General features: G+C 45.1%; 20 protein-coding genes and 1 pseudogene. 15 read left to right on the forward strand and 6 right to left on the reverse strand.

Annotation, left to right across the window (positions count from 1 at the left end; genetic code table 11):
• Positions 1-94: 94 nt before the first annotated feature.
• The 3 genes from QT984_RS24520 to QT984_RS24530 all read left to right on the forward strand — a co-directional run bounded on the left by QT984_RS24520 (position 95) and on the right by QT984_RS24530 (position 3653).
• Positions 95-1531, forward strand: coding sequence for an ammonium transporter (locus QT984_RS24520; RefSeq protein ID WP_333375167.1), 1437 nt, complete (start codon positions 95-97; stop codon positions 1529-1531).
• Between the two features lie 238 nt (positions 1532-1769).
• Positions 1770-2975 carry a 4-hydroxy-3-methylbut-2-enyl diphosphate reductase gene (locus tag QT984_RS24525; protein ID WP_333211992.1) on the forward strand — a complete coding sequence of 402 codons (1206 nt, stop codon included), beginning with the start codon at positions 1770-1772 and terminating at the stop codon, positions 2973-2975.
• A gap of 534 nt (positions 2976-3509) precedes the next feature.
• Entirely contained in the window at positions 3510-3653 is a 144-nt protein-coding gene (locus QT984_RS24530; protein WP_333056986.1) for a hypothetical protein, read from the forward strand.
• A gap of 25 nt (positions 3654-3678) precedes the next feature.
• Here QT984_RS24530 and QT984_RS24535 read toward each other — a convergent pair.
• Positions 3679-4262 (reverse strand): annotated as a pseudogene (locus QT984_RS24535) (IS1 family transposase); the annotation flags it as partial.
• A 172-nt stretch (positions 4263-4434) separates the two neighbouring features.
• On the opposite strand from QT984_RS24535, the gene QT984_RS24540 reads away from it, so the two are divergent.
• Positions 4435-4899, forward strand: coding sequence for a hypothetical protein (locus QT984_RS24540; RefSeq protein ID WP_333056987.1), 465 nt, complete (start codon positions 4435-4437; stop codon positions 4897-4899).
• Between the two features lie 97 nt (positions 4900-4996).
• Here the strand turns inward: QT984_RS24540 and sds are convergent, their stop codons facing one another.
• Positions 4997-5968, reverse strand: a complete 972-nt coding sequence (gene sds / locus QT984_RS24545) for a solanesyl diphosphate synthase (protein WP_333211994.1) — start codon at positions 5966-5968, stop codon at positions 4997-4999.
• A gap of 1743 nt (positions 5969-7711) precedes the next feature.
• On the opposite strand from sds, the gene QT984_RS29875 reads away from it, so the two are divergent.
• From QT984_RS29875 to QT984_RS24580, 8 genes are all read left to right on the forward strand, one after another.
• The gene (locus tag QT984_RS29875) at positions 7712-7879 is read left to right on the forward strand and encodes an ATP-binding protein (RefSeq protein WP_333211996.1); all 168 of its coding nucleotides are present in this window, start codon (positions 7712-7714) and stop codon (positions 7877-7879) included.
• A 158-nt stretch (positions 7880-8037) separates the two neighbouring features.
• Complete coding sequence (locus QT984_RS24550; RefSeq protein WP_333056989.1) at positions 8038-10581, forward strand: CBS domain-containing protein; 2544 nt, start codon at positions 8038-8040, stop codon at positions 10579-10581.
• A 60-nt stretch (positions 10582-10641) separates the two neighbouring features.
• Positions 10642-11040: a response regulator gene (locus QT984_RS24555; protein WP_333056990.1), complete on the forward strand. Its 399-nt coding sequence runs from the start codon at positions 10642-10644 to the stop codon at positions 11038-11040.
• Positions 11037-14195 (forward strand): PAS domain S-box protein, encoded by a 3159-nt coding sequence (locus QT984_RS24560; protein WP_333375169.1) that lies wholly within the window; start codon positions 11037-11039, stop codon positions 14193-14195. The genes QT984_RS24555 and QT984_RS24560 overlap by 4 nt, the downstream gene beginning before the upstream one ends.
• A 296-nt stretch (positions 14196-14491) precedes the next feature.
• A complete protein-coding gene (locus tag QT984_RS24565) occupies positions 14492-16432 on the forward strand; it encodes a response regulator (protein ID WP_333056992.1) in 1941 nt (646 codons plus the stop codon).
• A complete protein-coding gene (locus QT984_RS24570) occupies positions 16433-18340 on the forward strand; it encodes a PAS domain S-box protein (RefSeq protein ID WP_333056993.1) in 1908 nt (635 codons plus the stop codon).
• 1094 nt (positions 18341-19434) lie between these two features.
• Positions 19435-19887, forward strand: coding sequence for a response regulator (locus tag QT984_RS24575; protein ID WP_333056994.1), 453 nt, complete (start codon positions 19435-19437; stop codon positions 19885-19887).
• A gap of 128 nt (positions 19888-20015) precedes the next feature.
• Entirely contained in the window at positions 20016-21677 is a 1662-nt protein-coding gene (locus QT984_RS24580; RefSeq protein WP_333056996.1) for a diguanylate cyclase domain-containing protein, read from the forward strand.
• 363 nt (positions 21678-22040) lie between these two features.
• Here the strand turns inward: QT984_RS24580 and QT984_RS24585 are convergent, their stop codons facing one another.
• The 4 genes from QT984_RS24585 to QT984_RS24600 form a co-directional block, all read right to left on the reverse strand.
• Positions 22041-27059, reverse strand: a complete 5019-nt coding sequence (locus tag QT984_RS24585; RefSeq protein WP_333056997.1) for a PAS domain S-box protein — start codon at positions 27057-27059, stop codon at positions 22041-22043.
• Positions 27060-27747: 688 nt separating this feature from the next.
• Positions 27748-28953 (reverse strand): hybrid sensor histidine kinase/response regulator, encoded by a 1206-nt coding sequence (locus QT984_RS24590; protein ID WP_333056998.1) that lies wholly within the window; start codon positions 28951-28953, stop codon positions 27748-27750.
• Between the two features lie 275 nt (positions 28954-29228).
• Positions 29229-35717, reverse strand: coding sequence for a PAS domain S-box protein (locus QT984_RS24595; RefSeq protein ID WP_333056999.1), 6489 nt, complete (start codon positions 35715-35717; stop codon positions 29229-29231).
• Between the two features lie 502 nt (positions 35718-36219).
• Positions 36220-36351 (reverse strand): hypothetical protein, encoded by a 132-nt coding sequence (locus QT984_RS24600; protein WP_333057001.1) that lies wholly within the window; start codon positions 36349-36351, stop codon positions 36220-36222.
• Between the two features lie 262 nt (positions 36352-36613).
• Here QT984_RS24600 and ppsA point away from each other — a divergent pair, with 262 nt between their 5' ends.
• From ppsA to QT984_RS24615, 3 genes are all read left to right on the forward strand, one after another.
• Complete coding sequence (ppsA, locus tag QT984_RS24605; protein ID WP_333057002.1) at positions 36614-39091, forward strand: phosphoenolpyruvate synthase; 2478 nt, start codon at positions 36614-36616, stop codon at positions 39089-39091.
• Between the two features lie 282 nt (positions 39092-39373).
• Positions 39374-39694, forward strand: a complete 321-nt coding sequence (locus QT984_RS24610) for a DUF6464 family protein (RefSeq protein ID WP_333057003.1) — start codon at positions 39374-39376, stop codon at positions 39692-39694.
• A gap of 1299 nt (positions 39695-40993) precedes the next feature.
• Positions 40994-46470, forward strand: a 5477-nt coding sequence (locus QT984_RS24615) for a DUF4347 domain-containing protein (RefSeq protein ID WP_333375171.1), incomplete at its 3' end; no start/stop codon positions are given.

Consider the following 46470-nt stretch of genomic DNA (forward strand, 5'->3'; position numbering starts at 1 on the left):
GCTCAAAGTAAAAGTGAAAGGGGAGGGACTTGAAGCCTCCCATGTCTATAAATGACTATACTTTTACCAGCTATGAGAAGGTACAACAACTAACGTGATCAAAAAAAGTTTAATGATCGGCATCATCGCGCTGTTGCTGTTAAGCGTGCCGCTAACGGACAATGCCTTAGCTCAAGATGCTGCTGGTACTGCTGCGGTGGTGCCAAATCCGATCGACACCGGCGATACGGCCTGGATGTTGGTTTCCTCAGCACTGGTATTGCTGATGACACCAGGGCTGGCGTTTTTCTACGGGGGACTGGTGCGATCGCGCAACGTCCTCAACACCATGATGATGAGCTTAATCATGATGGGACTGATCGGCGTCACATGGACGCTGTGGGGCTACAGTTTGGCCTTTGATGTCACCGCCAGCAACCTAAATCCTAAAGGGTTTGGGCAAGGGATCGAAAGCTTCATCGGCGGCTTCGACTGGATGTTCTTGAACAACGTCACGGCGGACACACCAGATCCGATCGGCTATGCACCGAGAATACCCCACCAAGTCTTCATGGTGTACCAGATGATGTTCGCCATCATAACTCCAGCCTTGATTTCCGGGGCGATCGTCGAACGGGTAACATTTAAAACCTATTTCTGGTTCGTGCTGCTGTGGTCTACCTTTATCTACTCTCCTTTAGCTCACTGGGTTTGGGGTAGAGGCTGGCTGGAGGCGATCGGAGTTTTAGACTTTGCCGGCGGCACAGTCGTGCACATCAGTTGCGGTGTTTCAGCAGTTGTCGCAGCTTGGGTAATCGGGCCCCGCAAAGACCACTTGAAGAAACCCCACACCCCCCACAACGTACCCTACGTCTTGTTGGGAATTGGGATGCTGTGGTTTGGCTGGTTTGGCTTCAACGGCGGTAGCGCTTTGGGAGCTGGTTCTTTAGCAACAGTGGCTTTTGTCACCACGATGATTTCAGCAGCAGTCGGCGGTTTAACTTGGACAATTGTCGAATGGGTGCTCAGAGGCAAACCGACAGCAGTGGGAATTGCTAGCGGTTTCCTCGCGGGATTGGTCGGCATCACACCTGCCGCTGGATTCGTGCTGCCAGTGGGAGCGCTTTTGATCGGATCGATCGCTTCGGTTTGTTGCTTCTTTGCCATTAGCTGGCGCGCTAAGCTTGGATTTGACGACTCTTTGGATACCTTCCCGCTTCACGGCGTCGGCGGAACTGTGGGCGCGATTCTGACGGGCGTGTTTGCCACTAAAGCGGTTAACGCTGCCGGAAAGGACGGGCTGTTTGCCGGGAATCCGGGGCAAATCGGCACCCAGTTGATAGGCGTTCTAGCTACTTACGTGTTTGCGGGTGTCGGCACTTTTGCGATCCTGAAAATTTTGGAACAGTTTATGGAACTGCGAGTGCCGTCATCTGCTGAAGACAAAGGTTTGGATATTGACTTGCACGGGGAAGAAGCTTACGGTGAGGATTTTGGCGGCGGTTTCAGTTCGTTTGAATCGAGTTCTCCTTTTGCGCCGAAGAAGATTTGAAGCTGATTATTTGAATAAGTTCGATCGTGTAGAGATGCAGGTATCTGGGTCTCTACGCTTTTTTTTAAGTTTTTTTTAACGAGCCGCGAAGGCGCGTTCATTCTTTCTTGGCTCTCAATTCAATGTGTCGATCGTATAAATAGCATATGCCCTGTTTGCTACTGAGCCAATAAGTCCGATCGCACCCCAGGCATTCTAAAATCAAAGGTAATTAACCTAGATTTCAACTCGATACCGCATGGATACTAAAGCTTTTAAACGATCGCTCCAACAGTCGGAAAACTACCACCGCAAGGGTTTCGGACACGAAGCTGAGGTAGCTGGGGTAATGCAGACGGCTTATCAAAGCAGTCTGATCCAGCAAATTCGCGACAATAATTACAGACTGGAACGTGGGGCTGTCACGATCCGGCTAGCTGAGGCTTTTGGCTTTTGCTGGGGGGTGGAACGCGCTGTAGCTATTGCTTACGAGACTCGCCAGCATTTCCCAACCGAACGGATTTGGATTACTAATGAGATTATTCATAATCCGTCTGTCAATCAGCATTTGCGCGATATGGAAGTTGGTTTTATTGCTGTGGAAAAGGGGCAGAAAGATTTTTCGGTTGTCGATATCGGCGATGTGGTAATTTTACCTGCTTTTGGGGCCAGCGTCCAAGAAATGCAGTTGCTTAATGATAAGGGCTGCAAGATTGTTGATACTACTTGTCCTTGGGTTTCTAAGGTTTGGAATACTGTTGAAAAGCACAAAAAAAAGGATTACACTTCGATTATTCACGGTCAGTATAAGCATGAGGAAACTGTTGCTACGAGTTCTTTTGCTGATAAGTATTTGATTGTGCTGAATTGGCAAGAAGCTGAATATGTCAGCAATTATATCTTGCATGGGGGCGATCGCGCTGAGTTTCTTACTAAGTTTAGTAAGGCTTATTCTGCTGGTTTTGACCCGGATCTGGATTTAGAAAGGGTAGGAATTGCTAACCAAACTACTATGCTCAAAACTGAGACAGAGAATATTGGCAAGTTGTTTGAAAAAACAATGATGCGGAAGTTCGGACCGGAGAATTTGAGCGAGCATTTTCTGAGTTTTAATACTATCTGCGATGCGACTCAGGAACGGCAAGATGCTATGTTGAGTTTGGTTGAGGAAAAGTTGGATTTGATGCTGGTGATTGGGGGTTTTAATTCTTCTAATACTACGCATTTACAGGAAATTGCGATCGACAAAACTGTTCCTTCTTTTCACATTGATTGTGCGGAGCGCATTTTACCGGGAAATCGGATCGAACACAAGCCTTTGGGGGGAGATTTGGTCGTAACTGAAGGTTGGCTACCGGATGGTAAAATTGTAGTGGGCGTGACTTCGGGTGCTTCTACGCCTGATAAGGTTGTTGAAGATGCGATCGATCGCATTTTCGCGATGAAAGCGGCTGCGATTGTGTAATTATATTGTTTCGGGTGCGATTCGTTTAGCCGAGTGCGACCTGATAAGGTTGTTTAGTATGGGAAGCCCACTTCCCTACCGGATTCACACCCGCTACTCCCACGTAAAAAACTTCATTTGAAGTCCGGTCATGCCTCAAGTAAGCAGTCAACAACCCGGTACCGATCGGAGTGTGCGATTCGTTTAACCTAAAGTAAGTTAAAAAGCTTGCGAGACGGTTAGCCCAGTTGATGAGACTGGTGACAACTGGTTACATTTGAAGGTGAACCGCCATGCGGTAAGTCCTTCCCTCCAAGTGCAGGAGTGAAAGCATATCCCCTAGTTTACCGGGTGGCAACCAATAGGCTAAAGCGGGGTAGCCCTGTCAAGGTGTTCTTTATTCAGGCATTCTTGGTGAATCTTGAACGGCAACGGTCGCTGGCGACAAGCTTGGCAACCTTACGAATAAACTTAGATCGGCGACTGTTGCCGTTCTCTTCGATTTGCGGGTATCGGTATAATGGTTGAAACCTTGTAGGACTAGCATACAAGCTATTGGCTCACCCCATCTTGCAGTATTTAGGAGAAACTGCTGCCTCTATGACTGATGTGATGCAATTTCTGGGAGATAGTCCACCAAAGTTACTAGCTAATTATCAAATCAGAATCATTGATGGCAACTGTTTAGCTGCGGGGTAGTAATAAATATGTAGTGATTAGATATTTATTGGCTCAAAACATAGTTGTAATGATGGATAAAATACCAAATAGCACCAATATGGTTTTCTAACTTTTTAGAAAATGAAAGAGTTTTTCTTACGATCCGAAAAACACGTTGGCGCAAAGTATTATTAAATCTTTCAATGTGATTAGTTTTTCCACTGTCTTTCCCAACTGGCTGAGGGCGTAGCGAAGGAAAAATACAAGCATATGCAGCCCAAAAATCTGTATAGCAAACAGCACATTGTCGATATACAGAAGGTAGAGAATTCCATAATTGTTTGGCTCCTTCTTCGCTACGATCACCAATATAAAGACCAATAATTTCTCTGGTCTCTCTATCCATTGCGGCGCCACACCCATTGCTTATTTTCTTGGTAATCTACAAATGGGCACAGTTCATCACATTCAACATTCAATCTGACTTTTTTTAGGTTTAACCTTTACTCTGCGTTCGAGTGAGGCATATTTATTATTTACGTAATCCTGTAACCATTTTTGAGAAACACCCGTGCTTCTAGCTATACCAGCCAAAGAAATATTCTCCAAAAGAAGTTGATCGATTAAATCTTTTGTTGCTGAGCTAATTACCATGAAAATGTGGAATCCTCGATTCACGCGACGAGTCATCCCACACTAATCGAAGCGACAAGCGTGTGGGGATTCCCGTCTGACTAGCTAAACTCCAAGGGGTAATATATACTTGGATGCGAACCTGCTAACCTGAAATTTTTAATTTTAGATATCAAAGAACTGACTGATGGATTTAGACCAACAGATTCAAGCATTGATCGAAAAAGCTCCGCCCGACGGTTCGACGCCACAAATCTTAAAGGCGATCGCCCCGGCCCTGGTGTTAATTGCCCAACAGCTACAGCACCTTGAATACTCGATCCTGCAAGCGGTAGACCAAAGTTGGGCGATCGTGGTTTTGAGCAATCTCAAGCAACCGGGACGGGAGAAGAGGGTGATTTATGCTTGGAGCAGTATTAAAGATGCGTCGCAGGCTGCGGCTGCTGGGGGCGATCGCCTCAGACCGGTGCTTTTGCCTGTCACTCACATTTTATTTCAGATGATAGCTCTCGAAGGTCTTGACAGCATTGTTTTTTTTGAAAGTCCCGGAAATCAGGAAGTCGGGACGGAAATCCCTCGCGAGCAAGTACAGAGTTTAATTAACGTTTACTTGCAACAGTATCGATCGGCTCCACCGCCGGATCTTGCCTAAACAAATCAATTTTCTATTAATTGGTAACAGGGCATTAGGCATTGGGAATTCCCCATTACCAATTCCCCATTACCAATAAAGTGTAACTTTTTAACCTCTAATAAAGTCTACTCAAAACGTATTCAGCCAAATCAATCAAAGCTTGGCGGGACTCTGAATGGGGCAGCGCAGCTAAGTATTCGACTGCTTTCTGTGCGTGGTTTGTGGCTAGTTCTCGCGATCGCTCTATGCCTCTAGAATCTTCTACCAGTGCCAGGGCCTGCTCTAAATCTCCTTCTTGGGCAAATTCCCGTTCTATGAGAACTTCCAAGTAAGGTTTTTCTTCTAGGGCAAATAGTGCGGGTGCTGTCAGATTACCGCTTCTGAGATCCGAGCCTGCAGGTTTCCCCAAAGTTTCCGTTGAAGCGGTGAAATCTAATATATCATCTACTATTTGGAATGCCAAACCAATGTTTCGCCCGTAGTTGTACAAATCGTCTGCTATGGACGCTGAAACCTCGCTCAAACAGCCCGCTGCTTTGGAACTGTTGGCAATTAAAGACGCTGTTTTGTAATAACTTTTTTCGAGGTACGCTTCGATCGACAAGCTGGTGTCAAATCCATTTAGTCCCTGTTGAATTTCCCCCTCAGCTAAATCCATAATCACTTCTGAAAGCAGTTTGACTACTGGCAGGTTGTCGAGATTTGCCAAATGCCAGGAAGATTGAGCAAACAGAAAGTCTCCCGCCAATACTGCCACTCGGTTGTTAAACCGACTGTGAACCGTCGGCACTCCTCGCCGCAGATCCGACTCGTCCACCACGTCGTCGTGCACGAGACTAGCTGTGTGGATCATTTCCGTGATTTCAGCGAGGCGGCGGTGTTTTTCTGTGATTTCCCGATCGGGCATAGTCGCCTTGGCCATCAACAGAACGATCGCGGGTCTCACTCGTTTTCCCTTTGTGCCGAATAAGTATTCTGCAGCCGCGTACAAGATGGGATGACGGGCACCCACTAACTGTTTTAAGTTTTCTGTCAACAGTCGCAGGTCTTCTTCAACCGAGGAAAATAGGAGAGTGCTAGAGATCATGGATACGCCGACTCAAGCCGTAAAGTAACAAAATTTTACATATCATATCTTTATTTTAAGGTAATTCTCTGCAATAGAAAAGAAAAATCTAGGATATCTGCAGTTATTTGTCATCTACCACCCGATGGGAGTCACCCGTCTGCCAGAGGCGAGTAGCCGGCTGCCAGAGGGGTTGCCCCTATTGTATCGAATTGTTAAGGACCTTGCCAAAAATTCTCTAAATCCCAGAAACCCTGTGTTATTATGGGTATTAAGGATTTAAACAATTCTATACATTAAGTACAGCCAGACGGGCAGGTAGCTATTAGGTGCCTGTAAAAGTTTCGTAGAGCCAGCCTTGTTAGTCGATCGCAGCCAAAATTTCTGGTACAGATTTTTAGTTCCTCGCGGCTAAAAGTTTTCAGAAGTTAAGAGTAGCGCATCTTATGTGCACGGTAGCTCAAAGCAGCTAAAGTGGATGGTTTTAGGCTGTTTAAGCATCTGTAAAGCAGTAAATCATTGTTGATGACCGGGAACGCCTAAATGTTCCCGCAGGCTTGATATGGAAAAACAGCCTTCAGAACCAAGGCATGGTCTTGCGTGCTGACTTAATGTAGTAGGTCTTGAACTTGTCCTGCTCCTCCTCGTCCTTGACTTTTGGTTCTAATTATGATTTATCGCGATATTCCTCTAATTATTCCCATTCTGGCCGCCGGCTATGTAATGACTATTTATGTAGTGCTGATGTTGGCCCAACGCAGCGCTAAAATAACTCGATTGGGCGAGTAGTGCACTGCTGGGCAGCCGAAGTCGGCAGCAGCGCCCTCGCTTCACCCTTGAGAATTCGGAATACTCAATAATAACCCTGCCTTGAATGCTTGCGCGCAAAGGCAGGGTTATTATTTACAATTGCGGACACCCTGATTTTCTGGGCTGCTAGTTCCTGCAACACATAGCTACAGTTATCGATGTTCAATGCCAACAGCCTCTGAGGCAGGATATTATAAGTAGCAGCTTGTATCGCTCACGACAAGTTTCATGTCAGGGAAACTCTGCCAATGTTCCGAGAAAGCTATTAATTTTTTGTCAAAAACGCTGATTTTGAAGTTGTCTGCTATGAGGAAAAACTCGCAATATTCCTATTTTTCAGGACAAGAACTTACAAAAATAAAACACGAAATTTCTGAATCGAGCATCCGGCTTGCTCAACATAAGGAATCCATAAATTTGCACTGCAATTACATATTTCATCAAAGGGTGCTTAAGCTGTTGTGCATTTAATTTGTATGTTGAGGGCGGGCAGGATGCCCAACCCCTACTCCCCACAAGAGGAAAAATTTATTTTACTATGCAATTTAAATGCGGATTAGCTTAACTTGCTGAGTCAGTCAGATAGTCTCTGCCATTTATTCACAGCTTGCCAAGAAGATCATCTGGTACACAGAGAGCCACAAAAGTAATTTTTAATTTCAAAAATATTCTCGATATAAATGTATGGTAGAAAAGTAATTGCTACTATTAATAACCCCTTAAAAATTCATTAATTTTTGATTAAAAGACTACAACACCGAGTAGAAATTGTCAGAGAATCTTAAGCTACACTGCCTAAATAGTTGTGTAATCCAGACGAACTAAAACAATTTTCGATAAATCTGATGCACAATGGTTTACAAGCGATAGATAATTGCCTAATTTTAAAATTAGAGGTGAGAGAAGAAAATCAGAGCCGGCGCTCGTCAGTGGCAACTGAATTACTTGGTAATTTTGCCACGAATATGTGACCCGTTGTTTACCACAAAACCCGCCGACGAAGGCAGCGGGTTGGGACTGGAGATTGTTAAAAAAAGTGTGGAAAAACATTTGGCTAAAATAGAAGTAACATCAGTTATCGGCCAAAGGACGTGTATCGTGCCAATTCATATCGCCGTTTAGCGCGATCGCACTAAAAATCATACCAATGCGGGACTAAAATGCAACTTTAGACCGATGTCAATTCTCTATTGCTGTGAGGATACCGCGACTGTAAAATCTGAAATCTAAAATGGTATTAAGTGGCGGTTTCCCCTGCATCTATCCCCCTTGATTTGCCCATGTCACCAACAGTTTCTGATACTCAAAGCTTGCTAGAACAGGCGATCGACCCCAAACCGCCGGTGCTGCCTCCAGACACACCCTTGAAAGTCGCAATTGCTGCCATGACTCAGGCGAGTGCCAGTTGTATTTTAATCGCGTTTGAGCAGAAATTGCTCGGAATTTTTACAGAACGTGATGTTGTGAAAATAACTGCTAGCGAAATACCGCTAGCAGGGGTGGCAATTTCTGAGGTGATGACTGAAAACCCGATCGCCCTGAACCTCGATCAAGGGGGAAATATCTTCAAAGTATTGAGCATATTGGGATCGAAAAGAATCCGTCATTTACCCCTCCTAGACGAAGGTGGCAAGTTACTAGGCGCTATCACCTGCGAAAGCATCCGTCAAATCCTCAAACCGGCCGACTTGCTAAAAATGTGGCGCGCCGAAGAAATTATGACCACACAAGTAATAGTTACCTCAAGCAGCGCTTCAGTTTTAGAAGTCGTAAAACAGATGAGAACCCAGCGAAAAAGCTGCATAGTCATTTGCACTGACAGCGACAACAAAAATCAGAAACCTGTGGGCATAATTACAGAACGCGATATTGTTAAATTCCAAGCTTCGGGGCTAGATTTCGCACGTACTCCCGTCACCGCCGCGATGAGTTTTCCGCTGATACCGTTGCAGGTAAAAGCCACCTTGTGGCAGGCTCACCAGTTAATGCAGCAGCACGGCATCCGGCGCTTGGTGGTGGTGGACGAGGAAGGATATTTAGCCGGAATTGTGACTGAAATTAGCCTGCTGCAGGCCTTAGATCCGGTAGAAATGCACGCAAATGTCGAGCTTTTGCAGGAAACAGTCGCCGACAAAATTCAGGAGTTGAACAAAATGAACGAAGAATTGCAAAAAGAAGCGTTGCGGAGAACTGAAGTCGAGGAAAAATTGCGACTCTTAAATGATAATTTGGAAGAACAAATCAAACAGCGAACTTTAGAATTAATTAATGCCAACAGTCAGTTAAAAAAGGAAATACAAGACCGCACCACCGCTGAATCTGAAGTTCGCCGCCTCAACACCGAACTCGAACAGCGGGTTCTAGATCGCACAGTTCAACTAGCAGCCAGTAACGAAGAATTGCAGCAACAAATTAGCGGTAGAAAATTGCTCGAAGAAAAATTGCACTTTTCTGAAAGGAAAGTACGCGCCGTTTTTGAAGCGATGACCGACATCGTTCTCGTGCTAGATAGTCAGCGGAACATTGAAATTTTGCCAACGAATGTGGCAGCGATTTCTGAGTCTGATTTCGATATAGTCAGCTTGACTATAGAACATTTTCTTGACGATGACAACCCGGATGATTGGTGGGTCTTAGTCCAGCAAGTCTTAGAAACACAACAACCTATCAATTTTGACTACAGCTTAACATTTTGCGATCGCGCAATTTGGTTTTCTGCCTGCATTTCTCTGTTCTCAAAAGATGCAGTTATTTGGGTTGCCCGCAACATTAACGCCCGCAAAATAGCAGAGTCAGCGCTGTGCCAAAAAAATGCAGAGTTATCTCATACCTTAGAAGAACTGAAGCGGACTCAAAAAGAACTTATTCAATCAGAAAAAATGGCAGCCCTCGGACAGTTAATTGCCGGAGTTGCTCATGAAATCAATTCTCCTTTAGGGGCGATTCGCTCTTCTGTGCAGAACATCGCCGACTTCTGGACGGAACAGTTGCAGCAGTTGCCGATATTTTTTCAACAACTATCCCCGGAAAGGCGACAGGATTTCTTTGCTTTACTACACAAGTCCAGCCAAGAAACAGATACATTATCTAGTAAAGAAAAACGTCAGTTAAAAAAACTTTTGCAGGGTAAATTAGAATCAGAAAACATTGACGACGCCGCTAGTCTTGCCTGTACTTTATTAGATATCGGTATCGGCAATAATTTAGAACCTTTTTTACCTTTGTTGAAAGACAGCCAAAGTCGAAACATTGTACAAATCGCCTACCAATTTGCTACGGTACTAAAAAGTACCAAAAATATTGCTACTGCCACGGATAGGGCAGCTAAAATCGTTTTTGCTTTGAAAAGCTACTCTCGTTACGACCAGTCGGGTTCTAAAGTAATCGCTAATATTACCGACGGTATTGATACTGTTTTAACGCTTTACCAGTACCAAATCAAACACGGTGTGGAAGTAGTCAGAAACTATGGTACTAATTTGCCCTCTGTGCTATGCTATCCTGATGAACTCAGTCAAGTTTGGACAAATTTAGTTCACAATGCTTTACAAGCGATGGGTAACAAAGGCGTGTTAAAAATTGATGTCAAACACCAAGCGAATGCAATATCAGTCAGTATTACCGACAGTGGCCCCGGCATTCCCCCAGAAATTATGCCGAGAATTTTTGAGCCGTTTTTTACAACTAAACCTCCAGGGGAAGGCAGTGGGTTGGGATTAGATATAGTTCAAAAAATTCTGGAGAAACATCAAGGTGGACTGCAAGTAGAAAGCGTGCCTGGTCAAACAAAATTTACTATATCCTTGCCCATAGGAATCCCTTGATAGCAATAAAAAAAACCGGGAAATTACCCAATTTTACAATTTTAATATAAGTAAAGTTTTATGTCTAAACCAGTAATTTTGTGCGTTGACGATGAAGTTGTGGTCTTAAATAGTTTGAAAATTCAACTTAAAAAAGAATTTGGGGATGCTTACCTCTATGAAGTAGCAGAAAATGCAGATGAAGCTCTGGAAATTATGGAGGAAATTCAAAAAGAAGATGAAAGTGATATTTTAGTCATAGTATCTGACTGGTTAATGCCAGGGATTAAAGGAGATGATTTTTTGATTATGGTTCACCAAAAATATCCTAAAATTGTGAAAGTTATGCTGACCGGGCAAGCAGACGAAGTAGCAATATCACGGGTGAAAGAGCAAGCAAACTTGCACCGTTGTTTGTACAAGCCGTGGGAGCGCCAAGAATTAGTAGAAACTATAAAATCTGGTTTGACAAAAATATGAACAATAAACCTGTGATTATTTGTGTGGATGACGAACCGATAATTCTGGAAAGTTTGAAAATTGAGTTAAAAAAAACCCTGGGGGAAGAACACTTATTAGAAACCGCTGAAGGTGGCGAAGATGCTTTAGAGTTAATCGAGGAATTACTGGCAGAGGGCTGCGAAATAGTAGCAGTAATTTCCGACTATCTGATGCCGAATATCAAAGGGGACGAATTGCTGAAGCAGATTCACCGAATTTTGCCAAAGACTATCAAAATTATGCTGACGGGGCAAGCAGACTTAGAAGCCGTGGCGAATACTATTAAATATGCTAAATTGTACCGATACATATCGAAACCTTGGCAGTCGGAAGATTTGAAGTTGACGGTAAAAGAAGCGATTAACAGCTATTTTAGGGAGAAGCAATTAGCGCAACAAAATGCTCAGCTCCAAAAGCTAAATCAAGAACTGGAAACTTTAGTCGAGGAGCGGACTGCACAACTGCGCTTGTCTGAGGAAAAGTTTGCTAAAGCTTTTCGTTCTTCTCCCAACCCGATTACTATTACCAGATTTAATGACGGTCGTTATTTAGAAATTAATGAGGCTTTTTGTCAGACTATTGGTTATTCTGCTGCAGAAATTCTCGATCGCACGGCGCTTGAGTTGAATCTTTGGGAAAATATACAAGCCCGCGCCGAGTTGTTTAAACTGTTAGATGAAAAACAAATTATTCTGAATTACGAATTTAATTTTCGCACTAAAACAGGGGAAGTTAGAACGGGGCTGCTGTCAGCAGAAATCATTGAAATTCATGGGGAAACCTGCGTAATTTCTGTGATTCAAGATATTAGCGATCGCAAATTAGCGGAAGAAAAACTCCGAGCTATAGCGGCTTCTTTAGCAGCAGCGCAAAGAATCGCCCGTGTCGGTAATTGGGAATGCGATTTATCGGCCAACACAACTACTTGGTCGGAAGAATTATCTCGGATTTTTGGGATCGCTCCAACCGAGCCTGCGCCAACACTAACTGAGTTTTTGCAATACGTGCATCCCGACGATCGACAAAAGTGGCAAACAACGATCGACACTGCTATTGCTAGCGGGCAATCTTACACTTTGGAATATCGAATTCTGCGCCCGGAACAGAAAATTGTTGCGGATAATTCTCCGTCACAAATAAGTGAAGCCGGCTTCATCCGCTACATCGAAGCCAGAGGAGAAGTAGTTGTCAACCAACAAGGGCAAGTGACAAAACTATTCACAACTTTGATGGACATTACTCCACGCAAGCTAGCAGAAATAGCCCTTGCAGAGAGCGAAGAAAAATACCGTCATTTAGTTGAGACTTCCCAAGATATTATCTGGTCTTGCAATGCTCAAGGACACATTACTTTTGTCAACCAAGCAGTTAAACAAATATACGGTTACGAGCCTGAAGAAATGCTCGGCTGTTCTTTTAGCGATTTCTTGGCTCCCGGAGAAATAGACTGGAAATGGGAACTTCAGCAGCGCTTGCTGACGGGAAAAACTGTGTTTCAGTACGAAAATATAGTATTAGGAAAAGACGGTAGAAAGATTGATGTAAATACCAAGGCGATCGCGCGCATGGACGCTGAAGGCAACATCATCGGCACAACAGGCACTGCTAGCGATATTACCGAACGCAAACAAGCTGAAATAGTCCTGCAAAAAGCCAAAGAAGAAGCCGACAGAGCGAACAGGGCAAAAAGCGAATTTCTCTCGAATATGAGCCACGAATTGCGAACTCCCCTCAACGCAATTCTCGGTTTCAGCCAACTGCTTGCCCGCGACCCAGACCTCGATGCCGACCAACAGCAATACTTAGGAATTATTACCCAGAGCGGGGAACATTTGCTTGTTCTGATTAACAATATTCTGCAAATGTCAAAAATTGAAGTCGGGCTGGTGACACTTAATAATAGCACCTTCGACTTGCATAAAATGCTAAAAAATACTGAAAATATGCTGAAGCTGCAAGCCGAAAAAAAAGGGTTGCAGTTAATTTTTGATTGTTCACCAGCTCTCCCTCAATATATAGAAACTGACGAAAGCAAGTTGCGACAAGTCTTGATAAATGTAGTGGGAAATGCTATTAAGTTCACGGCAGAAGGTGGTGTCAACTTGAGAATCAAACATGAGTTGTTAAAAACTAAAAATGAGGGAGAGATTCAACCAATTGACAGTTGCTGTTTGCTATTTGAAGTGCAAGACACTGGTTCAGGAATTTCTGCGGAAGAAATGGAGAATTTGTTTAAACCTTTCGCGCAAACAGAGAGCGGGAAAAAAGCTCAAGAAGGAACCGGTTTGGGCTTGCCAATCAGCCAGCAGTTCGTTAAGTTAATGGGAGGGAAGATGACGGTAACAAGCACCCTCGGTCGCGGCAGCATTTTTAGATTTGATGTTAAAGTTTCGCTCCCTAATGCAGTGGAAATTCAGGTGGCTCAAACAGCTCGCCGAGTGGTGGGCCTGGAACCCGGACAGCCAGAATACCGGATTTTAGCTGTTGACGATCGCCTGGAAAGCCGCTTGCTGTTGGTTAGAATGCTGACATCCCTTGGCTTTGCGGTGCAGGAAGCTGAAAATGGGGTTCAAGCTGTGGAAATGTGGTCGAGTTGGGAACCTCATTTGATTTGGATGGATATGCGGATGCCGGTGATGGACGGTTACGAAGCTACTAAACAGATTAAAGCGCATTTGAAAGGTCAAGCAACGGTGATTATTGCTCTGACTGCAAGTGCTTTTGATGAGGAGCGATCGCTGATTTTGTCTGCTGGTTGCGATGATTTTGTAGCGAAGCCTTTTCGGGAGCAAGTGATTCTGGAAAAGATGGCTAAGTATCTGGGAGTCCGCTATGTTTACGATCGAGAAGCTTCGCTAAGTTCTGATGCTGCGGTGTCCGGCGAGGTTTCCAGGGTAAGTGAAACGGCTGATTTGGCTTTTACGCTGAATACTTCATTTTTGGAAGCTATGCCTGCGGAATGGGTTGATGAATTGTATTCTGCGGCGGATGCGGTTGATAACGAGGAGATTTTTCGGCTGTTGTTGTCGATTCCTCCTATTAATGCTAGTTTCGGCAACGCGATCGCCGATTTGGCGAATAACTTCCGGTGCGATCGGATTATCGATTTGATTGAGGAGTTTAGAAATTGTTGAAGGATGAAAGAAGAAGGGATAATAGTGGCAGGTTCAGGATTATTGATTGTGTAGGTCGATCGCCTATTTGTAAACTCGCCTGCGGGCGATCGACTAATTTACTTGTAGCCAAGCTCCACACCCTGCCAATCATCAGTCCTTCCCAATTCTTTAATCTCCAATATCTAATCTCAAATCTTAACTAGGATAAGTTCTGTAAATATAAAAGGAGTTGATTGAGGAGGGAGTGCTATAATGACTATTTAACCACTATTGATAATTCCCACAAATTTTAAATTAACAAAAAATAGCGATCGATGATCAAAAATCAAATAGAAGAAAATAAAGGCAACATATTAATTGTTGACGATACTCCAGAAAATTTGCAAGTTTTATCAGCAACGCTGTCCGATAGGGGCTACAAAGTCCGCGGCGTAATTAACGGCAAAATGGCAATCAGGGCCGCGCGCTCTGGTTGTCCCGATTTGATTTTGCTCGACATCAAAATGCCGGAAATGGACGGCTACGAAGTCTGCACCCAGCTCAAGGAAGATCCGAAGACATCCGAAATTCCTGTGATTTTTATCAGCGCTTTAGATGAAGTATTGGACAAACTAACCGCCTTTCAAGTGGGAGGGGTTGATTATGTCACAAAACCGTTTCATGTAGCAGAAGTTTTAGCGCGAATCGAACACCAACTGACTATCCAGAGATTGAAAAAACAATTGCTCGATCGCAATAAAGAACTGCAAGAAGAAATAATAGAACGCAAAAAAGCCGAAGAAGCAGCGGCCGCTGCATCGCTAGCAAAAAGTCAATTCGTTGCCAACATGAGCCACGAATTGCGGACTCCCCTGAACGCCATCCTGGGTTTTACCCAAGTCATGAGCCGCGACTCTTTGCTGGGCCACGAAAATCTCGAAAATCTCCGAATTATTAACCGCAGCGGTCAACATTTGCTGGAACTAATTAACGATGTTTTAGACTTGTCGAAAATAGAAGCAGGGATAATTGGCTTAGATCAACGCAGCTTTGACCTTTATCAACTCCTCGACACTCTCGAAGAAATGTTTCAAATTAAAGCTGAAACAAAAAAAATGCAACTGAGATTTTCCGTCGAGGCTAATGTTCCCCAATATATAAAAACTGACGAAAAAAAGCTGCGCGTTTGCTTAATTAACCTGCTGGCAAATGCCATGAAATTCACTCACGACGGGGGCCGTATTTGGCTGCGCGTGAGCGTGGAAAGCAACCAGCCACAGTCGGCAGAATCGGAAACTCATCTTAACTATACCTTCGTCGATCCATTGTTAATTTTGTTTGAAGTTGAAGACACTGGAATTGGCATAGCAGCAGCAGAAATTGATACTTTATTTGATGCTTTTGTGCAAACACAAGCGGGGAGAAAAGCGGCTGATGGTACGGGATTGGGTTTGACAATTACTAAAAAATACGTGCAAATAATGGGGGGGGATATTTGGGTGAAAAGTGTTTTAGGTGAGGGAACCAGTTTTAAATTTAATATCCGAGTATTTGCCGCTATTTCGTCGGAAATAACAGTGGCGACATTCCAGCGTGCGATCGGACTAGAAGCAGATCAACCGATTTATCGGATTTTAGCAGTTGACGACAATCAAGAAAATCGGCTGCTGCTGGTTAAAATGTTGCAACCAATTGGTTTTGAAGTCCGAGAAGCGGAAAATGGCTACCAAGCGGTTGAACTTTGGGAAAGTTGGCAGCCTCATTTAATTTGGCTGGATACGCGAATGCCAGTAATGGACGGTTTTGAAGCTGTCCGACAAATTAGAGCCAAAGAGAAACAAACTCAGTGGCGAACTGTAATTATTGCTCTGACTGCTAGCACTTTTGAGGAAAAAAAAGGCGAAATTATCGCCGCAGGTTGCGACGATTTTGTGCGGAAACCTTTTCAAGAACAAATCCTTTTTGATAAGATGGCTTGCTACTTGGGAGTGCGCTATCTTTATCAAGAGTTGCCCCGACTCCCTGTCGGGGCTTTACGGCGTTATTGTGTGAACGAAAAACCCGATTCATTTTTCGGAGGGCTGCTGGCTCAAATGCCTCAAAGCTGGGTGAAGGAACTCCATGACGCAGCTAATGATGTTAATGAAGAGCTGGCGATTCAACTTGTCGATCGCATCTGGGAAAGTCATCCAACTTTAGCTGAGGCTTTAAAAGATTTGCTTGCCGATTACCGACTCGACAAGATAATGGATTTAACTCGATCGAGTTTAAAATAAATGGATAATAGCGAAATTAAAGTATTGGTGGTTGATGACCAACCAAGCAATCTGCGGTTCTTATCCAAACTGCTAACATCCCAGGGCTATCAAGTTTACCGAGCTATTTCCGGTCAACTGGCGTTGAATGTGGCGATCGCCCATCGCCCGGATTTAATTTTGCTCGACATTAGAATGCCGGAAATGAGCGGTTATGAAGTTTGTCGGAGACTGAAAGCGACACCTGAAACTGAACAAATTCCGGTAATTTTTTTAAGCGTATTAGATGAAATGAACGATAAATTACAAGCTTTTCGAGTAGGAGGCGCCGACTATATTACGAAACCATTTCAAGTAGAAGAAGTTTTAGCGCGCATCGACAAGCAAGTCCGCTTGCAAAAGCTGCAACAGCAATTAAAAGAACAAAATTATCAACTGCAACAGTCGCAGTCGCTGCTGGCTAGCATATTAAATAGTTCCTTAGACTGTGTGGTGGCTTATTCTGCAGTCCGCAACAGTGAGGGAAATATTGTAGATTTCCAGTGGCTGTTGATTAACCCTGCTGCTGAAAAATTTTATGGTCTGCTATTAAATGAGATAGTTGGCAAGAATTTGTTAGCCAAAGTTTCCCAAGTTAGCAATAACAGGTTATTTGATTTGTATGTTTCTGTAGTAGAAACAGGAGAAACTGTAGACCAAGAATTTTATTATGAACAGGAGGGAGATACAATTGTTTGGCTGCACATTGTGGCGGTCAAATTAAACGATGGTCTGGCAGTAACATTTCGTAACATTACCGAGCGTAAACGAGCAGAAATTGCCCTACGAGACAGCGAAGAACGCTTCCGCGCGATATTCGAGCAAGCTGCGGTCGGCATAGCTAAAACAGCGCTTTGCGGTAAATTTATGCGGGTAAATCCTGGCTTTTGTCAAATTGTCCGCTATGCACAATCTGAATTGTTACAGCAAAATTGGGAGGCAATTACTCACCCAGATGACAGAGAAGCGGACAGAGAATACCTGGGTTCGCTGTTATCTGGGAAGATTCAAACTTTTTCTGTGGAAAAGCGTTTGCTATGCAAAGATGAGGCAGTGCGCTGGGCAAATGTTACTGTGTCGGCAATGCGCGATGTCAAGGGGACGCTGCAGTATTTGATTTGTGCGATCGAGGATATTTCTGAACGCAAGCTGGTACAAGAAATGCTGCAAGCGAGTTTAGACGCTCAAACCCGCTACGCTCAAGAATTAACTCGTTCTAATGCCGAACTAGAACAGTTTGCTTATGTGGCTTCTCATGATTTGCAAGCGCCTTTGAGCACGATTGCTGGCTACGCTCAACTATTAGAAAAACGCTTTCCCAACCAACTTGATGCCCAAGGGAATAAATTTATCCGCAATATTGTTCATTCTTGCGATCGGATGCAGGCGCTCATTGATGACTTGCTGGAGTATTCGCGGGTAGGTCGCAGTCAGAAACCTTTTGAGCTCATAGATTGCAATCAGGTTTTTGAGGATGCTTGTGCTAATTTGCATTTGGCCATCCGCGAGAATCAAGCTTCAGTTACTAAGGGGAATTTGCCAAGGGTAAAAGCTGACTCTTTTCAACTGCTGCAACTGTTTCAAAATTTAATTGGTAACGCCATTAAGTACCGCAGCAGTGAGGCGCCGGTGGTGCAGGTGGACGCTTCGCATCAGGGGGATAGCTGGGTGTTTTCAGTGCAGGATAATGGTATTGGGATTGCCTCACAGTATCATCCGCGAATTTTTCAGATTTTTCAGCGCTTGCACACCCAAAAACAGTATTCGGGAACTGGTATCGGTTTAGCGATTTGTCAAAGAATTGTCGAGCGGCATGGCGGCAGCCTGTGGGTAGAATCAGAACCCAATCGAGGCTCGACTTTTTATTTTTCTATTCCTATATCAAAGTAAAGTCAATCGATTTTAGATTTTAGATTTTAGATTTTAGATTTTAGGTTTTAGGTTTTAGATTGCAGATTTTAGGTTTTAGATTGTAGATTGTAGATTGTAGATTTTAGGTTTTAGGTTTTAGATTGTAGATTGTAGATTTTAGGTTTTAGATTGTAGATTGTAGATTGTAGATTGTAGATTGTAGATTGTAGATTGTAGATTTTAGATTTTAGATTGTAGATTGTAGATTTTAGATTTTAGATTTTAGATTTTAGATTTTAGATTTTAGATTTTAGATTTTAGATTTTAGATTTTAGATTTTAGATTGTAGATTTTAGATTTTAGATTTTAGATTTTAGATTTTAGATTTTAGGTTCTAGATTTTAGATTTTAGATTTTAGATTTTAGGTTTTAGATTGTAGATTTTAGATTTTAGATTTTAGATTTTAGGTTGTAGATTTTAGGTTGTAGATTTTAGATTTTAGGTTGTAGATTGTAGATTGTAGATTGTAGATTTTAGGTTTTAGATTTTAGATTTTAGAATTGAAGAAAGCGACTCCACTGATAAATCCGGGGGCAAGTGAAGAGGATTCGGAGCTTTTTTCTCGCTCCACGGATGAATCCGGGGGCTTGTCACCAAATTGCTTGATTGTCACCCGTCCTTTACTTAAGCTTTAAATATCTTTATCTTTTCTTTACAAAAATGCTTATAAAGTGTAGCATATTCACTGATGACATCGAGCTATAAATCTATCAATATAAATCTATTAGCTCTATCCTTATACAACTTATAAATCAGCGGTGCGCGCAAGACTTGTTAATTTTTTTCAACTGTATCCAGAGCATCTTGCTTTGGGATGCAGTAGTTTCCATAGTAGTTCGCGGAGAAAGATTTGTGATGTGTTTGCAGTTTGCAGGTTTTCGGACAGACTGCCAAGTGAAACAATCATGATTCGCAAACCTTTGCAAATGCAGAAAAAATGTAAATTATTGCAACACAATTTCAGTGTTCTCTGCAAGATTTACCGGATGATGGCAAGAGATTATTGGCAGGTACTCAGACACGGATCAAAGTCCAGCGACCTCACAAAAAACGTTCGGAGTGAGGCAAAGCCGTGAATTATAAAAAGAAAAGATTTACTCTTTTAATAGCCAACGATGACGAGGATACGCGCTTTTTGGTGAAGGAAGCACTGGGAGAAGTTCGATTTGAAATTACGAGCGAATTTGTGGAAAATGGAGAACAAGTTCTAGACTACTTGTACCGTCGTGGTCAATATGTTGGTAGCAGCAATTGGCATCAGCCAGACTTGATACTTTTGGATCTGAATATGCCGAGGCTGGACGGGCGAGAAACACTAAGTTTGATCAGAGCTGACCCTCATTTGCAACAAATTCCGGTTGTAATACTCACAACTTCCCACCGCAGAGGAGATATCTTGCTTTGCTACCGCTTGGGAGCCAATTCTTTCATATCCAAACCAGTAACTTTTGAAGGATTGCTGGAAGTAATGAAGACTTTATGTGAGTATTGGTTTGAGATCGTTTCACTCCCACCGGATATGTAAGCTTTAATGGAGCGCTAAATGCGTAGTTTGAGTGTATAGTGAATTTGATAAGCGGAAATATTTGCCGATCGCAAGTATCGCTATCAAAACAAAAAAGTTGCCTTCGACTCGCTCCGAACGCTATAGTTGTGTTAACACGTAACCAATGTCTGAAAATTTTGTTGGTTGAGGATGACCTCGGAGATCCGACAATGATCGAAGACCTTCTAGGGTCATTCAGCGAGTCTCTATTTCTTCTCCAAACTGTTAAGTCTCTGGAGATAGGAGTTGGGCGTCTGGAAGTAGACAAGTTTGACGCCGTACTATTAGATTTGTCACTGTCAGACAGCTTGAGGGGAAGCGAGGCGATCGCAGTTTTGAAAGGGCGATGGCCGACATTGCCAATTGTGGTGCTGACAGATATCAACGATGAAAATATTGCCCGCTCAGTATTGCGCTGGGGCGCTCAAGATTGTTTGGTAAAGGGAAGATTTCACCGAACTCTGCTGGTGCGGGCTATCCATTACGCGATCGAACGCCAGCAAATCGAAGAACAATTGCGGCAGCAGGCTCTGCGACAGCGGCTGTTGGGCAAAATGATCGAACATATTCGATCGTCAATAGATCCGGCAAACATTCTCCAAAGTACCGTCGCAGAAGTGCGCCAATTTCTCCAAACAGACCGCGTTTTAATTTATCGCTGTCAGGATTGGGTGTCTCAATTGGACGGGGAAGAGCAAAAAGGTGCGATCGTCGCAGGTGACGGTTTGCCAGAAGGTTATATTGAAAACCAAAATATTAGTGCTGCTTTGGCGGTGTCATGCTTTGTTTTAGTCGAATCCCAATCGGTACAAGCAATAGCAGATGTCAACACTGCCCCCTTGGCTGGCAGTTGCAAAGAATTGTTGACAGATTGTGAAATTGCAGCAGTTATCAGCGTACCAATTTGGCAATCAGGCGACTGGGAAACGGCAAAAGAAACACAAGAAGCCAGTGTTTGGGAAGTCGAGAACAATCAAGATGCAGCGGAAAATTATATCTGGCACCAGGCGAGTGGCAAACCGCAGGCCCAGGGTAAAAATTTGCCGGATTCGATCGCAGAAAATGGCAATAGTTTGTGGGGAATGCTGACAGCATACAATTGCAGCGGTGTCAGGGAATGGCAACAGTGGGAAATAGATTTTTTACAGCACTTGGCAAATCAAGTGGCGATCGCGATCGAACAATCTCAACTTTACCGCAAGCTAGCAATAGCCAATCAAAAATTGCAGCAACTGGCAACTACTGACGGACTGACTGGCATTGCCAATCGTCGCCAGTTCGATCGAGTTTTGAGCTTAGAGTGGCGCAGATTGGCCAGAGAGGAACTGCCGCTGTCTTTAATTATGTTTGACATCGACTTTTTTAAACTTTACAACGAGTTTTATGGGCACCTCGGCGGGGACGATTGTTTGCGCCAAGTTGCCGGGGCGATCGCCAGCGCCACCAACCGGGCTGGGGATTTGACTGCCCGCTACGGTGGCGAAGAATTTGCCCTAGTGCTGCCCAACACTAGCGCCGAAGGGGCAAACGCTGTCGCCCAAAAAATTTGCGACGGCATCGCCAGCTTGAAACTACCCCACGCGCGATCGTCGATCGGCCCCTACGTTACCCTCAGTTGCGGCATTGCGACAGCGATTCCTTCTGCCCGGGAATCTCCCAATGCCCTAATTCGCAGCGCTGACAGCGCCCTTTTTAAAGCCAAAACCGAAGGCAAAAATCGCATTTGTCACGCCAGCAGTAACTCGGAATCTTCCCCGATTGTTATGTAAAATTTGAAGGTAATTTGTAATATCGTGTTTGATTTTTCACTCACAACTCATAACTCATAACTTATATTGTTGACCTTGGCATCAGAATAATTTTTTGATATCATGTCCGTTCGATTGACCATAATATCACGGTCGGGCGGGTTTTTGAGATTGTTAATTATTAGCAGATATTGTTGGTGAACCCGCCCCTACCTGATTTCTGCTAATCGACCGGACATGATATTACTTGTTTAGGAACAGGCTTTTCGGCCTGTTCCACAAGAAAATTCTCTCTTTGTGGAACAGGCCGAAAAGCCTGTTCTTGAGAAGGGTGCCAGATGTGAGATATTGCCCATTTCCGCTTTCCAATTACCAATTGCTAATTTATTGCCCCAAATTTGAATTCCTACCAGTTAAATTCGGCCGCACTGGAATTTCAATTAAAAACTCCGCTCCCTCACCCGGTGTCGAAATACAGCTCAATCGGCCGCCGTGGCGATCGACGATAATCGAGTGAGAAATCGACAGTCCCAAACCCGTACCCTTGCCCACAGGTTTAGTCGTGAAAAATGGGTCAAACAGCCTCGATCGCACTGACTCCGGTATCCCCCCCCCGTTGTCGGCAATCGATACCGCTACGAAGCCCCCAGCCACCTGATAACTGCGAATAGCGATCGTGCTGGGATGTCGATCGCACTCCTCGATCGAACGCTGCTTGTCCCGTTCTTCCAAAGCATCGATCGCATTAATCAAAATATTCATAAATACCTGATTCAACTCGCCAGGAAAACATTCAATTTGTGGCAAGAGTTGGTAGTCTTTAACTATCTGAATTTCTCCATGACTGCTGTGAGATTTTAACCGATTTTGCAAAATCATCAAAGTGCTATCAATTCCCTCGTGAATGTTAACCGACTTCCCTGCGGACTCGTCCAATCGGGAAAAATTACGCAACGATTTCACAATCTCGACAATTCGCTCGGTTCCTACTTGCATCGAGTTAAACAATTTCGGGAAATCCTCAACAATATAATCCAAGTCTATTTCATCAATTTTATCCAAGACTTGGGCCGGAGGATGAGGACAGTAATGCTGGTAAACTTTAATCAATTCCAGCAAATCTAAAGTGTAATTGCGAGCCGGACTGAGATTGCCGTGAATAAAGCTAACGGGGTTATTAATTTCGTGAGCAACACCAGCAACTAACTGACCCAAACTCACCATTTTTTCATTTTGAACGAGCTGAGCTTGAGTCGTTCGGAGCTTGTTAATAGCTGCTTCTAACTCTAGCGCTTTTGAACGTTCTCGCGCTTCCGATTCCTGCAAAGCTGACTCGGCTTGTTTGCGATCGGCAATTTCACTTTGTGCTTGCTCAAACAGCATTGATTGCTGGATCGCGATCGCCAACTGCACGCTAATTTGTTTGAGACACTCGACCTCAATTTCCAGCCAGCGACGGCGGCCCGCGCACTCGTGGGCAATCAATAGCCCCCACAACTTGTCGCCTTGCAAAATCGGCACTACCAAATTAGCTCGCACCTGAAATTGACTTAATAAATTAATGTAGCACTGGGAAAGACCTGCTTTGTAAATATCATCCACAGCTAAAGGGCGACCGTCTTCGTAAGCCGAAGCATGGCTGTCTTCAAAGCACGAATCTTTAATAGTTATTCCCTGAATCGACTGCCAAGTTTCGCCCACCGACTCGACTGTTATAAAACCGCTCCAATCGGGATTAAAACGATAAATAACTGTCCGGTCTGTTTGCAAAAACTGCCGTACCTCAGCAACAGTTTTTGTCAAAATTTCTTCTAAATTGAGAGAAGATCGAATGCGTTCCAGCATTTTTACCACCAGGCGTTCGCGCTTTAATTGCTGGCGCAAGATAGCCTCAGCAAGTTTGCGAGAGCTAATATCTTCAATCACACCAATTAAGTAGCTAGGTTCCCCAAACCCATCCCGCACTAAAGATACAGTCATATTAGTCCAAACAAATGAACCGTCTTTGCGAATAAAGCGTTTCTCAAGGGAATAATTACAAATTTCCCCAGCTAACAGTCTGTCGCGCGACTCGACATCTGCTGCTACATCTTCGGGGTGAGAAATGTCCCCAACATTTCGCGATTTTAGCTCTAATTCTGAGTAGCAGACAATATTGCAAAACCCTTGATTTGCATTCAAAAATTGACCGTCGCGCCACACTTTGACAATGCCAATCGCCGCTTGTTCAAATACAGCTCGAAATCGCTGTTCGCTTTCTTGTAAAGCAATTTCTGCTTTTTTGCGATGGCTAATGTCCATTGCCGTGCCACACAGCCGGACCACCTGACCCAACTCATTTTTAACAGCTTTTCCTTTAGCGTTAACGTGCCTAATTTCTCCTGATGGAAAATAGATGCGGTGGTCGATATCGTAAGCTGTTCCTTCAGTCACTGCTTTTTGTACAACTTCTGCAAACCTTTCTTTGTCATCGGCATGAATTTGCTCTAAAAGTTCTTCCATTGTCGGCGGCCGATTCAATTCTCGACCGTAAACTCGAAACAGTTCTTCCGACCAAGTAATAACTCCTGTCTCCCTATCAAATTCCCAATTGCCGATGCGGGCTATTTTTTGCGCTGCTTGCAACTGTTCGGCAAGTTGTTGCAAAGATGCGATCAACTGCGTTTTTTCGGCTTCTGCTGCAACGCGGGCGCTGATATCTTTGTGAGTGCCTGTTATCCGCAGCGGCGTACCCCATTCGTCGTACTCGACGACCTTGCCCATCGCCAGAATCCACTGCCAATTGCCCGCTTTATTGAGCATCCGAAATTCAAATTCATAGATATCAGTCTCACCTTCCAAATAGGAATTTAAACATTCCATTACCTTCACTCGGTCTTCGGGATGCAGCAAAGTTTCCCAACATTTGAGGTTATTTTCAATTTCGGTTTCTGCATAGCCTAGCATTGATTTCCAATAAAAGTCGAAATAAGTTTCGCCAGTAGCTATATTCCAATCCCACAGCCCCAAAGAGCTACCGGAAACCGCCAACTGTAATCGCTCTTGACTGAGTTTTAATGCCGATTCGGTGCGTTTTATTTCTGTGAGGTCGGCAATTATGGCTATCATTCCTATCGGTTGCTTAGCGCTATCTTTAATGCAGTTAGCCCGCAAAAAAGTTTCTATAATATCGCCATTTTTACTCTTGATTTCAATTTCACTTTCCCAGGAAAAACCTTTCCGCAGCACCCTAAATAACTTTCTCAAGTCTTGAGATTTGGGGTACATTACTGCTGGGCCGCCGGCATTATTTAGTTCCTCCACTGTATAGCCGTAGCGCTGAATAAATGCTTGATTATGATAAACGGAATAACCGTCTAAATCTGCGATCGCGATCGCATCACTAGCACTGTCTACAGCTTGAGTTACTAGGCACAGAGTCAGTTCGGCTTGTTTGCGATCGGTAATATCAAAAATCGCTCTGTCGAGCCACAAAACCAGCCCTTCCAGATTGTAAGTTGGCCTACCTCTTTCCGACACCCACCGCACCGCTCCGTCATCGCGAACAATCCGGTATTCTAGATTGTACGGCTGTTTCGACTCTACTGCTGCGCTGATTTGTCGATCGACCATTTCCTTGTCTGCCTCGTGGACAATGCTCGCAAAACTTAAGCCGTTGTTGCGAATAAAATCTCCAGCAGGATACCCACTAATTACCTCAATTTCATCGCTAATAAATACCATCGTCCACTCAGCATCGTACAAGCTGCGGCAGATAGCGCCAGGGATATTCTCAACGAGCGATCGAAATCTGGCTTCGCTCTCCCGCAAAGCTGCTTCAGTCTGCTTTAAATCAGTAATATCCAGCACGATCCCTTCCCAAACTATATCCCCTTCCTGCCCTATTTTAGTCGCAAAATCAACTCGTTCCGGTCTCGAAACCCCTTGCATCCACTTAAGTTTTCCCGACGGTACAATCGCCCGCCATTCCTGCTGCCATGGCTGCATATTTGCCGCAGAAACAGCAATAGATTCTTCAAATTTTTGACAATCATCTGGATGAATAAAATCAAAAAGTAGTTGAGGATTATGCTGAATATTTTCTGGCTCCAATTCATATAAATCGATGCTCCCCGAAGAAATATAAGGGAAACTTTTTTTTCCGTCTGTTGAGAGACGAAATTGATAAATTATTCCCGGTAAATTGGCTGCAAGTTGCCGAAGTCTAGCTTCGCTTTCTTGCTGCGCTAATTGTTTGCGCCTATCCTCAGTGATATCTCGAATTATCCCGACGAGATTTTTACTGCCATCGCTATTTTCAAATACAGTTTTTTTAGTAGACAAAATGTGCTTTGCACCGCGGCCGTCCGTAAATATTTCCTCGCTCTCGTTTTCTTCCCCCGTCCTAAAAACTTGTTCGTCATTCTGCCAAAAAATCTCAGCTTCTTGTCTTGGGAAAAAGTCATAATCCGACTTGCCCAGCAGTTCCTCGCGCTCCTTGCCGAGCAGCTTGCAAAAAGCATCATTTAACAGTATCCAGCGGTGCTGTTCATCCTTGACAAAAAGTGGGTCTGCCACTGCATCGATTGTATAATTCAAAAACTTTTTACTAGCTTCTAGTTCGGAAAGTGCTAAAATTTTATCGGTAATATCATTGATAGTTCCTGTCGTCCCCTGCGCCCCGCCGTTCTCGCCCCAAAGAAAAAATTCTTGCACTTCTACCCACCGAATTTCGCCATTTTTTGTAAGATATCGAATTTGATAGCAATTGGATGTTTCTTGATTTTCGCTCAGACCTGTCAACGAATTTAAATATTGGTATTGATCCTCAGAATGAATGTAACTCAAACAGGAAGTTCCTAAGCTTTCATCAACGGTAAATCCGGTGATTTCTGTCCAAGCCGGATTGAGAAAAGTCCAATTGCCCGCCGTATTTGTTTCAAAAACAACTTCTTTGATATTGTCAACAACCTGCTGGTATTTTTCTTGACTTTTTTTCCATTCTGCTTGCCGTTTCTGGCGGGCGATCGCGCACCTGAGCGTCCGTACCAGCAGCCGGCTGTCTACCTGTCTTTTCACCAGATAATCTTGGGCGCCGGCGGCAATTAACTCGACAGCTAGTTCTTCGTCATCAGCCGCTGTCAGAATGACGATCGGAGTATTGATACCGCAATCTTGAAGTCGGAAAAAAGTATTAAATTTTGGGCTGTCAGGAAGTGAAATATCTAATAAAATTACATCAAAAATTTGCTCCCTTAAAATTTCTATCGCTTCACGAAAGCGAACTACATTGGTCACATCAATTAAGTGTCCTAGTTGGGGTTCAGACAGCAGTTCTTGAATGAACTCTGCATCTTCGGCACAATCTTCTACTAAAAGAATTTTTAAACTAAGCGTTAAAGTTGACTCAAACACAGATGTCATACCATTTTAGATTTTAGATTTTAGATTTTAGATTTGGAATGACTGATGACTGATGACTATCGCGGTTTGGCTGTTGCGTAAACTAGCATTTTTTTTACGGGTATCCTTTTGCTATTTTTTAGTAATTATAAAATCTCAGCAGCGGATGCAGCTACCTAGCTGATGATTGGGGAACTTGAAGCACACGCTTTAGAGTGCGCTGTGTGCTTGCAGACCACCCAGATTTATTTGTAGAATTGAGTTGTTCGCTGCAAGTTGTCCGCCTGGCCCCAAACCTAGTGGCCCAAAACTATTATACTCTTACCAATATTGCAACTCAACTCTATTTTAATTTACAACCTTTGGCAGGGGAATAGCAAGAGGCAAATCAAAAGAACGCGGATTAATCAGGATTGGCATTGCTGATAGCCTTTGAAAATTTAGATTTTAAATAGCCGTTTAAAGCTTGCCTAAAGTTAAAATATTTGTTTTTGGAATAGTCTTACTAAGCTAGGAGAATTACCGTTAATTTACAAAATCCGCTCTGAGATTGTGTCCGGTTAATAGCCCGCAATTAGCGCTTGTTTGTATTGAGCAATGCAAGTCCTCTCTTGAGCGAGTAACCAAGACTTGCATTCCATGCTACAAATTTAATTACAAACTTAATTATGGTTGTCTAACCCGACACAAGTTAACTCAGTTGAGTCGCTCAATTTGTCTGCGGTTTGGGCAGCACAACTGTAAACACGCTGCCTTGACCGACATTGCTGCTAATAGCAATTTCACCGTTAAAAGGTTTTAAAAGTTCAATACAAGTATAAAGTCCTAGACCAGTTCCTGTTGGTTCACCTTCCGTTTTTGCCTCGCCTTTAGGCGGCTTGGATGTGTAAAAAGGATCAAAAAGTTTTGGCAAATCTTCAGATGATATGCCGCATCCCGTATCTGCAATATCCATGTATATGTTCGAGTCGTCTTGCCGCGTCACGATAGTTATTTCTCTGCTTTTCTTTTCCCACATAGCATCCATTGCATTATTAATTAAATTATAAAATACTTGAGAAAGATAGGAATAAATCAATGGAATACTGTCAATTTCTTCGTCATAAAAGTATTTTTTTCTAATTTTATTTTTAAAATATAGGTTGCCTTCCAATAGCTGAATTTCTCGCTGCACTAAATCGTTGATATTCACCGGGTGCAAATCTTGCTTTTGCTCGTTGCGGCTTTTCATCATCAGAGTATCCATGATCTGATTGATTTTTGTGACTGCTTGAAAAATATACTTAGTATAATTAAACAGAGAGTCTTCTTGAATTTGTGTGGCTTTTGTTTCAATCAAATCGACGCTAGTCTGAATCACTTGCAGCGGACTTTTGAGGTTGTGAACCATGCCCTGAGTCAAACGTCCGATGATGGCTGTTTTTTCCTGGTTGATTAATTGCTTGGTTTTTTGTTCAACAAGTCTTTCCAGGTTTTGGTTGAGGTGGGCAAGTTCGAGGTTTTTTTCTTCGAGTTTTTTTTGCAAGCTGCGGATTGTCAAGTGGGTTTGAATCCGGCTCAAAACTTCTTCGTGCTGGAAAGGCTTAGTGATGTAGTCAACTGCTCCTGTCTGAAAGCCTTTTACTTTATCAGGCGTATCGGAAAGGGCGCTCATAAATATGATGGGAATATCTTGCGTTGACGCGTCTGCTTTCAAGCGTCGGCAAGTTTCAAAACCGTCAATTCCTGGCATCATGATATCCAAAAGAATCAAGTCGGGATGAATGTAGTCAATTTGCTCGATCGCACTTTCGCCGTCTAGAGCCACTAATACTTTAAACCCGTAATTCCTTAACAACTCGAAAAGTACGTCAAGATTTGTTTGGTTGTCATCGACAATTTGTATGATGCTTCTTTCGGAATTCTTATCGTTCATATTCAAGGGAAATATTAAAATTTTTGATTTTTGATTGGTGGTTTGTGAGTTTAAATCGGATTCAAGTGATTTTCTGCGGCTCTAGAAATCCGGTTGCTTCATAGATGCCTTTATTTGCAATCACTATTTTCTTTTGTGGGCGGGATCTGGGGTCCAACCCCTACTCGCCACAAGAAATTCAGTCTCTGTGGAACAAGCCGGGAAGCTTGTTGCTGACCATGGTGCAAGATCAGAGATTTAACTGATTTTAAGTTGTCTGTTAGCTACCGTCAATTTTAGGACAAATGTTGCTTCAAAAAATCTCGAATTTGCTTGAGCTGAAATCCTTTAGCAAGTTGGCGCAGGTGATGAACGAAAGGCACTAATGTCGGCTCAGAATGTTCGAGTTTAGCAGTTTCTTCCAGAATAGCTTCAATATCGCCCATTGCAGCCAATCTTAACAACGCCAAGACTGACTCTGAGGCAGGAGACACCATCGTTGAGTCAGCAGCAGCAATCTCAGAAGATGCTTTGGCAGTTTGATCTGTCCGCTTTCTGGTTTGCGATCCTTCTTCGTAAACCCATTCTAGTCTCAAATGCAGGCGCAATAATTCTAAAAGCTCATTAGTTTGAATCGGCTTGGTGATAAAATTATCGCAACCTGCAAGTATGCTCTCTTGCTTGGTAGTCTCGTAAACGTTAGCGGACAAAGCAAGGATAACCGTATCTTTTAATTCCGGCAACTGTCGCAGCCGCCTGGTAGCTTCCCAACCGTTCATTACCGGCATCAGCAAATCCATTAAAATTATATCCGGTAGAAATTCCTGTGCTTTGTGCAAACAGTCTTCGCCGTCTGTAGCTTCTGCAATTTCAAAGCCTAAATGAAAAAGCAGCCTGTGCAACATGGCGCGATTTACTTCGTGATCGTCCACGATTAGCACTTTCCGCTGGGGGCCGATAAAACCTACAAGCCGCCTTTTTTCTTGTCGGGAGGGAAGTTCCGAACACTGCGCGACTGCGGGTAAGTCTAGATCCAACCAAAATATGCTGCCTTTGCCGGAGGTACTTTGGACGCGAATTTGGCTGCCCATCATTTTGACTAATTTTTGGCTGATGGAAAGTCCCAGTCCCGTACCTTCGACGAAATTGTTATGATCGCCCACTTGATGAAAAGGCAAAAATATTTCTTCTAATTTATTCTGAGAAATGCCAATGCCGGTATCTTCGATTTGAAAGCGAATTTTAGGGGTAGGGGAACGGCCAGTATTGTCTGTTGTCACCTCGCGCGTTTCTGTTGTTCCCAGCGGCGGGTTAGACATTTGCTGCGCGTCTAAATTAGCGGTCAAATTGATTGTTTTAGGTGCAATTTCCGCTGTCCAAATCGAACTTTTGCTGTTGGTTTGATGATAATTATCGGGGAAATTTTCTGCATAACCGACTTTGAATGTAACGCTGCCGCTGTTCGTAAACTTAACGGCATTGCTGAGCAAATTAATCAAAACTTGACGCAACCTTTTTTCGTCTGCCAAAATGCCATCTGGCAGCGCTGACACCTGCTCGTAATTAAAGGCAATTCCTTTTTGAGCAGAGCGCATCTGGAACAAATCAATAATACTTTTAACAAAACTGGAAAAATGCAGGTTTGTCAGAGACAGATCCATTTTACTAGCTTCGATTTTTGAGAGGTCTAAAACATCATTAATCAGCATCAGCAGGTGGTTGCCACACTGGTGAATGTTGTTAAGACTTTCCTGTTGATCGGCGGTAAAGTTTTTATCGACTTTTAGCAGTTGAATGTATCCCAAAATCCCGTTCAAAGGCGTCCGCAATTCGTGGCTCATGTTCGCGAGAAAGTCGCTTTTAGCGCGGTTGGCGGATTCGGCGGCTTCTTTAGCTAATTGCAGGGCGGCTTCTGCAAGTTTGCGATCGGCAATTTCGGTTTGTGCTTGTTCAAATAGCATCGATTGCTGAATGGCGATCGCCAACTGCACCCCCAATTGTTTTAGGCACTCTCCCTCCAATTGTTGCCAGGGACGCGGGCCCGTGCAGTGGTGGGCAATTAACAGCCCCCACAAGTTTTCGCCTTGCAAAATCGGCACTACCAGATTCGCTCTCACGTCTAGCCGAGTCAACAAACCCAAGTGGCAGTCGGCTAGGCCCGCATTGTGAACATCTTCTATGGCTCTAATTCTACCGTCTTGGTAAAGATGAACGTAGGCTGCCCCGAAACAGGGGTCATAAATTTCCATTCCTACAATTGGTCGAACATTTTCGGCAACCGACTCAACAGCGATAAACCCGCTCCAATCAGGATTGAATTGATAAATAATAGTGCGGTCTACTTGCAAAAAATGACGCACTTCTTCGACACTTTTGGTTAAAATTTCTTCAAGATTTAGAGAATATCTAATGCGTTCCAACATGGCTACTGCCAACTGTTCGCGCTTTAATTTTTGTCGCAAAATTAATTCCGATTCTTTGCGTTTTGTGATATCAGTAATTACTGCAATCAAGCCGATTGAATTACTATGAATATCTTGAATACTGTCGGCTCGCACCAGAGCAGTTACTGCTTCGTTGCTCTTAGTTTGCAGTGCAACTTCGCCACACCAAGAGCGACCTTTGCGAAGGCTTTTATAGATTTGTTTGTAATTTTTATGCCGGACATACAGCGCGGTCATATCGCCAAGATTATTGAGTTCTTCCACTGTGTAGCCGTAGCGCTGAATAAAGGCTTGATTGTGATAAATAGACCGCCCTTTCAAGTCGGCGATCACGATCGCATCGCTGGTACTTTCGACGGCTTGAGTGACCTGCAGTAAAGCTAATTCTGCTGCTTTGCGATCGCTAATATCCGTCATCGAACCCACCATCCGCAGAGGGTTTCCGGCTTCGTCCCACACTGCTTGAGCGCGGGCGAGCACCCACTTATAGCTACCGTCTTTGCACTGCAAGCGGTATTCGGCGGCGTAATTGGGGGTTTGCCGATCGAGATAACCTTGGATCGCTGCTTGCACTCGTGAGCGATCGTCTGGATGGATGCGATCGATCGATGCGCTGTTGGTGCTGTCGATTTCGCCGTCTGTGTAACCGATAATTTCTTGCCAGCGGGCCGAGCGAAAAGCTTCATTTGTTTGAAGATTCAGATCCCAAATTCCGTCTTGATTGCCTTTAAGAACTAACTGCCAGCGTTCTTCACTTTTACGCAATTCTTCTTCGGCTTGTTTGCGCTGAATATGATCGCCCAACTGAGTCGCTACAGCCTTGACCAACTCTACTATACGCGGTTCCATAATCGAGCGATCGCGCTTGCAGAATACTAAAACTGCCAGCACCTTTGAACTAGCGTGAATTGGCACTCCGAAACAAGCTTTCAATCCGACTGATTTCGCCATTTGCGATCGGGCAAAAAGATGATTTGTGGCTAGAGAAATATCTTCAATCCATTCTACATTTCTGGTTGACCAAATCCGTCCAGGTACTGCCACTCCGGCGGCGAATCTAATTCTTTTACTTTCGCGGCCGAACCTATCTAAATCGCGATCGCTAGCGTACCAAGTTTCGCTATGTTCCAAACAACTACCGTTAGCAGTCGGTATCCAAGCTTCCGCAAAATTCCAGCCGATCGCATTGCACAGCAACCGCAGAATTTCCGGGAGGGCGCTGTGAAAATCGGCAGACTGACTAATAGCTTGAGTTGCGGCCAGCAACAGCTTTATTTCATCTTCTGCTTGCTTGCTTTCGGTAATATCAGTTGCCGTGCCGAGAATTTGTTTTAACTTACCGTCTGCTGTTTTGGCAAATACAGTATCTCGGCTAACCATCCAGCGCCAAGAACCATCCTTGTGCCTAATTCTGTATTCAATTTCAAAGATATCCCCTTCGCTGCCTGTTTCGACTTGCTGTAAATAATCAGGCATTTTGATTAAATTTTCGGGGTGGATTAAAGTTGACATCATCCACGGCCCCATTGCCTGAATTTCCTCTACTGTATAGCCAAGAATGTGGTAGATAGAAGCGTTCCCATAGATATTTTTTTTTTCAATTAAGTCACAAACATACAAAATATTAGGAATTGCCCCAGCAATTTGCTGAGCGAATCGCTGGCTTTCCCGCAGTGCTGCTTCTGCTTGTTTTCTTTGAGAAATATCGCGAACAACGCAAATAGTTTCTCCGCCGGCTAGCATTGTCAGCGATACATCGAGAGGGACTTCCGATCCGTCGCGGCGGCATCCTACTGCTTCGGTGCTGTAAGAACCTTTCTGCACTAAAGTCGGCAGGACTTCTTGCTCGAACCTTTGCAGTTCTGCACCTTGGTAGAATATTTTCCAACTTTTACCTAAGATTTCTTCGAGAGAGTTGTAACCGTAGATATTGAGTCGTGCTGCGTTGCAATAAATCACCTCTTTGTCGGCACTGAATATGGCGATACCTTCGGAAGCAGCCGCCATTGCTGCTGCTTGCCTGTGGAGTTTTGACTCGAAACGTTTGCGATTGGTGATGTCGCGGACGATCGCGATAATTTCGTCATCCGTGCAGAAAACAATTCTCGCTTCAAAATCGTACAGTTCATCATTAACGGGCATTTGATATTCTACAACTTGAATCTCGCCAGTGGCGATCGCTTGTTGATGGCCCGACAAGATTTTGTCAGCAAAAGCAGCAGGCAATATGTCTTGTGCTTTTTTGCCGATTAGTGCTTTTTGCGGTAGGATATTATCGAAATCTTTTGCAGGTTTGAAGTCTACAAAAGTGCCGTCTGCCCGACAGCGAAATATCATGTCTGGTATCGCATTTAAAAGAGCGCGGTTGGTGGCTGCGCTCTTACGCAATTCAGCTTCAGCTTGCTTGCTAAATGTAACATCGCGAGCCACGGCATAAATCAAACCTTCTTCTGCAAACGGCGATGCAGTCCACGACAGCCATTTATAAGTACCATCTTGGCAAAGATAGCGGTTTTCTAAGCTAATAATCGGGTGGCTTTTTTTAAGTTTTTCTAATTCCGCTACAGTAATTTCTAGGTCTTCTGGATGGACTAATTCTATCAAAGGTTTGGCTAAGATTTCATCGCTGCTATAACCCAATACATTTGACCAAGCGGGGTTTAAGCGTTTGAAATAGCCGTCAAAACCTGCAATGCAAAGTAAATCCAGCGAGAGATTAAAAAATCGATCGCGGTCTTGCTGGGTTTGTTTCAATTCCGTAACATCCATCACTAAACCGTCCCAAACTATATCGCCGTTTGCTTGCTTTTCTGGCTTCGACGCGCCTTGAAGCCATTTCACTCGATCTCCCATAACTTGCCGCCACTGGTGTTGCCAAGCTTGCTGAGTCGCCGCTGAAGTTGCCATCGATCGCTGCAAGTCTGAGATGTCGTCTGGGTGAACTGTTGCAAAAGCCAAACTGGCATTTTCTTCTATTTCTTCTGGCTTTAAATTGTATATCTGCCAACTGCCAGAAGAAACGTAAGTAAAAGATGTTTTACCATCTACATAAAGCCGATATTGATAAATCATTCCCGGCACGTTGTCCGTCATTATTTGAAATCGAGCTTCGCTTTCCTGCAACGCAATTTGCTGGCGTTTGTATTCGGTCACATCTCGCATTGTTCCAACCAACATTTTAGTCCCATCGGTTTTTTTAAATACTGTTTTTTTAGTAGATATAATGCGTTCTTGACCACCGCTATCTGTAAAAATTTCTTCTGTTTCCTGAGCAAGACTTCTTTGCAATACTTGCTCGTCTTGTTGCCAAAAAAAAGCCGCTTGTGCTGGGGGAAAATAATCGTATCCTGACTGGCCAATCAGTTCCGATCGCCTTTTTCCTATCAAATTGCAAAAAGCATCGTTTACAACGATCCATTTGTGCTGATCATCTTTGACAAAAATTGGATCGGGAGTAGAATTTATCGTGTGATTTAAAAACTCTTCTGATGCTTTTAATTGAGCTTCGTAACGGTAGCGATCGCTCACGTCCAAGACTACTTTAATCAGGCGGTCTATCGAGCCGTCTAGGGCGCGGATACAGCGAAGGTAAACTCTAGTATAAACGGTTTTTCCATCTTTTCTGCGCCATCTTTGGTCTAAAACATAGCCTTCACTCTGCCCTGCCAAAATTTTATTTAACTGCTCTAAACTAGACTGCAAGTCTTCAGGAAAAACCCACATTTCCCAATTCTCATGCCAAAAATCCTGGCGATCGTATCCCAGTAAATCGCACAAAGCATCGTTCACTTCCAACCACTCGCATTTTTCGGGTGCTGAGGGGGAAATAGGAGGAGCGAGAATGGCAATTCCGACGAGAGAATTCTCGACTACCGAGCGATATTTTTCTTCGCTTTTTCGTAAAGCTTCTTGGTTGTGCTGTCGCTCGACTGCGTAGCGAAGCGATCTAATTAACACTTCGCTGTCAATTTTTCGCTTGACTAGATAATCTTGAGCTCCGGCTTGGATTGACTGCAGGGCAAGCTCTTCATCGTTGCGGGCAGTCAGTACGACAATCGGAGTATTTAGACTATATTCTTGTATTTTGACAATTGTATTTAAGTCTTGGCTGTCTGGCAGCGAAAGGTCTAGTAAAATCACATCAAAATGTTCGCTGACCAAAAGTTCCTGCGCTTTGCTCAGACGGTCCGTACAACTTACTGATAGCCTTTGGGGTTCGGCTCTACTGGCGTTTGTTTCTAATAATAATTCTTCAATCAGATCGGCTTCTGCTTGATTGTCTTCGACCAGAAGAACTTTAAAGCCGTTTCGCTTTGCGGGTGGGCTCAAAACTGATATCATATACCTTGTTTTTTGTCATAAGGCAGTTTAGCCACCTATTATAGCATATAAACAATTGTATAGCCACAAAATCCGCCGTTCCCAGTTGAAAACTATTTGGTTCAACAATTACAATGCACTCTATCTTAGATGTTGAACGGTTCTCAATAACTGGCTTTCTGGCCCATTTCAGAAAGAGTAAATTTTCTTGGGAGGGTTTCTTCTAACCAGCTCTTAAAAGGCTTATTGAAAATGATATAATATCTGATATCTATGCGATTGTGTTTTTCCTCTAAGTAGGCTAACGCAATCAGGGGTAAATTTTTTAAGGTTTTTAGAATCTCGGTGTCAGGAGGAAACTAAGCTGCATAGTATTTTTTGAGGCGATCGCCCCTGTCACCCGATTTTAGATTTTAGATTTTAGATTTAGTCCACAGATGAATCGGAGAGGTTGAACTAGAATCTCCTATTTTTGGTGACTCACGACTCCTATCGGAAAGTAAGTATCGGTTTTTGGGCGGGTTCAGCCGATCGCGCGATCGAACCCCACCGTTTCTTGCCCTTGGATTCCGCTACCAACACAATCCCAGCGATATCCCCGCACCAATGAGCGCTCAACGCCAAAAAAGCGGTGAGAACTATCTTCGTTATTCATATTTTTACCACTTCTTTTATAATACCTTACATAAACTCATTCCTGCAAATTCTTTACGTTTTGCAATCAAATCAAATATCTCCACAGGCCTTGCTATTTAGCCAAAAAGTGATAATCTTGAAGTAGAGGCAATCGAAAACTCGGTTGATACAGCCTAGGAAAAAATCAGAGAACTTTGGTAGCCAAATTACAATTCCCAATAAACTGTCCTTTGTTTACTGTGCTTTGACCGAACTGAGATGAAGTTGAGAGGAAAAAAGCCATGATCGAAAAATTAGCAATTGATCAAAAACCCGGTGTAATTCCCAAAGAAAAAGCCTTAGTATTGTTATTTGATGAAGTCGGCATCGCCGACATCCCATTAGTAGGCGGTAAAAATGCTTCTTTGGGCGAAATGATTCAACAATTAACCAGCCAAGGAGTCAGAGTTCCCAACGGATTTGCAACTACAGCATACGCTTACCGGTACTTCATCCAGTCAGCGGGTTTAGAAGCTAAATTGCGCGAAATTTTTGCCGATTTAGACGTAGAAGATATGCAGAACCTGCGACAAAAAGGCAAGCAAGCGCGGGCACTGATTCTCGACACACCATTTCCGCGAGAACTCCAAGCGGCGATCGCCGATGCTTACGAAAAATTGTGCGATCGCTACGGCGACAGTACAGACGTAGCAGTGCGTTCCTCCGCCACCGCCGAAGACTTACCAGACGCCAGTTTCGCGGGACAGCAAGAAACCTACCTCAACGTCCAAGCTTGCGCTGGCGTCCTCGAATGCTGTCACAAATGCTTTGCTTCCATATTCACAGATCGCGCGATTTCCTACCGCCAACAGCGGGGTTTCGACCACTTTGAAGTCGCCCTATCAGTCGGCGTCCAAAAAATGGTGCGATCGGACTTAGCATCCTCCGGCGTCATGTTCAGCATCGACACCGAAACCGGATTTAAAAACGCCGTATTAGTCACCGCCGCCTACGGATTAGGCGAAAACGTCGTCCAAGGAACCGTCAATCCCGACGAATACTTCGTCTTTAAACCCACCTTAAAACAAGGTTTTCGTCCGATTTTAGACAAACGACTCGGCAGCAAAACACTCAAAATGGTGTACGATATCGGTGGTTCTAAATACACCAAAAACGTCTCGGTCATCGCAGCAGAAAAAAACAAATTTGCCATCAAAGATGATGAAATTTTGCAACTAGCAAAATGGGCAGTAGTCATCGAAGAACACTACTCAAAAGTGCGCGGAACGTACACCCCGATGGACATTGAGTGGGCAAAAGACGGCAATACCGGCGAATTGTTTATTGTCCAAGCGCGACCCGAAACAGTACAATCTCAAAAGTCTGCTAAAGTTTTGCGAAACTACAAATTGCAAGGCAGCAGTGCAGTTTTGGCAAAAGGACGCGCCGTTGGCGAATCAATCGGACAAGGCAAAGCCCGCGTGATTTTAGACGTTCACAGAATTGCTGAATTTCAATCAGGAGAAGTTTTAGTTACCAACAAAACAGACCCGGATTGGGAACCAATTATGAAAAAAGCAAGTGCGATCGTCACCAATTCCGGTGGGCGTACTTGTCACGCCGCCATCATCGCCAGAGAAATGGGAATTCCCGCCATTGTCGGCACCGGCGATGCCACCCAAATCTTGAAAAACGGGCAAGAAATCACTGTTTCTTGTTCCGAAGGAGATGAAGGCAAAGTTTATTCCGGTTTGCTTCCTTTTGAAATTCAAGAAACTGCGATCGAGAATTTACCCCGCACCCGCACTCAAATTTTAATGAATGTCGGGAACCCAGAAGAAGCCTTTGGTTTATCAGCCATTCCTTGCGACGGCGTAGGCTTAGCGCGGTTGGAATTCATCATTGCCAATCACATTAAAGCACACCCGCTGGCACTGATTCACTTTGACGAATTGGTGGATGAATCAGTCAAGGAAGAAATTGCAAACCTGACAGCACTTTACCAACACAAACCCGATTTCTTCACCGACAAACTCGCCCACGGAATTGCCACAATTGCCGCCGCATTTTATCCAAATCCCGTTATCGTGCGGATGAGCGATTTCAAGAGCAACGAATATGCTAATCTTTTGGGCGGGCGGCAGTTTGAACCCAAGGAAGAAAACCCGATGATCGGGTGGCGCGGCGCCTCTCGTTATTACGACCCGAATTACCGCGAAGCTTACGCTTTGGAATGCAAAGCATTAAAGCGAGTCCGCGACGAAATGGGCTTGACAAATGTGATTCCGATGATTCCATTTTGTCGCACCCCGGATGAAGGGCGAAAAGTGTTGGCAGAGATGGCAAAACACGGTTTAGTCAAGGGCGAAAACGGCTTGCAAGTGTATGTGATGTGCGAATTGCCAAGCAATGTCATATTTGCTGACGAATTTGCCCAAGTTTTTGACGGATTCTCGATCGGCTCTAACGATTTAACTCAGCTAACATTAGGATTAGACCGGGATTCTGCTTTAGTCGCACACATTTTTGACGAACGGAATGAAGCTGTCAAGCGCATGGTAGCAATTGCCATTAAAGCCGCCAAAAAGTACGATCGCAAGATTGGAATTTGCGGTCAAGCGCCCAGCGATTATCCTGAGTTTGCTCGTTTCTTGGTTGAGTTGGGAATTGATTCGATTAGTTTGAATCCCGATTCAGTTTTGAAGACTTTGTTAGATGTTGCTAAGGTAGAAGGTGCGGGTTCGCTGATGGATTTAGCGGGGGATATTGCTAAGGTTTAACCGTTTTGGTTTTGGAAAGCAACCGGGTTTCTCAAAAAGTTTGTGGGATGGGCGTCGGGCCCGTCCAAAAAAGACGGGCCCGACGCCCATCCCACAATAACAATTAAAATTGTAAGTTATTTAATTCGCCCTCCTCAGCAGCCAGCTAACGGTTAACACAGGGGCGGCCTAGTTTGAGACTTGATCGGGAACTTTTCTTATTTAAAACCGTCTTTTCGGGGAGGGTTTTTTGTTGCCATAGCCTAAATCAAAACAAATATTCTCCACATAAGCTCTGAAAAAGTGCTAACTGCTCTCCTAATTATTTTCATAGGTTTAGCTCCCTCGCTGCTGTCTTTGTGGGTGATGCGCTATGCCCAGAGCCAAGCCCGCGATAGAATTGCAGCCGCCAGACTTGCGGTAGCGAATAGACCAATCCGAACTCAACTACCAACTGCCGATCGCACTTACATACAAAGCCTCGGTTATGCTATCGGCGATATCACTTGCGAGTATAACGCCCGCTCAAATTACATTCGCTGCGCTGTCAATCCTTCTGGGCCCTGTCAAGATTGTCGGTACTACCAAGCCCGAACCCTTGACGCTCGCGGTGAAAAGATATAGCTTATATTGGTGCTTGTATCTACGTCTATTTGCGGATGTAATAATCAATGAGTTAAGATGTACTTACGTGTAATGATTATTGGTGAAGCTTGTTTTGGACGACCCACGCCCAAACTCAGCAGTTAAAACCTAATCGAGCATTATTGCTTGGTTACAGTTGCCATAACTGGCGGATTGCGATCGGTGTTTTTCTAGTTGATGACTTACGATCAGAAACCAGGTTTAGATGATAAATTTTGGTTAGACGACGAGAAATCTAGTCATAAATTGGTTTTCCTGTCTCCTGAGCGTAACTCCTGCAGTTAAGAAAATTAGCCAACAAAAATCGTAAATAGCTGAGGCGCACATCTCCAAATCCGTTTCTCCAAAACATCATGAAAAATTCTGCACGAAACATTGTCCCGAGCATTTATCTTAAACAGAAACCAGCTCGAAGACTCGTTTCTTGACAGTTTGAGAATTTGCTTGTGGGGAGCACTAATCTGTTTTTGCGATCGTAGCGAAACAGTCTCAAACCTAGATTGCTATGTCCAGACTCCAAGTCATGAATTTTTAAGAAGCTTCGTCGATACAGGGTATGCCAATTTCAATTGAATCTCATATGTTGCACCATTTTCAAGAATAGGCTTTCTGGCCTGTTCCACAACAAGTGAATTTTCTTATGGGCTGGGCAGGAGAACCCCCCATAGAATGGTTATTGAGAATGGTAAAAGATATCAGTTGAATAACACTTCGGGCACAGTCGCCATAATTATGTGACGGCTATCACTCCCTAATTAATGTGTGGTTGCTATTGTGAACAGGGCTTGCACAGCCAAACCAAAGAAACCGAGTTGTTTACCGGGAGCGAGGGCTGCAAAGAAGTCTTTTCGTCCCTCAAACCAGGTTTATACGTCTAGAAATAGTGAGTTTTATCTGCCAAGTAAAGTGCATTAGACGAGGTACAGAAAAGCTCATCAAGTAAATTCTTGAGAACTCGTGTTCTTATCTACTGCGCGAGGTAAGAGCTGTGTAACAGATACACTCGCGATCCTAAAAGAAAAAAGTCGAAGGCAAAATATCACCCGATAGAGAGATTATTGGGATTTAAACACCAAATCCTCAGTTCTTCTGCCGGCGCTATTTGCAATGCTATTAAATATCCATATAGCACTGCTTTGTGCTGAGTAAAATTGGCTTTTTGCTCTGAATCTCAGTCAAGCAGCAGAGCCTCTTACTCTGCAATTAAGCCTTTTAAATAGGTGATAATAATCATCGGGAAATGGGTATATCATCTACAATTAGTGAGACTATTTTACCATGCAAAGCATCTGCAACAAACCAATTTTTATCGCCCCAAAAATAGGTGAGTCCACCACAAGGATTGGGGGCGCAAAATCCCGAACAACAGTAACTTATCATCAGAAAAAACCAATAAAACAAGTAAAAACAGTAGGGGCAATCCCCCCGTGGTTGCCCCTGTCCCAGAAAATTCGTGGCGGCACGAGAACTGGGCATCCCCACAGAGAATTTTTGCGATCGACTGTAAGGGAAAACTCCCCGTGGTTGCCCCCTCGGACTGTAAAAAATGTACTGTTTCTCGATGCCAGAGTAGAGAACTGCGAGAGCTTGGCAAGAGGAGCAACAGCCGATACAGAGGTATTTGTACTGAACTCGACGGGGGATGGAGTCGAGCAAATTACTAGAATTTTGGCTAATTGCAGCGATTTAGACAGCCTTCAGATAGTTTCTCACGGTCGAGAAGCAGGAGTGCAGCTAGGGTCGATCGAACTCTGCAACGACAACCTACAAACCTACAGCCATTCGTTACAGCAGTGGAGAAAAGCCCTCAGCGAGAGAGGAGATATCTTGTTATTCGGGTGCAGCGTCGCAGCGGGGGAAAGCGGCCAAGCCTTCGTGCGGCAGCTAAGCTTGATGGTCGGTGCAGATATTGCAGCTTCCGACAACTTGACGGGGAGTGTGGCCCTCGGCGGCGACTGGCAATTAAAATTTGCGACAGGGGAAATAAAGGCGAGAATCGCCATTGAAAAAGAAGTCCTCGAAGCCTACCCTTACGCCCTCGGCACATTAGTTAACGAAACTTTCAAAAACTCCACAGTTAGGGGGCCTTGGATTTACGGGGGAAATGACGGGGCACTGTTCGATCCCAGCAGCAACGATCCAGCAGCCGATCAACTTATCCCCGGCATTACCGGAGGCACAGTATCCGGCGTACTTCCGGCTTTGGGCGGTGCAACTCCCGGCGATGGCGCTCTGCGATTAACTCCAGCAGTAAACCTTCGGGAAGCCTTCGTCATCTACAACAACCCCATTCCTTCAACCGACGGTCTCAGAGTCCAGTTTGATTTTTATTCTTACGGTTCAAGGGAGCAAGCTAATGCTCCGCAACCATTTATTAGCCCTCAGCCAGGGGACGGGCTGGGTTTCTTCTTGATTGACGGCACTGTTAGCCCAACAAGGACTGGGGGTTATGGCGGTTCTGTCGCTTACGCTCCACGAACGGGTATACCCGGTATTGAGGGAGGTTATTTAGGCATTGGGCTTGACGAGTTTGGCAATTTTTCAACATCCACAGAAGGGCGGTCGGGTCCTGAGCCACCCCCGATTCCCGGCTCCTCTATTGGTTCTTTCAGACCAGATTCAGTAACTGTTAGAGGAAATCAAGCAAACGATTATCGGTTTTTAACAAATGCGATCGTTCCCTTCGGCATCGATAACATTCCTACAAGCATTGACTTTAGTGGCCCTGAACCAGGCGCCAGTTTTAACTTCAGCAATACGTTCACGAGCGATCGCAATTTAGCCAAAAGATCCGTTCAAATTACACTGAATCCATCTAACGATCCGGTCAATCCCTCTCGCCTCACCGTGGCCTTCGATGCAAATTTCGACGACATCTACGAAACTACATTGATCGACATCCGCAACTTGGCCACCGAAAACGGCCGGGTACCGCCAATTTTGAAATTTGGTTTTGGCAGTTCCACAGGAAGCGCCAACAACATTCACGAACTTCAAAACCTGGTAGTTGAAACTATCAATCCTCCCAGTATCACCGCTGAGGTTGCCACTATCAAGAGCGGCCCGCAGTTCGTCAAGCCCGGAAGCAGCATTACCTACACGATTACAACTGTAAACAGGGGGCCAGCGCCCGCTACAAATGTCCTGATTCAAGACGAAATACCTTTTGAAATGCTGCGTCCGGGGGGATTGCCGCCGGTTCTCACTGCCTCCAACAATGGCACTTATGTGAACGAAACGAAAGCTGTCACCTGGCCGTTAATTCCGGTTCTCAATGCGGGTGAGACTCTGACTTACACCCTGACTATTGATTTGCCACCCGGTTTAACCAGCGGTAGCAGTTTTGCCAACGTTGCATTCAGCAATAGCTCGACTTTCGACCCCGATCTGGGCAACAACAGCGGTGTACTCGCGCCAGGGCAAATCGAGGGGCCTGGTGTAGTCTTTACCACTGTTGTCGATACAGTCGCAGATTTAGTTACTACCAAAAGTGGGCCTGTGACTACTTCGGCCGGGTCAAGCGTCGCCTACACATTGACTACGACTAACATGGGGCCAGACCCCGCTGCCAATGTGACCATCACGGACAGCATTATTCCGGGTTTAACAGGAGTCAGCGTATCGGATGGGGGGAGTTACGACCCAGTTTCCGGCATTGTCACCTTCCCAGCATTGACAACCCTGGCAAATGCAGCTACTGCGACCCGCACCGTCAGTTTCATTGCCCCAGCCACCCTTACCGCCATCAGCAACACGGCCCGGAGTAGCGCGGCGACTTTCGATCCGATCGCCACTAACAACAACGGCTGGGCGACCAACAAAGACGGCACTCCCACTAACTCTACGGTTACGACAAGTATTGCGCCCAACGCGGATCTTGTTACCACGAAAACCGGATCTACGAGTGCTACTGCCGGTAGTTCGGTCAGCTATACGATCGCCACAGTCAACTTAGGGCCGAGTCCTGCAGAAGCTGTAACCATCACTGACAGCATAGTTCCGGGGTTAACCGGAGTCACGGCATCTAACGGTGGCGTTTACGATCCAGTGACGGGGATTGTCACCTTTGCGCCCGTGGCAATAGCCCATAAGGAGACAGTCACCCGGACGATCGGCTTCACAGTGCCGCCCACCCTAACTTCCATCAGCAACACGGCCAGAAGTACCTCCATCACTCCCGACTCCACTCCTGCCAACAACAACGGTACAAACCCCAACGCCACCGTCATTACCTCGATCGAGGCTGTGGCCGATATTGTCACCCAAAAAACGGCTCCGGCCAGCATCGAGGTGGGCGACACGCTACTTTATACAATTACTACTACCAACAACGGGCCTAGTCCCGCGACCAACGTAGTCATCACCGACAGCCTAATTCCCGGCTTAACTAATGTCAGGGTGTCCGATGGCGGAACCTACAATGCTGCCACAGGGGCGATCGATTTCCCAGCGATCGCGACTTTAGCCAGCGGCAGCAGCGTCACCCGCAGCCTGACTTTTGTACCGCCGTCTACCCTGACGAGCATCACCAACATTGTCTTGAGTCGATCGGACACTTTTGACCCGGACTTGACGAATAACGACGGCTCGACAGTCGCATTGCCCGGTCAGGCGGGGGGGCGAGTCGTTACTGCGATCGAGGCAGCCCGCGCCGACTTGGTTACGTCCAAGAGCGGTCTCACATCTGCTCCTGCGGGTAGTTCCGTGACTTATACTATAACTACCGCCAACAATGGGCCGAATGCTGCTGAAAACGTAGTGATTACAGACAGCATCATTCCCGGTTTAACGGGAGTCAGCGCATCCGATAACGGCACTTACGACCCAGTGACAGGGGTTGTCACCTTCCCAACAATTCGCAGTTTGACTAGCGGCAGCAACATCAACCGCGAGGTAACAGTAGTCATTCCAGCGATCGGCACCATTAGCAATACTTCCCAGAGTCGATCGACCACTTTCGATCCCGACCCCAGCAATAACAACGGTTCCGAGTCCAGAGCCACTGTCACCACCGCCATTTTACTCGCTCCGCCTTCACCCAACAAGCTTCCCTCAGCCGACAGCAGCAATGTGGCGATCGGGCCCAACAGCGTTGTCCAAATTAGCGGGATCGGAGGCAGAGACTCAGACGGCACAGTGGTTGCATTCACCATCAGCACCCTGCCGCCGGCAAATCAAGGCATCCTGTTCTTGGGCGACCCCGCAACCGGAGGAGTCGCCGTCACGGCAGGTCAAACCCTGACAGCCGAGCAAATGACGCAGTTATTCTTCCAGTCGGCCGGCAATTTCACAGGGGCTAACTTTACCTACAGCAGCAGGGACAATCTCGGTGGCATCAGTCCTGCAGCCACCGTTTCTCTGGTCTCACTGGCGTTCAACTACCCGCCGGTACCGACAAACTTCAGCAAGACACTGGCGCCAAACAGCACAGTCAACCTCACAGGGCTCACGGCAAAAGACCTCGACGACTCGATCGAATTCTTCACTATCAACACCCTGCCGGCAGCAAATCAAGGCGTCCTATTCTTGGGCGATCCCAGCCAGGGAATCCGGGTCACGGCAGGCCAAAGACTTAGCGCAACTCAAATCAGCCAGTTATTCTTCCAAGCAACCAGCGAATTCACAGCCACCAACTTTACCTACAGCGCCACAGACAGCCGCGGCGCCATTAGTCCAGCCCCCGCTACAGCCTCCCTGCGAGGACTATTACCTCCCACCGACGGGCCACCCGTCGCCAACAACTCCAGCGTCGCTTTGTTGGTGGAAACAACCGTGAACATCCCCGGACTCGGAGGAACCGACCCAGACGGGACGGTGGTTTCCTTTACCGTAAACACCTTACCACCAGCCAATGAAGGCACGCTGTTCTTGGGTGATCCCAGCCAAGGAGTGCGGGTCACGGCAGGTCAAACCCTGACAGCCGAGCAAATTACCCAGTTGTTTTTCCAGGCGTCCGGCAATTTCACAGGGGCAAACTTCACCTACAGCGCTACAGATAACCTCGGCGCTACCAGTGCGGCAGTCGCCACTGTCTCTCTCATTCCCCTTAAGGAACCGATACCCGTGCCGACACCCGCGCCGATACCGGTGCCGACACCACCAACACCAACACCCGCACCGATACCGGTGCCGACACCACCAACACCGACACCCGCGCCGGAACCAACACCCGCACCGATACCGGTGCCGACACCACCAACACCGACACCCGCGCCGATACCGGTGCCGACACCACCAACACCAACACCCGCAGCGGAACCAACACCCGTCCCTGCGCCGGAACCAACACCACCCGTCCCTGCGCCGGAACCAACACCGGCGCCGGAACCAACACCGGCGCCGGAACCAACACCAACACCAACACCCGTCCCTGCGCCGGAACCAACACCCGCGCCAGAACCAACACCCGCGCCAGAACCAACACCCGCGCCGGAACCAACACCACCCGTCCCTGCACCCGAACCAACACCCGCCCCAGAACCAACACCACCAACACCCACACCCGCCCCAGAACCAACCCCCATATTCAACCCAGTAGCCGAACCCGATACCAGTTGCGGTTGCGACCCCCTGCCCCAGCCCCCTCTCATCACATTTATCCAACCCCAGCCTTCACCCATACTCAACTTCGACTCCAACGCCGCCCAACTCATCGACATCCAAAACACCAGCATCGGCACAGAGGGAAACGATTATTTAACAGGGAACGAAACTAACGAACTGTTTCTCTCATTTGAGGGCGACGACACAGTGTT

The organism is Microcoleus sp. Z1_B2, from assembly GCF_036700325.1.
In the GTDB taxonomy this organism is placed as follows: domain Bacteria; phylum Cyanobacteriota; class Cyanobacteriia; order Cyanobacteriales; family Microcoleaceae; genus Microcoleus.

Excerpts from the sequence above, each read along its gene's own strand:
- sds (WP_333211994.1), bottom strand. The coding sequence starts at position 5,968 with ATGATCTCTAGCACTCTCCTATTTTCCTCGGTTGAAGAAGACCTGCGA.
- QT984_RS24540 (WP_333056987.1), top strand. The coding sequence starts at position 4,435 with ATGGATTTAGACCAACAGATTCAAGCATTGATCGAAAAAGCTCCGCCC.
- QT984_RS24570 (WP_333056993.1), top strand. The coding sequence starts at position 16,433 with ATGGATAATAGCGAAATTAAAGTATTGGTGGTTGATGACCAACCAAGC.
- QT984_RS24595 (WP_333056999.1), bottom strand. The coding sequence starts at position 35,717 with ATGATATCAGTTTTGAGCCCACCCGCAAAGCGAAACGGCTTTAAAGTT.
- QT984_RS24525 (WP_333211992.1), top strand. The coding sequence starts at position 1,770 with ATGGATACTAAAGCTTTTAAACGATCGCTCCAACAGTCGGAAAACTAC.
- QT984_RS24585 (WP_333056997.1), bottom strand. The coding sequence starts at position 27,059 with ATGACATCTGTGTTTGAGTCAACTTTAACGCTTAGTTTAAAAATTCTT.
- QT984_RS24560 (WP_333375169.1), top strand. The coding sequence starts at position 11,037 with ATGAACAATAAACCTGTGATTATTTGTGTGGATGACGAACCGATAATT.
- QT984_RS24565 (WP_333056992.1), top strand. The coding sequence starts at position 14,492 with ATGATCAAAAATCAAATAGAAGAAAATAAAGGCAACATATTAATTGTT.
- QT984_RS24590 (WP_333056998.1), bottom strand. The coding sequence starts at position 28,953 with ATGAACGATAAGAATTCCGAAAGAAGCATCATACAAATTGTCGATGAC.
- QT984_RS24600 (WP_333057001.1), bottom strand. The coding sequence starts at position 36,351 with ATGAATAACGAAGATAGTTCTCACCGCTTTTTTGGCGTTGAGCGCTCA.
- QT984_RS24550 (WP_333056989.1), top strand. The coding sequence starts at position 8,038 with ATGTCACCAACAGTTTCTGATACTCAAAGCTTGCTAGAACAGGCGATC.
- QT984_RS24555 (WP_333056990.1), top strand. The coding sequence starts at position 10,642 with ATGTCTAAACCAGTAATTTTGTGCGTTGACGATGAAGTTGTGGTCTTA.
- ppsA (WP_333057002.1), top strand. The coding sequence starts at position 36,614 with ATGATCGAAAAATTAGCAATTGATCAAAAACCCGGTGTAATTCCCAAA.